The organism is Flavobacterium sp. FG19, assembly GCF_057809475.1.
Map to the genome: position 1 here is coordinate 1 of NZ_JBMDKA010000024.1, position 57,671 is coordinate 57,671.

Consider the following 57,671-nt stretch of genomic DNA (forward strand, 5'->3'; position numbering starts at 1 on the left):
TTCATTTTAGATCCAGCTTACATTATCTTATATAACTTATATGGTAAATAAAAAACGTATCGCCTTTATGCTTTAAAAAAGAGGCAGAGATTCAGAGAGGCAAAGTGACAAAGGGTTTTCTGTAGAGACGCATATTAGTGTTCAGTATTTAGGTTTTGAGTATTCAGTAGAGATGTAGAGTATTTTGTCTAACACCAAGTATAAAAATTTCTCAATCCCGATAGTCATCGGGAGCAGAGATGCGAAGTTTTTTAAAGGAATATCTCCAATATTGTCATTTCGAGGAACGAGAAATCTTCGCAAGTAACTCCGCAACGTGAGTCGCCAATCTTTGTCGAGCTTCTCGTGGAGATTTGCTTCGCCTGTTCGCTAACGCTCGGGTCTCCTTACGTCGAAATGAACAAATAGTAAAAACGAGATCGGTAAAAAGAAAAAACCTTTGTGCCTTAGCGCCTTAGCGGCAAGAAAAAAGAAACCACGAACTGCATCACTGCAATCCGTGGTTTTAAAAAACTAAAAACTAATTCCAATTTAAAAAGATCCGCAGATATTGCCGCCCAGAGTAGGTCCTGCATTAGCAGTAATATCAGCTTTAACAGCACTTGCACTTAATTTTAGTATAGAATATGGCGGTGTAAATGCAGTTCCGCTTCCAACTTTAGTTCCTGTTACGTTTGTAAATACATTATCGCTGGTAACAGTTACTGCAGTATAACCTGTCATTAAATCAATTGGATTTTTTACACCTTCAAAAACATTACTTTCTACACGAATATTAGCTTCAAAACCTGCGGCAATACATTTGTTACTTACGGTACTATTAAAGAAGCTGTTTACAATATGTACTTTTCCAAAACGAACTCTTGGCATTCTTTCTTTACAGCCCGGAGCCCACCAGCATCTTGCAAAAGTGATTCTTAACTTTCCGCGGTCGCCTGTTGCGCCATCGCTTGAACCAATTAAGTTAGAAAATCTGTGATCGTCTGTTCCGCCTGAACCGCCCGCTTTTGGAGCTTTTAGGTAATGGAACTTAGAATACGAAACCGTGATATAATCTGATTTGTTTTTGATGTCGAAGTTTCCGTCAACGCCGTCTCTGAATTCACAGTGGTCTACCCATACATTAGTACATTCGTCCAGAATTGCGTTGTCCCAGCCATCAGTATCATAAGCACCCGGACCTTCAAAGATGAGGTTTCTGATGATGATGTTTTTACATCTTTTAATGTTGATGATACCAGACCCGTCTTTAGTCTGATTGGTAGAAACCAGTTTAGCACCGCTGGCACCATAAATGGTTTTTCCTGTCTGGTCCTGAAACGATAATCGGGTAGTAACCGTAATCGTTCCGGATACTTTGATCACTTTTACAGCAGTGTTCTCAATAGCCGATTTCAGCTGTGCGTAAGTAGTAACCGTAGTTTCAGAAGCAGAACCTCCTCCGGTAGTGCTTCCGTTTTGCGAAGCCCAGCCCGGAACTTCGGAGCAGTTTCCAATTTTGGCGGTTGCACTTCCGGAACTTGTCGGAGTAGTGGTTTCGATAGCCGCACTTTCATTTTCGGCTGAAGTGATTTCTTCGGTATTACATGCTGTAAAACTTAGAAATAGTGTTGTCATAAACACTGCGATTGTTGTTTTAATTTTCATAGTTCAATTAAGTTTGGTTTTTTGTGTAAAAATTTTAACAGCACAAATCTGGTTATAAAACACCTAAAAAAAGTTGAACAAGTTCAAACTTTTAAAAAAAATGCCATGAAAAATGTATTTTTAACAATTGTTGATTTACAAAAATGTAGAAATAAAATTACTTTTACGTAATCGATTACATTTCGAAGCCCCTAATAGAGAAGTAATTGAGAAAAAATTTCCAAAAAAAAACCACAACATGTACAACCTACTGCGAACAAACATTGAGCGAAAAATTCCGCTCACTGATGAAGAATGGAATACCATTGCTTCAAAAGCAGAACTGATCAAACTTAAAAAGAATCAGTTTCTGCAGATTCAGGATTCTCATAACAGTTATGAGGGATTCATTTTAAAAGGTTCTTTTAAGACGTATATCTTAAATGAAAACGGAACCGAAAGTGTCATTTTCTTTTCCTTTGAAGAAGAATGGATGTGTGATCTGGAGAGTTTTTACCATCAAAAACCGACCACTTACAACATCAAAGCGATTGAAGACAGTGAAATTCTGGTCATCAGCAAAGTCAAAAAAGCCCAGTTGTTTGAAGAAATCCCCAAGCTGATGCAGTTTCACGTCCTGATGATCGAACGGGCCAATATTGCGATACAGCAGCGGCTGCTCGATGTGCTCAACAAAACTTCCAAACAGCGTTATCTGGACTTTAAAGAACGTTATCCGCAGAAGATTCGGTCTATAAACAACAAAAACCTTTCATCGTATCTGGGCGTTTCTCATGAGTTTTTATCGAAGATTAAGAGAGCGGTTTCCTGATAGAGGTTCAAAGGTTCAGAGAGACAAAGTAACAAAGGTTTTTTCACGCAGATTTTAATATGATTTAAGCCGATCTTGCAGATTTTTTATCAATCTGCTCAAATCTGCAAAATCTGCGTGAAGCAGAATATCTTAGTAGAGACGCACCGCAGTGCGTCTAACTCACATGAAAAAATCTCGAAATCCCGATAGTCATCGGGAGCAAAGTCGTAAAACTTTTTTCTTAACCATATAAGTCATATAAGTTTATTTTAGAGCAAGCTTAAATTATCTTAATTGACTTATATGGTTTTATTTTTCTTTGCGTTTTTGCGAGGTTAAAAAAAAATTAGTGCCTTAGCGCCTTTGTGGCAAAAAGAAACTTAGTGCCAGTAAAAAATCTTAAAGCCTTTTCTCTAAATAGATAAACTCCAATGGCACTTCTGAAACGGTAGTATGAATATCGCTTTCCGGAAAAGCTTCTCTTTCACCTGTATCAACATAACCATGACGTTTGTACCAGGCCACAAGTTCCTCCCGAACTGAAATAACGGTCATGATAATACTCAATAGTCCTAAAGATTTAGCGTGATTTTCGGCTTCTGCCAAAAGTTTTTTCCCGATGCCGCCGTTTTGAAGTTCCGGAGAAACGGTCAGCATTCCTAAGTACAATTGGTGTCCTTTTTCTACCAATAAAACCGAACCGATGATTTTCTCGCTTTCTGTATATTTCAGGATCGTATTTTTTGGATTCAGGAAGATTTCCGTCATTTCGGTTTCGTCGGTTCTTTTTCCTTCCAGTAAATGCGCTTCGGTGGTCCAGCCTTTTTTAGAAGTTTCGCCTCGGTAAGCGGAGTTAATTAAAGTTACTAAGGCCGGAATGTCCTGCAGGGTCGATTTTGTAATCATTGCGATTGATGAAATTATTTTTTATTGATTGGTCTTTTATTTAAAGACGAAAACAAAAGTAAAAAATAATAAAAAAGAACTTTTCCCGAAATCAGGGTTTAACAGTTTTGGCTTTTCGGTTTAGGATATAACAGTAACTAAAATGTGCTAGCACAACGATTGTCATACCCATATTCCAGTTTTCGGTAAAATAACCAAACGGATTATAACATTCGCAGCAGTTTTGTAAAGTGTTTTCTTCCGGTAAACGAAAATAAACAGGAAGTACGATTAAAAAAAGGGAAAGAAAGACGGACAGAATAACGTAGCGGCCGTATTTGATTTTAAAATAATCTATCAGGCCGTAAAACAGCATTTGAACAATTAAGAGCAGTAGAAAAAAATGCTCCATAAAGTGAAAATTATATTCAGGACAACTGTTTTTATATTTAGCAGGTTATACAGTCGTGACGTTGTGTTTTAAACAAAAAATACTGGTTTTGGATAATGGTGTCTATGTTAACGGTATCAGTACCAAAGGTCTTTGTATACTCTTTATAGTAATCAAAATCGTTTTTGACTACTTCGATTATCAGTTTTTTCAGGTAAGCCGACTGCTGATTACGTTCTGTATAGTAGCTGTAAAGGCTGCATTTGTTGAGCATCCATTCGCTGGCACTGTATTTTTTTCGGTTTTCATTATCCACGATTTCAGCATCAGGAGTCTGTCCCAGGAGTTTTTCAAAAGTATTGTCAAACAAAGCATAAGAGTAGGTGAGTCTGCTTCCATGAAACATAAAGTCTTTTGAAATGTAGAGGTCTTTGGCCCAGATCATTATCATCATATAATAAACCACCATACTTCCGTAAATTTTGATACTTGTTTTTTTTGAAACCGGATTCAGGATCTGCGCCATATTGATCAGAAATAAAGCAGCAGCCAGCGCTATAAAAAATCCGATGAGATTGGAATTGTCATAGCTAAAGTCCTGAAAACGAAAAATAACAGCGCCCATAAATGCGACTAAAGCAAAAATCCGCAATAAAACAGCCGTTTTAGCCTTCGTACTTTCTCCGGAATCTGTGCAGAAAAAGGCAAGCAGACCTGCTAATACAGACTGTAGAAAAAACAATACGCCCATTTTTTTGTAATAAATCACGAATAAAATCAGAAACAGGATACTGATGAGAATGAAAAATATTTTTCCAATTTTCTTAAACCTGCTTTTTTCCGGCAGTATTTTTATTCCAAAGAACAACAAAGACTGTATCACCACCAGCAGCATATTGGCATTTTTATAGTAGCCGTAGTTAAAAGATCTGAAAATTTCATCGGCATAAGTAACCGAGAAGATAAAACATACCAGAATTATAAGAGAGGCTGCCAGTTCTTTTTTCATTTGATGTGGTTTTGTGATCAGTATCTTTTTTAGGTTTTCCGGAAAAGTATGGGATTAATAAAAAGCAATGTTATTTTAAGAAAGTTTTTCTCTATAAGATTTTTACTTTACCAAACATAGTGATCTGACTTGTAAAATGCTAAGTTACTATATTAAAGAAAACATTAGAGTTTATTTCCGTTTTCATCATAACCAGCAGGATAAACGCCGTATCGGTTTTTGTAATCTTCTACTGTAACAGGTTGTCCCATGTTGCCATAAAAACCATCAGGGTCTAAATTTTCCCGCCATATTTTCCATTTTTCATCTTCTTTTTCCTTTTCTTCTTTTGTCATCGCGTTTAAGCGTTCTTTTTCTTTTCTGTCGATTAATTCACCAAGTTTGTTGTGAACCTGAAATAATTGTGAATCGGTCAATTTTTCATGGCATTCAATCCATTCTTTAGATACAGGTGTTTCACCCAACATTTCGGCTAAAATTTCTAATTGTTCGTTACTTAAATTGGCTGTTAATTCTTCCGGTTTAATTCGTTTCATACCATTTAACTTTGCGGTTGGATGCTGCGTTTGTGAACGTTCCAATTGGTTTTTGAATTTCTTTGTGTTAACGAGTGTTACGCACGTGCCAGTCCTGGGTTACTCAAATATTCCCCAGATATATCTGTCGTCTACAATTGCATTTGGATTTTCACTTACTTTTTCTAAAAAAAGACTAAAGTTGCTATAAGCTCTTAGCTTATAAATGAATTGCTGGCCTGCATTGTCTACAATTATTTTCCAGACTCTTCTTTTGTTAATGGTAACCATAGTTCTTCTCACTTCGATAATTGTTGAGAGAGGATATTTAATTAAAGGCTCATTCGGTTTTATTAGGTATAAATTATTTTCATCGAAGTAGAAAATAGTGGGGTTGAAGATGAATTTTTCTAAACCCCAGAAAAATGGTGTAGGTGCCGATAATCTAAAAAGAGACCATAAATCAAGACCTGTTCTTTTTTTAAATTCTATGGCTCTTTGTTCTTTATAGTAATCAATCCAGGATTGAATTTTTGGGTAACAGAGAAGCGAAATAATAACTAATGCTAAAAAGATCAGAACAATGTTTGTGCCCATATTGAATTTGGTTATTTTTTAGTCAAACATAATAAACTTATTCAAAACTTAAAAAGAAAACAGTATCTTAAAAAAAACGAATTAGAACGCTGATAAAAACGAATTTACAAGCTTTGTATATTTAAAATTCGTATTAATTCGCGTTTTCGTGATAACGAATCCGTAAAATCCGCGTCTAAATTTTAGATTTAGTTTTTAGCAGGCTTAGTAAACAATAGTTTATATAAATAATGAAAATAGTATCTTACAAAAACAAGTTTGTTTTTTACCGAAATTAATTTTCGTTTAAGAATTTTAAATATCTTTGAATTATGAGTACAGCAATAAAACCCAAACATATCGGCAGAAATATAAGCCGTATTAGAGAGCTTAAAGATATGAAGCAGGAAGCTCTTGCCTATGCTTTAGGAATAAGCCAGCAGACTGTTTCTTCTATCGAAAACAGCGAAACGGTTGACGAACAAAAACTAATTGAGATAGCAAAAGCTCTTGATGTTTCTGTAGAAGCCATTAAAAACTTTTCGGAAGAAGCGGTTTTTAATATTATTGGAAATACTTTTCAAGATCAAAGTGCAGTTTACAATTGTAATTGTACTTTTAATCCTTTAGATAAAGTGGTTGAACTTTACGAACGTTTGGTGCAAGCTGAAAAAGATAAAGTGGAGTATTTGGAGAAGTTATTGAACGGGAAATAATTGTTTTGAAGATATATTAAATTGAAAAGAGATCTTTGATAGGTCTCTTTTTTTTGTTCTATTGTTAGTGTGATGAGCGTTCCAATTGGTTTTGAATTTCTTGTGCGACATAGTTGATGCTCGAATTGGCAAAGAATCAAATAAGTCTTAACATATTTAAAGACTACTTATTCAGATGCAAAAGGATCATTAAATTCAGCCTCTAATCTTTGGCTAGCAGTTTTTATTTTATGGACCAAATTGCAGTCATATATGGTACAAGCTGTGCTTTAAAAGCTGTAACGAAAATGCATCTTGTGGTTATACTTGAAGGTAAATCTAAAGTCCCACCAGTTCCAGAATAATTATTTTTATACTTATTTTTAAATTCATCGTATATATCTTTGTAAAGAGTTTCTGTTTCCGTTTTGACTAGAAAATGATGATCTTTATTTTTAACGAAAGAAAACCATTTATGATAAAATTTTTTGTTACCGATCTCAAAGTTTTTAAAGTCCCGTTCAAAATAGATACTTTTTCCCGTAATTATAAAATAACATTCTTCAGTCGAAGATTTTCTAGCTAAATGCATTCGAATAATATCATTGAAAATTCTTTGTTGTTCTTTCGCTTGACGAGTTTCAGGTTTTGCTAGTTTTAATTCAAAGGCATTTCTTATAATTGAGGATTTCGGAGAATCTAAAATTGTTAAATCAATTAACCGCTTTGAGAAATTCGGATGAGCACGTTGCAATTCGATTACATCCAAATTGAATCCTCCGTCATTAACTAAATAATCAGCCAATGGATATTTTATTGCATCCTCATTCATCATAAATGATCTGCCAATTTTTTCTTGAAACCCTAACCAATGCGCTATCGCGCCACCCATAGAATCTATTTTCATTTTTTTATTCCGTGTATTTTTGGATCAAAATTTGCCTGTTCCATTTCATTGATTCCATCAATAATTATTCGATACCACGGGTTATCCATATTTATATCAATGTACTGACTGTAAAGTTCATTGCCCACATACTGTGAAACAGCATTATCTAGCTCTAAAACAGGATCTCCATCACCGATATAGATTAAAACAGCAATTTTCCCTGTGTTTCCGTTGGTTAACTGAAGCTTACTTTCTTGAATTTTTATATTTTTCATTGTGAGTTTTTTTAAAATTACAGGTGACAGCTATTGCTAAAAAGGGTTTGTGACTAAGTTAAGCCCTATTTTCGGATGTGCCAAATCATCTCAAATGCAAAAGTAGATGTACTTTTATATTATTTTATAATGATCCAGATTGGGTTTCTTCCCCAAAAGTTCATTTGTATTTAATGGTGTGAATTTTGAATAATAGGTTTTGCGTTGTTCATTTTGATATTCAATTACCATAATAGCATTTTTTAAATCTTCAGTAAGCTTATTATTCAAAAGTTCTTCTGCTTTAGAATGTGTCATACCTTTTCCAATACGATAAATCATTTTTATTGTTCTTGGATTCTGAATTGTTAATGGTTCTAAAGAATTAGTATCATTTATAAATATTAGGAAAGCAACTTTGGGAACATAGATTTTTACATTGTAGGCATTTTGAACAGAATTATTCCTAATAATCAAATCAAATTTATGTTCAATTTCATAATAATATATTCCATTTTCTTCTTGTATATAATTTCCGTTTTCATTTCTGGGACTTACATTTGGAATAATTTCTCGAGCTTTTCTAAAACTTGTGTTTGAAATTAATTCTAGTTCAACAAAAGGTCTTTCTCCATTTGATGGAATTGATTTTATAAGTACAAATATTATAATTCCTAATAATGATAATGATATTAAAATTACTGGTTCATAATCCCAATTTGTATTTTTTGCCCAAATAAGTCCGCCAATAAGTCCAACAATTTCGGCTAAAAAGGTTTTGATATCTTCAAGTATTTTTTTCATATTTTGTTTTCTTGTTATTCAAATATATATATATATTCTTGCCAATTTTTAAAATTTTATGGTGAATGATGGAACCCGAGTTCTATGTTAGGATAATTAGTAAAGAAAATGGCTGAAAATAAATTCCAGCCATTTTTTATGCTTAATATAAATTAGTTACCCCAAGAAACTCTTCAACTCCTCATAAGTCCCAATCTTCACACTAACTTTCTCCTCATTAATAACGCTCTCAATTTGAGCAGGAATAGGAAGTGTAATTCCTAGCGCCGGCTCCACCACATCTAAGAATTTAATTGGATGTGCCGTTTCTAAGAAAATACCAATGGCGTTAGGGTGTTTTTCCAGTTCTTTTTTCAAACCTAAATAACCCACAGCACCATGCGGTTCTGCGATATAACCGTCTGTGTTATAAATTTTCTTTAGAGCAACTAAAGTTTCTTCATCGGTATAACTATAAGAAGAAAAGTCTTTTTCGAAAGCTTTTAAATCGTTGTTGTACAATTCCTGAATTCTAATAAAGTTGCTTGGGTTTCCAACGTCCATGGCGTTAGAGATTGTGGCTTTAGAAGGTTTTGGGTCGTATTTTCCGTTTTCTAAGAATCTTGGCACCGTGTCGTTTACGTTTGTAGAAGCAACAAAATGTTCAATTGGCAAACCTAATTTCTTTGCCATAATTCCGGCACAGATATTCCCGAAGTTGCCGCTTGGGCAAGAGAAAACTAAAGGTTTGTTTTGGCTTTTCAACGCTTTGTAAGCAAAGAAGAAATAAAACATTTGTGGCAACCAGCGCGCAATATTAATAGAGTTTGCAGAAGTCAGGTTTTTGTGCGCTAAAGTTTCGTCTAAAAATGCTTTTTTTACCATATCTTGACAATCATCAAAAACGCCGTCAACTTCAAGCGCTTTTATATTTTGCCCTAAAGTAGTCAATTGTTTTTCCTGAATATCGCTCACTTTTCCAGACGGATATAAAATAACAACATCAACGCCGTCAACGCCTAAAAATCCGCTCGCAACCGCTCCGCCTGTATCTCCGGAAGTCGCTACTAAAACGGTGTTTTTAGCTTCTTTTTTGTCTTTATTGAAATAACCCAGACAACGCGACATAAAACGCGCTCCAACGTCTTTAAACGCCATTGTTGGGCCGTGGAATAATTCTAAGGAATAGATTCCGTTTTCGACTTTCACAACAGGAAAATCAAAAACCAGAGTTTCGGCAATGATTTCTTTTAGTTTTTCTGCCGGGATTTCGTCGCCGACAAATTGTTTGATTGCTTCAAAAGCGATTTCTTCATGGCTTAAACTTTCGATTTTATCAAAAAAAGAAGGATCAAGCGGTGTAATACTTTCCGGGAAATATAATCCTTTGTCAGTGGCTAATCCTTGTATAACGGCTTCCTGAAAAGAAACTTTTGGGGCATTATGGTTTAAACTGTAGTATTTCATTTTTTTTTAGTTCTTAGTTGGTTAGTCCCTAGTCCTTAGTTCTTAGTTCTTAGTTCTTAGTGATTAGTCCTTAGTTACTGGTCTCAGTCTTTTCGACTAATTACTAAGGACTAGGGACTAAGGACTCATTTTAAATAATTCTTACGCCGTCTGGATTAATCTTCGAAACGTGAATTTCATAAGGTAAATTCATTTTTTCGTACACGTCGCTCATGGCTTTGGCGATTTTTTCGGTGGTTTCTTTTCCTTTGCTTAAAGCGAAAATCGACGGGCCGGAACCTGAAATTCCGGAACCTAAAGCACCGTTTTCGTAAGCTGTTTGTTTGATTTGGTCGAATCCTGGAATTAAAACGCTTCGAACTGGTTCAACGATTTCGTCGTGAAGTGATCTTCCTATTAAATCGTAATCTTTGGTGTAAAGACCTGCAACCAATCCGCCAACATTTCCCCATTGCGTGATGGCGCTTTTTAGCGAAACGTTTTGTTTTAAAACCGAACGGGCGTCAGAAGTTTTTAACTCAATCTGCGGGTGAACAACCGTTGCGTATAATTCTTCCGGACTGTCAATTCTGATAATATCCAAAGGCGAATAACTTCTTACCAAAGTAAAAGCGCCTAAAAGGGCAGGAGCCACGTTGTCGGCATGCGCGTTTCCGCTGGCCAATTTCTCGCCCTGCATCGCAAACTGAACCAAATCTTTACGGGAATATGGTCTTCCCAATAATTCATTAATCCCAAAAACCGCTCCGGCAGAACTGGCAGCACTGCTTCCGATTCCGCTTCCGGCTTTGATGTTTTTATAAATTTCGATTTCGAATCCAAAGTCCAATTCGTCTAATGTTTCGAGCATGGCCAAAGCCGCAACTCCGGAAACATTTTTCTCGGTTTCCAAAGGCAGATCGGCACCGACAATTTTAGTAATTCGAACTCCTTTTTGATCGACTTTTCGAACAATCATTTCATCGCCCGCATTGTCTAAGCAAAGTCCCAATACGTCAAATCCGCACGAAAGATTGGCAATTGTGGCGGGACAGAATAATTTTATTTCTTTCATTTTTTTGGTTTTTGCCACGAAGGCACAAAGTCACAAAGTTTTATTTTTTTTAAGGCTTTGGGTTTTTGCCACGAAGGCGCTAAGACGCAAAGTTTATTTTATTTTTTTAAGGCTTTGGTTTTTTGCCGCAAAGGCTAAGACACAAAGGCTTTTTTATTTTTGCGCTAAGTCTCAAAGGAAAAACTTAAAAACTTAGCGTCTTAGTGCCTTAGCGGCTATACATTTCCAATCCGTATCACGTCAGCAAAAATTCCTGATGCTGTTACCGCAGCACCGGCTCCGGCTCCTTTGATCAATAAAGGCTGATCTACATAACGATCTGTGTAGAACAATACTATATTGTCTTTTCCTTCTAAATTATAGAAAGGATGATCTTTTGGAATAAATTGCAGACCAACGCTTGCTTTTCCGTTTTCGAATTGCGCAACGTATTTCAATCTTGAATCTTTGGCCAAAGCTTCGTTGTAAATACCTTCAAAATGCGAAGCGTGTTTGATCAACGAGGCAAAGAAATCGTCGTTATTTGTTGTGGCTAAACATTCGGCAGGTAAAAACGATTCGTTGGCAATCGCGTCGATGTCCATTTCGTAACCACTTTCGCGAATCAGGATTAGGATTTTACGTGCTACGTCAATTCCGCTTAAGTCGATTTTTGGATCTGGTTCGGTGAATCCCTGAACTCCGGCTTCTTTTACTACATCGTGGAAAGAATTGTTTTCGTCAAAATTGTTGAAAATAAAGTTCAGACTTCCAGATAAAACCGCCTGGATTTTATGCACTTTATCGCCAGAAGCAATAAGGTTTTTTACAGTATCAATAATTGGCAGTCCCGCACCAACATTCGTTTCAAACAAGAAAGGAGCGTTGTATTGACGAGACAGGCTTTTCAGTTTTTTATAATTATCATAAGCAGAAGAACAGGCAATTTTGTTGCAGGTTACCACTGCAATACTTTCTTTTAAGAATTTCTCGTAGGCTTCAGAAACCGTCGCATTAGCTGTAATATCCACAAAAATACTGTTACGTAAATTCAGGTCTTTCGCTTTTTGGATGAATTCTTCAATGCTTGCCGGTTCTCCTTTATCTAAAACATTTTGCCATTCTTTTAATGAAATTCCGTCTTCATCAAAATACATTTTTCTGGAATTAGACAAAGCAATAACACGAACATTAATTTTCAGATTGTCTTTTAAGAATTTCTTCTGGCTGTGAATCTGCTCGATGAATTTTTCTCCCACATTTCCAACTCCCATTACGAACAAATTCAGCTGTTTGGTGTTTTCTTCGAAGAAATTCTCGTGTAAAGTATTCAGGGCTTTTTTAACGTCTCTTTCGTTAATTACAGTCGAAATGTTTCTTTCAGAAGCACCCTGTGCAATCGCACGAATGTTTACGTTGTTTTTTCCTAAAGTACTGAACATTCTTCCGCTTAAACCCTGGTGATTTTTCATGTTTTCACCCACCAAAGCAATAATGCAAAGATCTTTTTCTACATAACAAGGGTCGATTTTGTTTTGGGCAATTTCAATTTCAAAAGCTTTATTAATAGCAGCTTCGGCATTATCAGCATCCGAATTTAAAATTCCAATACAAATGGAGTGTTCAGAAGAAGCCTGAGTAATAAAGATTACGTTGATTTTTTCCTGAGACAATACTTCGAACAAACGTCTTGACGAACCCGCAACTCCTATCATTCCAGGACCTTCAAGTGTTAAAAGCGAAATATTATCAATATGGCTGATTCCTTTTACAACGGTGTCTTTTGAAAGAACAGTATCCGAAATTAAAGTTCCTACGGCTTCCGGTTCAAAAGTATTTTTGATTAAAATGGGAATGTTTTTTCTAAGAACTGGCTGAATAGTAGGCGGATACAACACTTTGGCGCCAAAATGCGACAACTCCATGGCTTCCTGATACGAAATATTCGCAATTGGCTGTGCCTGTTTTACAATTTTTGGATTGGCAGTAAACATTCCGTTTACGTCTGTCCAGATTTCCAGTTGTTCTGCATCAACAGCTCCGGCAATAATAGCGGCCGTATAATCAGAACCGCCTCGTCCTAAAGTCGAAGTAATTCCGTCTAAAGTCTGTGCAATAAAGCCCGGAAGTATAGTAATTTTAGACTGATTTCCGGCAAAATAATTCTGAATCAGTTTATTGGAAATTTCAAAGTTAACCGCTGCTTTTCCGAAGTTATTGTCTGTTTTAATTAATTCCCGGCTGTCTTTATAAGCGGCCTCTTTTTCAGTTTGCTGAAATGCCTGAGCAATTATAAAGGAGGAAAGTAATTCACCAAAACTCAAAATAGTGTCGGCTGTTCTTGGTGATAATTCGCCCAGTAAGAAACAACCGTCAAATAAAGTTTCTAAGTGATTGATGATTCTTTTTACATGGCTTAAAAGACTGCTTTGTTCGCTTACCGGAATGAGTTCTTTTAAGGTATCCAGGTGTTTTTTCTCGATCTCAGCTACTACATCTCTGAAGCTTTCGTCGTTTGCCGCCGCTTTTGCCGCTGCCGACTGTAATAAATCGGTTACTTTACTAAGGGCAGAAACAACCACAACTAATTGATCCTGTTTGGCTTTTTGGTTAACAATTTCGAGAACGAGTTTTATATTTTGAGCATTGGCTACCGAAGTTCCGCCAAATTTTAATACTTTCATTTTTTGATATTTTTAATAAGTTTCAAAGATTTTGAGTAACAAAGGTTACCAACTGTAAACTGAAAACTGCGACTTTTTTTTCTTTGTAAATGTTTTTCATGTATCCAATACCTTTCTTCTTTTAAGAAAAAAGTATAGACAAATCCGGATTATATGTAAAAATGTATACCCCTAAGGGGTAGTAGTTGTTGTAGAAGTAATGGTAACAGCAATTGCAGTTCCGGTTAGAACTGTCGTTGTAGCGTAATATGTAGTGCTGTTATTTTTCATTTTTGATTTTTCAAAAGTACAGCTTTTTATAAAAGTTAAAAACCTAAAAAGGCTTTTTGCGAATATTTTAATAATTTAAATCTCTATAATTCAATATTGAGCATTTGTTAAAATTAAATATGTTAAGTTGTTGTTTTGATATATTTCGGCTGGTTTGAAATTGAGATTTTGAAAAGCAATGATTTGAGTTTTAATAAAAATACGATTGAAAATCACACTGATTTCCTGAGATCACAATTATGAAATGAATAAAGGTCCTGAATCGCCTTGTGGTGAATTTTTAATTATTGTGATAAAATGTTGCTTTTTAATATGGATTTGTTGAATTTTGACATCTTAATTTGAAAAACATCATGAGAGAAATCCATTATATAAGTACTGAAACCATAACATTAGAAACACTGCAGGAGATTTTATCGCAGCATAAATCATTAGAATTGTCTGAAGAAGCTAAAGTAAACGTTCAGAAATGCCGTGATTATTTAGATAAAAAAATGGCATCGCATACGGCGCCTATTTATGGTATTAATACCGGTTTTGGTTCGCTTTACAGTGTGAAAATCTCGAATGAAAATTTATCAAAACTTCAGGAAAACTTAGTAAAATCGCACGCCTGCGGAACAGGGGAGGAAGTGCCGTCTGAAATTGTAAAGATGATGCTTTTACTTAAAATTCAGTCTTTGAGTTATGGACATTCCGGAGTGCAGCTTAAAACATTGGAGCGTTTAGTAGATTTTTATAATCATGATATTCTTCCGGTAATTTATACTCAAGGTTCACTTGGTGCTTCGGGAGATTTGGCTCCTTTGGCACATTTATCTCTGCCTTTAATTGGAGAAGGAGTGGTGTTTTTTGAAGGAAAGAAAACAGCTTCTGCTGAAGTTTTAAAACATTTTAACTGGGAACCAATCGTTTTACAGTCCAAAGAAGGTCTGGCTTTATTAAACGGAACGCAGTTTATGAGTGCTTACGGTGCTCATATTTTAATTAAGGCTTATAAATATTCGTATCTCGCCGATTTAATCGGAACTATTTCTTTAGAAGGTTTTGACGGAAGAATTGAGCCATTTAACGAATTGATACATTATATACGTCCGCACAAAGGACAAATTGTAACGGCACAGCGTATCACTGAATTTTTGGACGGAAGTGAAATTATCGTTCAGGAAAAGAAACACGTTCAGGATCCATATTCTTTCCGTTGCATGCCGCAGGTTCACGGTGCTTCCAAAGATGCAATTGATTATGTTCGAAAAGTATTCAAAACAGAAATTAATTCCGTAACCGATAATCCTAATATATTTACAGAAGCGGACCAGATTATTTCGGGAGGGAATTTCCACGGACAGCCTTTGGCATTGGCTTTAGATTTTCTGGCAATCGCTTTGGCTGAATTAGGAAGTATTTCAGAAAGAAGAACCTACCAGTTAATTTCCGGACTTCGTAACCTTCCGGCGTTTTTAGTAGATAATCCGGGATTGAATTCTGGTTTTATGATTCCGCAGTATACAGCTGCCAGTATTGCCAGTCAGAACAAACAATTGGCAACGCCGGCAAGTATTGATAGTATTGTTTCCAGTAACGGTCAGGAAGATCATGTGAGCATGGGAGCGAACGGAGCAACAAAAGCCTTACGAATTTTAGATAATCTGGAGCGTATTTTAGCGATCGAATTACTGAATGCTTCACAGGCTATAGCTTACAGAGAGCCTCTGAAATCAAGTGATTTTATCGAAATGTTCCTGAGCAGCTACAGAGAAGTAGTGCCTTTTGTAAAAGAGGACCGAATCTTACATAATGACATAGAAAACACGGTGTTATTCCTTGAGAGTTTCCAAATAGAAAACGATTTATTAACAATGGCTTAACATTGTAAAATATTATTGAAGTAATTTTGCACTATCAAAAATATAAAAATGTCAATAAACAGTATTTTCCAATTTTTAGTGCCGAAAGACAAGAAATTCTTTCCACTTTTTGAAGAGGCTTCAAGCAATTTAATTGAATTAGCTTCTAACTTACACGAAGCTGTAAACCTTCCATTAAAAGAAAGAGAAATTCTTTTTCAAAAGATTGACGAATTAGAACAAAAAGGAGAGGATATTACCCGTCAGACTAACTTAGAGTTAAGCAGAAACTTTATTACTCCTTTTGACAGAGAAGATATCCATACATTAATTACTTCTATCGATAACGTTGCCGATTACCTTCACGGGGCATCCAGCCGTATGAGATTGTATCAGGTTGATAAGATTACCAAATCGATCCGAAAAATGACAGAAATCAACCTTGAAGCTTGTCAGAATATTGACAGTGCGGTTAAAGAGTTGAGAAATCTACAAAATTTTAAAGTTATTAAAGACGCTTGTGCCAGAATCAATAAACTTGAAAACAAGTCTGATAACGTATATAACAAAGCAGTTTTTGAAATTTTTGAAAACGAAACAGATGCTAAAAATATCATTAAATACAAAGAGGTATTATCTGTTTTAGAATCTGCAACAGACAAATGTAAGAGTGTTGCGAACATACTGGAATCTATTTCTGTAAAACATTCTTAATTCAATTTTTCATTCTGAAGTTATAATCTTATGACTATACTTATTTTAATTATAGTACTGGCTTTAATTTTTGATTACATCAATGGTTTTCATGATGCGGCCAATGCTATAGCGACTGTTGTTGCAACAAAGGTGCTGACACCTTTTCAGGCGGTTGTCTGGGCAGCATTTTTTAACTTTCTGGCGTATTGGGTTTTCGGATTTGGTGTTGCAGATACTGTTGCTAAAACAGCTCATACCATGGAAATTAACCTGGTAGTAATTTTAGCCGGAGTTATAGCCGCAATCTGCTGGAACTTATTAACCTGGTGGTTAGGAATTCCTTCGAGTTCTTCTCATACACTTATTGGAGGTTTTGCGGGTGCTGCAGTAGCGCATGCAATAGCAGTTCATGGTTTCTCCGGTTATGTTGGAGAAGACGGGGCAACGCATTACTGGTATGAAATTGTAAGCTGGTATAAGGCCGGAAAAGACGGAGGAATGCCTTCGGGAGTTATTATCATTATTGCTTTTATTGTTTTAGCCCCGCTTTTAGGAGCTCTGGCATCGTATTTAATTTCAATTTGGTTATTAAACGCTTCCCGAAAAAGTATTGGACCTAAAATCTTTACTGTAGCTTTAATGCTTGCAACTATTTGGTTTGTTTACGTTCAGATGGTTTCTTATGATGAAATTGTAGAGCATGGTAAACCTCGTTTTGACTCTCATTTCTGGAGTGTAGTATTTGATTCACATAATATTAAATGGTTCTTAGTTGCTTTTATTGTTTTAACTGTCAGCGGGTTTTGTTTGATATTCAGTAGTCTGAACTTACATCAGGCAGATGCGGCTTTAAAGAAAATGCAATTATTATCTTCTGCGGCATTTAGTTTAGGGCACGGAGGAAATGACTCTCAAAAAGTAATGGGTATTATTGCAGCTGCGGTTGCGGTTTATATCAATACCAATCCCGGAGTTCATATGGATGCCTGGTTAGATGTGGTTCTGCCAAATGAAGATTTAGGTGTTAAAGGAGTAATGCCGGGCTGGATTCCGTTAGCTTGTTATTCTGCAATTGCAGCCGGAACTTTAAGCGGTGGATGGAAGATTGTAAAAACAATGGGTTCTAAAATTACAAAAGTAAGCTCGTTTGAAGGTGTGGCTGCTGAAACTGCCGGAGCTTTAACGCTTTATTTTACAGAACACTTAAAAATCCCGGTAAGTACAACACATACTATTACAGGATCTATTATTGGTGTTGGATTAACAAAACGTGTTTCTGCAGTACGCTGGGGGGTTACAGTAAGTTTAGTCTGGGCCTGGATTTTGACCATTCCAATTTCAGCTATATTAGCAGGTTTGGTTTACTTTATACTGAGTGTATTTATTTAGTAAAATGATTATGATGAAATGTGAGATGTAAATGCTCATTTTCTTAAAATAGTAAAAGCCGGTTTCAATTTGAAATCGGCTTTTTGGGTTTAAATAATTAATTGGTAAAGTAATATATTTGATTCCAATTTAAAATCCGTTTTATGACAGATCAAAAAACTTTAAAGCAAATAGAAAGAATAAAAATAAAGCTTTTTTTGGCACAAGAGAAAGATGCAGATTTTGAAGTGTTTGGGGCAGATAGTCATGAATATGTGGTGGGAAAAGTGGTAGGTGAGGATGTTATTTTGAAATTTGAAAAGGACTATGAAATTTCTCTTCCTGAATGTTATAAGGCATTTTTATTAAATGTTGGAAATGGTGGAAAATCATATGAAAAATCTGCAGCCGGGCCAGGTTATGGGATATTTCCTCTTGGAAAAAATGTTGCAGAATTTGTTTATAGTAATCCGGAGAAATATTTAAAACAAGATTGTAGGCTTTATCCCGAAATGAGTAATGATTTTTGGGAAGATCTCAATAAGAGAATTGATGACGATATTTCTGATGAAGATTTCGAAGATGAATTAGGGAAAATTTTCTCCGGCATTTTACCTCTTGGTACGGAAGGCTGTACGTATTATTACGGACTTGTTTTAAATGGAGAATTTAAGGGAAAGGTCGTAAATATTGATATTGACAGACGTAAACCTTACTTTGCATTTGAATCTAATTTTTTGGATTGGTATGAACACTGGCTGGATGAAATTACAGAAGGAGCTGAAGGTTTTGATGCTGATTTCTTTGATTATACATTGGGAGGGACCGTAAGTCATATTTTGGAAGTATATTTTTCAACGGATTCAATTGATACTAAAATGAACTGCTTATTTGGGATCTTAAAAAAGAAAAATCTTGATTTCGGAACCATTAATTTAGTAGAAGAGCAGTATAAAATCAACTCCGGTGCAATTCAGAAAAGACTACTTCAAATCTTGACTAAATTTGATTATGAAAGAGCTTATCCTCATTTGCTTGATTTTACAAAAGTTAGTTTGTTAGACGTTTTTCAGTGTGTATTTTGGTATGCAAAAGATAAAAGTTCTGATTGGTTAGAAACGATCAGGTCAAATGCTGATGTAATAAATGATGAAGAAATGTTTCGATTTTGTACTTATCTGCTGAAAGAAACGAATTTGGATTACGGTGATATTCTTATTCCTTTTACTTCTAATAAAAATGAAAACATTAGAATTAGTGCTTATTATACTTTAGGTCAATTGAAGAATAAAGCCGATTACACCGCTGTTTTTGCAGTGGGGCTTAGCGATATTTCAGATAGAGTTATTCACACGGTTTTAAAGGCTTTAAATGGAGTAGAAGATCCCAGGCTTTTAAAACATTATAAAAATATTGCAGAACGATTTCCAAAAGAAAAAGATCATATTTTAGTAAACTTAAATCAACGGCTTAATTCTTTTGGGTTAACAAATGAAACAATCAAAAAAACGAATTTAGATAACTATTAAAAAGAGAGCCGATTTCCATTTGAAATCGGCTCTCTTTTTAAGGCTTTTGGAGATCTTTGTGATTGTGTTTACGTTTATAATGCGTTTGTTTGAGATGTTTTTGGTCATTAGAAATGATGCTGATACTTCCGTCAATTTCGAGCATGGCAAGTTTTATATCAGTTAAATGCTCCAGGCCATGTTCGCGTGCGGCTTCTTTTAGTTCTTCATGAGAAATATCTAATCGGCTTAAAGCTTTAAAGTCCAGTTTTCCATCGTGAATTAGGACTTCAGGTTTATCAAGTAATAGATTGTTTAAAGTCTTATATCTGCGGGTTAATTTTTTGATCGCAAAATTGATTATAAATAAAACCAGCGCCGCGATTAAACCTCCGGCAAGACTGGTATCGGGACCCACCATAGCGTTTTGAACTGAATTGCTGATGAGCAGAATCAGGATAATATCGGCCGTGTTTAATTGAGAAAGTTCTTTTTTGCCAAAGATTCGCAAAGCAATCGTCATGAAAAAATAGACAGCAACGCTTCGGATGATTATGTCTAAGTATGGAAATTGTATCATTTTGCTATTTTTTGTTTATTAAAGTTAAAGAAAAAAGCTTTGTCAAAGTTTTAAACTTCGACAAAGCTTGTAAATTATAGATTAAGAATTAAGTTTAAATGAACTTAATTACAACTTAAAATTCTTTTCAATGGCTTTAATCATTTCTCCGGCAACATCTTTATTGGTGGCGCCTTCAATTCCTTCAAGGCCCGGAGAAGAGTTTACTTCCAGTAATAAAGGTCCTTTTGAAGAACGGATAATGTCAACACCGGCTACTTTTAAATCCATTGCTTTTGCGGCTTTAATGGCGATTTTTTTCTCTTCAGGAGTCACTTTTATGACCGATGCAGTTCCGCCAAGGTGGATATTGGCTCTGAATTCGCCCGGCATCGCTTCACGCTGAATGGCGGCGACTACTTTTCCGTCAATCACAAAACAGCGAATGTCTTTTCCATTGGCTTCTTTGATGAATTCCTGCACCAGAATGTTGGCATTTAAACTTTTAAAAGCATTAATAACACTTTCTGCCGCTTTTTTAGTTTCTGCCAGAACAACCCCTTTTCCCTGCGTTCCTTCTAATAATTTTACAATCAGAGGGGAACCGCCAACCATTTTAATTAAATTGTCGGTATCGAGCGGAGAATTGGCAAATCCGGTTGTTGGAATATCGATTCCGCTGTTTAAAAGTAACTGTAACGAATATAATTTATCTCTTGATTGTGTAATCGCTGTAGCTGAATTTAAAACAAAAACCTTTAAAGCTTCAAACTGACGTGTTAATGCACAGCCGTAAAAAGTAATACTTGGTCGGATTCTCGGAATAATAGCATCGAATTCGTTTAGGATTTTCCCGCCCCTGTAGTGTATTTCAGGTTTTTTGGCGTCCAGTTTCATGTAACATTCCTTGATGTTCAGGAAATGCATTTCATGGCCGCGCATTTCGCCGGCCTCCATAATACGTTTGTTGCTGTATAATTCAGGATTACTGGCCAGAAGACCAATTCGTAAACCTGTGGTTGCTTTTTCTGAGTTTTGGTATAATTCTTTTAAAGTTTCAGGCGAAGGCTGTCCCAGAAGATATTTTTGTTCCGGATCTACCAAAACCCTTCCACTCATGGCTTCACGTCCTAAAAGCATTCGGAATCCCATAGAATCACGATTGGTTAAAGTCATTTCGATTGGCCATTTGGCATCGCCAATTTTTAAATGGGTCTGAATAACGTAACGATGTTCTCTGTAACCACTGGAACTTTTTACAATTCTTTTGTCAACCAGAGGAGCTTCGCAGTGAATAATAGTTTTAATGTTATTCTGAATCGGGTTAATGTCAAATTTTACCCAATTGGCATCATTTTTTATAAAAGGAGCTATGTTGATAGCGTGCATTGCCGAAGTTTTGGCACCAGAATCGACACGAGCCTTTATTGTCGGGATTCCAAGTTCTGGAAATGAGCACCATTCTTCGCTGCCTAAAATGACTTTGTTTTGAAGCATATTTTGTTTTTTTGTTAAAGAATTTAAATTCAAAAATAGCTATTTGCTTTTACTAAAGATAGTAAATTATCCAAAAAAAATACCCGTTAAGTTATGAAAACGTAACGGGTAAGTTATTTTTGTTATAAATTTTAACTAATTTATTGATTTGTCGGCTCTTCGGCTTTGTGTATCTCTACTGAAAGTTCTTGTGAATCCTCTTTTAAATCCATCATGATTTCATCACCTGAATGTATTTTTGAAGTGATGATTTCTTCGGCTAACAAATCTTCAACATATTTTTGAATGGCTCGCTTAAGCGGTCTTGCACCAAACTGTTTGTCAAAACCTTTTTCGGCAATAAAGGCTTTTGCTTTGTCTGTTAAGGTTAATTTGTAACCTAACTCGGCAATACGTGAATATAGTTTTTTCAATTCGATTTCGATAATCACATCGATATCTGCTTTTTCTAAACTGTTGAATACAATCACGTCGTCAATTCTGTTTAAGAACTCAGGGGCAAAAGTTTTCTTTAAAGCATTTTCGATAACGCTTTTAGAATTTTCATCAGCCTGTGCCACTTTTGCGGCAGTTCCAAATCCAACACCTTGTCCGAAGTCTTTTAACTGACGGGCTCCCACGTTTGAAGTCATAATAATGATCGTGTTTTTAAAATCAATTTTACGACCTAAGCTGTCGGTTAAATATCCGTCATCTAAAACCTGAAGCATCATATTGAATACATCCGGGTGTGCTTTTTCGATCTCGTCTAAAAGTACTACGCAATATGGTTTTCTACGAACTTTTTCGGTTAACTGACCGCCTTCTTCGTACCCAACATATCCCGGAGGCGCTCCAACTAAACGGGAGATCGCAAATTTCTCCATGTATTCGCTCATATCAATACGAACTAAAGCATCTTCAGAATCGAATAGTTCTTTAGCCAGTACTTTAGCCAGCTGTGTTTTACCAACACCGGTCTGACCTAAGAAAATAAAGGAACCAATTGGTTTATTAGGATCTTTAAGTCCGGCTCTGTTACGTTGAATAGAACGTGCAATTTTAAGAACCGCATCATTCTGACCGATTACTTTGTTCTGAATTAATTCAGGTAATTTGGCTAATTTGTTGCTTTCTGTTTGTGCAATTCTGTTTACAGGGATTCCGGTCATCATCGAAACAACATCGGCTACATTATCTTCTGTAACTTCAATTCGGTTGTTTTTAGAATCTTCTTCCCATTGTTCCTGAGCGGTAGCAAGATCTTTTTCAATACGTTTCTCGTCATCGCGAAGTTTGGCAGCTTCTTCATATTTCTGTTTTTTAACTACCATGTTCTTCATTTCGCGAACTTCTTCTAACTGGCGTTCCAAATCTAAAATTTGTTTTGGAACATCAATATTCGTAATGTGTACACGTGAACCCGCTTCGTCAAGAGCATCAATAGCCTTGTCTGGTAAGAAACGCTCAGACATATAACGGTCTGTAAGTTTAACACAGGCCTCAATAGCTTCCGGTGTATACGTTACATTGTGGTGATCTTCGTATTTGTCTTTTACGTTGTTCAGAATGGCAATTGTTTCCTCAACAGAAGTTGGTTCTACAATTACTTTTTGGAAACGTCTTTCTAAGGCTCCGTCTTTTTCAATATACTGTCTGTACTCATCCAGAGTAGTAGCACCAATACACTGAATTTCACCTCTTGCTAAAGCAGGTTTAAACATGTTGGAAGCATCCAGTGAACCAGTTGCTCCTCCGGCACCTACTATGGTGTGGATTTCATCAATAAAAAGAATGATGTCATCGTTTTTTTCCAGCTCGTTCATTACGGCTTTCATTCTTTCCTCAAACTGTCCTCTGTATTTAGTTCCGGCAACTAAGCTCGCTAAATCAAGAGTTACCACGCGTTTGTGGAAAAGAATACGGGATACTTTCTTTTGGATAATTCGAAGAGCAAGTCCTTCTGCAATGGCAGATTTACCTACTCCCGGTTCTCCGATAAGAAGCGGATTGTTCTTTTTTCGTCGGCTTAAAATTTGTGAAACACGTTCAATTTCTTTTTCGCGTCCTACAACAGGATCCAGTTTTCCTTCTTCTGCCATTTCTGTTAAATCTCTCCCAAAATTATCTAAAACCGGAGTCTTTGATTTTTTGTTTGACTTATTGGCGGGATTATTAAAACTGCTTTCCTTTAGACTGTCATCTTGTCCTGAATCGTCATTGTACGATTCGTTTCTTGGCAAGTTTTCTAAGAATTCTTCTTCGTTTGGCGTCATGTTTAAGTATTGTTCTTTAGCTACGTCATAATCTATTTTCAGTTTATTCAGTAACTTGGTTGTTGGATCGTTTTCGTTTCGTAAGATACACAGCAGCAGATGAGCAGTGCTAATCGACGAACTTTGAAATACTTTAGCTTCAAGAAAAGTGGTCTTCAGGGCTCTTTCTGCCTGTCGGGTAAGATGAAGGTTTTTCTTTTCAGTATTTACTTCAACGCTGTGATTGGCCGGACTCAGGACTTCTACTTTCCTGCGTAAATGATCTAAATCAACTGCCAGGTTATTAAGTATATGGATAGCTTTACCATTACCATCTCTTAAAATACCCAGCATCAGATGTTCAGTACCAATAAAGTCGTGTCCTAAACGAAGGGCTTCTTCTTTACTGTACGTAATAACATCTTTTACTCTTGGTGAAAAATTATCATCCATAATATATAATTGGTAGTGTAAATTTAATTATTTACTGGTTGAAAAACAAAAATCGTACCTATCGGGATCTGCTGTCAGCTAATTGACAAAAAAAATAACAATTAAACAGTTAAAAAACGCTTAATTTATTAACTAAAACCCAAAATAAAGTTGTTAATAAATCATTTAAATAAGTGTAAGTAAATAGCTGAAAAAATTTTTAAAAACCGTATCTTGGCACGCTTTGTAACTAATATAATTATTTAATATAACAACTTATGTCTGAAGGAGAAAAGTTAATTCCTATTAACATAGAGGATGAAATGAAGTCAGCTTACATCGATTATTCGATGTCAGTAATTGTATCGAGAGCACTTCCTGATGTTAGAGATGGCTTGAAACCAGTGCACCGAAGAGTTCTTTACGGAATGTATGATTTGGGTGTAACGTCAAGATCTGCCCACAAAAAGTCAGCGAGAATTGTAGGAGAGGTTCTGGGTAAGTACCACCCGCACGGAGATACTTCTGTTTATGATGCAATGGTTCGTATGGCGCAGGAATGGAGTATGCGTTATTTATTAGTGGATGGTCAGGGTAACTTTGGATCTGTTGATGGTGACAGTCCGGCAGCGATGCGTTATACTGAGGCCAGAATGCGTAAGATTTCTGAAGAAATTATGGCAGATATTGAAAAAGAAACAGTTGATTTTCAATTGAACTTTGACGATACAATATATGAACCAAAAGTAATGCCTACCAGAGTTCCTACTTTATTGGTAAACGGAGCAACAGGTATTGCAGTTGGTATGGCAACCAATATGCCGCCGCACAATTTAACCGAAGTTATCAATGGTACTTTAGCTTTTCTTGATAATAATGATATTGAGGTAGATGAATTAATGACACATATTAAAGCTCCTGATTTTCCAACAGGAGGTATAATATATGGATATGAAGGCGTTCGTGAAGCTTTTAAAACAGGTAGAGGACGTATTGTAATGCGTGCGAAAGTTGGTTTTGAAGAAGTTGACGGAAGAGAATCTATTATCGTTACTGAAATTCCATATCAGGTTAACAAAGCCGAAATGATTAAACGTACGGCTGATTTAGTAAACGAGAAAAAAATTGAAGGCATTGCCAATATTCGTGACGAGTCGGATAGAAATGGTATGCGTATCGTTTATATCTTAAAACGTGATGCTACGCCAAACGTAGTTTTAAATACCTTATATAAATACACTCAATTACAATCTTCTTTTAGTGTAAACAATATTGCTTTAGTAAAAGGACGTCCTCAGTTGCTGAATCTGAAAGATATGATTCACTACTTTATTGAGCACCGTCATGATGTTGTAGTGAGAAGAACGCAGTTTGAATTGCGTAAAGCAGAAGAAAGAGCACATATTTTAGAAGGTTTAATCATTGCTTCTGATAATATCGACGAAGTAATTGCGTTAATTAGAGGGTCTAAAAATACAGACGAAGCCAGAGAAAAATTGATCGAAAGATTTAAATTATCCGATATTCAGGCTCGTGCTATTGTAGAAATGCGTCTGCGTCAGTTAACAGGTCTGGAGCAGGATAAATTAAGAGCGGAATATGATGAATTGATGAAATTAATTGAGCATTTGAAAGCTTTATTAGCAGACATTAATTTAAGAACGGACTTAATTAAAGAAGAACTGATTGAAATTCGTGATAAATACGGAGATGATCGTCGTTCTCAAATCGAGTATTCAGGAGGTGATGTGAGTATTGAAGATTTAATTGCGGATGAGAATGTAGTAATTACGATTTCACATGCGGGTTATATCAAACGTACCAACTTATCTGAATACAAGACACAGAACAGAGGAGGAGTAGGACAGAAGAGTGCCGGAACCAGAGATCAGGATTTCCTTGAGCACATGTTTGTTGCTACAAACCATCAGTATATGATGTTCTTTACACAAAAAGGAAAATGTTTCTGGATGCGTGTGTATGAAATTCCGGAAGGAAGTAAAACAGCAAAAGGAAGAGCTATCCAGAACCTGATCAATATTGAAAGTGAAGATAAAGTAAAAGCTTTTATTTGTACACAAGACTTAAAGGATAAAGACTATATCAATACACATAATCTTGTAATGGTAACGAAACAAGGGCAGGTGAAGAAAACTTCTTTAGAGAAGTATTCGAAACCTCGTGCTAATGGAGTTGCTGCTATTACCATTAAAGAAGGTGATGAATTACTGGAAGCAAAATTAACAGATGGAGAAAGTCAGATTATTTTAGCGGTTAAGTCAGGTAAATTAGTTCGTTTTGAGGAAACCAAAACACGTCCGATGGGAAGAACCGCTTCAGGAGTTCGCGGTATTACCTTAAAAGATGATACTGATGAAGTAATTGGTATGGTTACTGTAGCTAAAAATGATATTGCCGATTCACAAATTTTAGTGGTTACTGAAAACGGATATGGTAAACGTACTAAACTGGTTGATGATGATGGTGAAGATGTGTACAGAATTACCAACCGTGGAGGTAAAGGAGTTAAAACGCTTAATATCACAGATAAAACTGGTAAGCTGATTTCTATTAATGCAGTAACGGATTCTGATGACCTGATGATCATTAATAAATCAGGATTGACCATCAGAATGGCAATTGAGGATTTACGTGTTATGGGACGTGCTACTCAGGGTGTTAGGCTGATTAACTTAAAAGGAAAAGATTCTATTGCTGCTGTTACCAAAGTAATGAAAGACGACGCTGAAGAAGTAGTTGTTGATGAAGACGGTAATGTTGTAGAGCCTGCTATCGAAAGAGTAAAACCGGATTTAGAAGTTCTTGAAGATGACGGAACGGCTGAAGAAGATGACGACGACGATACAGAGGAAGAGATCGAAGAAGATGATTCTGCTGATGAAGAAGAATCTGAAGAATAAAAAGAGAAACTACAAGAATATTAAATTAAATATACAAATTGAACACTATGAAAAGTAAATATGTAATACTAGCGTCAGCCTTACTGATCTCTGTAGCTACGTTTGCTCAAAAAGATCAAATTAAAAGTGCCGAAAAAGCATTAAAAAGCGGTGATGCTCAGGGAGCACTTGCACAATTAAAAGATGCTGAGAACCTGATCGTAAATGCTAAAGATACAGAGCAGGCTCAATACTATTTTGTACAAGGGAATGCTTATTTAGATCTTGCTACTAAAAAAGTAGAAGAGAGTAAAAATTTAAGTGCTGCTGCTGATAGTTACAAAAAATTAATCGATCTTGAAAAAGCTTCCGGAAAACAGAAATATTCTACTCAGGCAGCTGCTTCTATTACTAATATTAAAGGATTGTTGATTAATTCGGCTATCGCAGATACTCAGGCTAATAAACATTCTGAGGGAGCAAAAAAATTGTATGACGCTTATCAGTTAGACAGAAAAGATACTATCAATCTTTATTATGCTGCTTCTACAGCAGTAAATGCACAGGATTATGATGCAGCTCTTCCAATGTATGAAGAATTAAAAAAATTAAATTATTCAGGTAAAGGAACTTTGTATCTGGCTGTAAATAAAGCAAGCGGAAGCGAAGATAATTTCAGTGATGCTAAAGAAAGAGATTTGGCAGTGAAATTAGGTACTCACGAGAAGCCAAAAACAGAAGCTATTCCTTCAAAAAGAGGTGAGATTTATAAAAATCTTGCTTTGATTTTAGTTCAGAAAGGACGTACAGAAGATGCGAAAAAAGCAATTGCGGATGCCAGAAAAACAAATCCGGACGATTCGTCTTTGATTTTAACTGAGGCTAACCTGTACCTTGAGACTAAAGATTTTGAAATGTACAAAAAACTGGTTGGTGAAGCTTTGCAAAAAGATCCAAACAATGCCGACTTAGTATTTAATCTTGGTGTTTTAAGTTCAAATGCTAAAAACAATGAGGATGCTGAAAAATACTATTTAAAAGCAATTGAGATTAATCCAAATTATGCAAATGCTTATTTGAATCTGGCGGCATTGAAATTGGAGGCTGAAAAACCAATCATTGACGAAATGAATAAACTGGGAACTTCTGCAAAAGACATGAAACGTTATGATGTTTTAAAAGCACAGAGAGAAAATGTTTTCAAAGGGGTTATTCCTTATCTTAAAAAAGCAAATGAACTAGATCCTAAAAACGAAGATGTTGCTAAGACATTATTAGGAGTTTATAAAGCTTTGGAGATGACTGCCGAAGCTAAAGCTTTAAAAGCAACAATGAACTAATTAGTTTGTTGGGAATATAATAAAAAACCATCCGCCCACAACGGATGGTTTTTTTATGGCTCCATTTTTAAATCGTTACTTTCTTTAATTAACTAATACGGCTGACAAGGTAATAGTTGTATTTAAAAGTTTGGAAATAGGGCATATTTCCTTGGCTTTTGCAGCTGTTTTTTCAAATTCTTCTGCAGAAATAGAAGGAACTTTTCCTTTTAAGTCCAAATGAATTAAGGTGATAGAACCGTCTTCAAAAGTTACGGTAGCTTCCGTTGTTAAATCATCAGCTGTAAAGCCGGCTTCGTTTAGTAAAAAGCTTAACTGCATTGTAAAACAGCCTGAATGAGCGGCTGCTATAAGTTCTTCCGGGTTTGTACCCACACCGTCTGCAAATCTCGTTTTAAAAGACAGCTGTGCGTTATCTAAAGTGGTGCTTTGTGTGCTTATTGTTCCTTTTCCTTCCATACCGGTTCCTTTCCAGTTGGCATTTGCTTTTCTAGTAAATTTCATTTTCTTGGTAATTAAAAATTAATAACTGTATTTTGTTGATTATCAATAAATAGTGGTTAATCAAATATAGCGAATATTTTCCAGTATTAATTTATCAATTTGTTATTTGAAAGTAAATTCATAAAAAAAGAGGTGTAATGAATATTGTCATTACACCTCTTTTAAGTATTTTGAGATCTTAACCTATTCCTGGTTTAAGTTTCTTAATTGTTTTAATTTATCTTTCCATACTTCCAGGCTTTCTTTGTGTATAGCGATATTTTTGCGTACTTCAAGAACAATTGAATTTTCCTTTTTAGCATTTTTAGTATTAGTGAAAAACTGAATATTGTTTTCTAACTGAAAGATTTCATTTTGTACTTCTTCAATTTTACGCATGATAAAAATCTTTTCATTGTCCAGTTTACGGGTGTCATTACTGTCAGATAAAGAATCGATTCTGTTGGTAAAACGCATCATTTCAGATTCTTTTTTGCTTAAGCTTAATTTTTCAAAAAGAGCATCTAAAATTTTGTTGAACTTTCCTTCAATATGACGTCTTGAAAAAGGAACTTTTCCATAACCTTTCCAGATTTCAATATGCTGTTTAATAGCATCTAAATCAGTTTTATGGTCTCCTGTTAACTGATAGGCTCTTAAGATATCTAAATAGGCTTTTTTATTGTCAAAAGCGGCTACTTCATCCGCATTTTCTTCGGATTTGTGTTCTTTAAGTTTGTCAAAGTAATGGTTACATGCGTCTTTGAATTCTTTCCAGATTTTGTCTGAATACTTTTTAGGAACATGCCCAATCTGTTTCCATTCCTCCTGAATTTGTTTCATAATTGGAGTAGTCGAAGCAAAATCAGTGCTTTCCTGAAGTTCTTTGGCTTTGGCCACAAGAGCCATTTTTTTGTTTAAATTATCGTTTTGATCCTTTTTGATGTCTTTGTAAAATGAATTTTTAAAGGCATTAAAATTTCGAACGGCATTTTTAAAGGCTGCCCAGGTTTCTTCATTTACTTCAGAAGGAACTTTTCCCGCCGCAAAAAACTCGTTTCTTAAATTTTCTACTTTTTGAATCTGAACCAGCCATTGTGAATGCGAGTTTACTTTCTCAGTGCCTAAAACTTCAATTTTGGCAATAATTTCCTTTTTGATTTCGAGATTCTGCTGCTCATTAGCTCTTTGGCCTTCAAATAAAAGTTCTCTTTTATCGTGGATTTTTTTAGTCAGTTCGCTAAATTTATTCCAGATCGAATCACGGTGTTCTTTTGAAACCGGGCCAATATCTTCTTTCCAGAGACGATGTAAATCCTGTAATTCACGAAAAGCTTTGTTTACATCCGTTTCATTGACAAGTTCCTCGACTCTTGCAATAATTTTTTGCTTCTGGTCCAGATTGTGTTTAAAATCTAAATCTCTTGCTTCACGGTCCAGGTGCAGGTAATCGTAAAAATTCTCTAAATGAAAATGGTAATTGTTCCAGACATGATTGTATTTGTCTTTTGGAATTGCTCCGGCATTTTTCCATCTTTCTCTTAAGTCATTAAAATGCTTAAGGGTATCTTTAATATTTTCCTGAGGATTTATAAGTTCTTTTAATTCCTCAACTATAGCAAGTCTGGTTTCAAGATTTGATTTTAAATTAGTCTGTAAATGCTTAAAGTGTACATTTCTTTTCTCTCTGAAAATATTGTAATATTCGTCAAATTTTGATTTTAAAGGAGAGTGATATTCAAATTCTTCGTTAGGATCTTCTTTTGAAGCATTAAATTCTTCTCTTTTTTCTTCTAAGAAATGATTGTACTGTAAAAGAAACGATTTTTTGATTTCTTCAATATGATCTTTTACAGACATTATTTTATCTGTATTTACCAGTTTTTTAAGTTCATCGACAAGTGCGTCCAGAGAAAACGTGTGATAATCCTTCATAGGAATTTCATGACGCTCTTTTAATGTTTCATCTTCGCCTTCTTCTGCATTTGAATTGTTTATGGCATCCAATGCACTTTGATGATCAGCAGTTTCTTCCGTTTCAACTGGTTTTTTATTCTCAGTTTCAGTATTTGAAATTGAAGTTTCTTCAGCGTTTGGGATATCTGCTGTTTCAACTGTGTCATTTTGAGTAGAATCGGTTTCGATTCCTAATTTTCCGTCTGCTTCCTGCAGGTTATCGTTCTTTTCTTCTAACATTTTTAAATGTATAAGGTTTTACTTTAAACAGTGCGAAAGATAGTAAAGGTGTTTCTAACTACAAAATAAATCGTTTGCTTAAACGGTATTTTACCATTAAATTCTTACCCTTTGCTTGTGTTTATGTCTGTTGTATGTTAATTTTTACTGGTTTTCCGAATGAAATTGAAATTTGTATTTCGTATCATTTTTAGAAAAATGAAATTAAAAGTAGTAATTTAAAGTTTAATTTTTGTTTTATCCTCAGTTAAAATAATATCAGAACACCCATTTCGAGCCCAAAGTTGTATGTTTTCTGTCCTCCAAATGCTGCACTTGGATGAATATAAACTAAATTGTCTGGTGTAATTTTACGCCCAAATTCTAAAAAAGCATTATTTTGAAATCCCTTTAAAGTATTGTTATAACGAAAGGCTGCATCAGCCGCAATCCAGTTTTTTCCAAAAAACCAAAGGATCACATTTTCGAAAGCAGTTACATTTACGGTATTCCGGTCACTGTGTCCCGCAAAACTGGTTTGGTATTCCAGTGATGAAATCCATAAATATTGTTTTGATTTTAAATAACGTCCGTAGAAAATAGTAGGAATGAAGAGCCATTTACCACTGCCAAAATTTGGATCGGAGGCAGAATTTGAAACTACTCTTGCTCTTAGAGCAACGGCATTGTTCTGCTGCATATAAGGGATGTAACTAATACCTGCGCCAATATCACCAATTCCGGTTTTGCTGGCGGCACTTGTATTTGCCGAGATTAAAGGGAGATCAAATCGGAGGTTCCAGGCTTTGTTTCCTACAGGATAAAGAAAACGTAACTGAGTGGTATTAAAAGAACCGTTTTCAGTATCCAGATATTCATTAAAAAGTAAAATGGTTTTTAAAAAATAATGGTATCGGGGTTCTGAAAACGGATTGTTAAATCGAATAGTGTCCTGAGCGGTTACTACAGCTGAAAAAATAAAGTACAATATGCAGAAGTAAAGTAATGTTTTATTCATAACTATCTACAAATGAGTAGACTAAATTACAAATTTTACTTTAATGTCCTGATTTTTAGACTTTTTTATTTGTTCCAGATCTTCCAGGCTTTCTCTGCCTGAAAAATAAGCATATCGTAACCATTTTTAATTACAGCCCCTTTCTCTTTGGCATTTTTTAAAAACTGCGTTTCTGCCGGATTATAAATCAGATCGTAAGCAATATGTTTTTCGGTGAAAAACTCATATGGAAGATCAGGACAAGCCTCGATATTTGGGCTTGTTCCAACCGGAGTACAGTTGATTATGATTTGAAAGTTGTCAAAAGTTGTAGCATTGATAAGATTGTAATCAATGATATTTTCTTTAGCTTCCCTTGAAACAAAAGTATAGGGAATATTAAGCTCATCAAGAGCAAAAGCGACTCCTTTAGAAGCGCCGCCGGTACCCAGAATTAAAGCCTTTTTATGATGCGGCTCTAATAATGGTTTTAGTGATTTTTTAAAGCCGTAATAATCGGTGTTATATCCTTTTAATTTCCCGTTTTTAGTAAATCTAATGGTGTTTACGGCACCTATTAAAGCTGCTTTTCTGGATAATTTGTCTAAAAAAGGAATAACCTGTTCCTTATAAGGAATGGTAACATTCAGCCCTTTTAGATCAGGATTATTTTTAAGAAGTCCTGTTAAATGACCAATTTCGGAAATGTCGAAATTTTCATAGCTGCAGCCTTCAAAAACTTCGTTGTTAAATTTTTCTGTAAAATATCCTTTTGAAAACGAATAACTTATATTTCGGCCTAATAAGCCAAATCTTTTTTTAATTACCTCCATTTGGACAGTATGGTAAGGTGTATAATACACGTACTATTTTTCCGTACATTTCTCCGGGTTCCCATTTAGGCATTGATTTAATCACGCGGATCATTTCTTCACCGGTATTCATGCCTAAATCTTTGGTGATTTTGATATCACTGATACTTCCGTCTTTTTCTACAACAAATGTACTGATGAGCTGTCCACGGGTGTTTGTAGAGCTCATTTCCTTAGGGATAATATAATTTGCCTGAAGAAATTCTCTCATTTTTTCGATACCTCCGGTAAATTCAGCTCTCAGCTCAACTTGTTCCTGATTGTATACTTTATTGGTTACGGCTGCAACTTTACTTTGGGCAAAAGTAAAACTCATCACGGTAAGGGATAAAATTGTAAAGATTTTTTTCATTATTGTTTTCTGTGTTTTTCGATATAATTTTTAACCATTTTTTTTGTCCATACAACCGGGAACAAATCTTCGATAATGATATAATTATCAAAGTTTAAGCGTAAACCGTTGCTCAAATGAAATTTTGCTTTGGTATTGTCCTGAATCATAAAATACAATCCTGCTAAACGGTATTCGATTTCGTTTTCTTCCGGAAAATACTCGGTCGCCTGCAGTAAAGTCTGGATTGCGCTTTCAAATTCTCCCAGAAACTGAAGAATATCTACCCAGAATAACCAGGTATCCAGTGCATAATCACCAAATTCTACGGCTTTTCTGTATCCGAATTCGGCTTCTTCAAAAAAGTTCATTTGTTTGTTAATGGTAGCATAACGCTTCCAGTACAAACGGTTTTGGTTGTCGATTGCCAGTGCTTTATTTACAAAAAATAAGGCTTTTTGAAAGTTCTTCTGACGGACATGAAAGTCGGTAATAGCAATCCATCCTTTGTCCAGAAGCGGATCTTCGTGAACAGTCTGGTTGTAATACTGAAGCGCTTTTATGGAATTTCCTAATTTTTCATAGCATTTCCCAATTCTAAGCAGTGCATAGGATGTTGCATCGTCCAGTTCAATGGTGCGATTGTAGCTTTCAATAGCTTCGTGATACTTTTTAAGACGCTCGTATGCTTTTGCTTTTTCCATGAATGCCCCTAAAAACTCATCATCAATTAAGGTGGCATAATCGAAAGCACGAATGGCATTTTCGTATTCTTTTACACCATAATGAAGTCGGCCAAGCTGATGCCAGGCAATTTCACTATATGGATTTTTATTGATATAATCGTTCAGGTATACGATAGCTTCCTGATTCTGATCTAAAAATTCAAAACAATATACTACGTTATACAGGGCAGACTGGTCTTCTAAATCTTCTTCAAGGCATTTGATAAAGCTTTCTTTGGCCAGTTCAAGGTTATCCATAAAAAGATATTCCATCCCTATAAGATTGTATACATCGGCATAATCATCGGTATACTGCAGCGCAATTTTAAGCAGTTCTACTGCCTTTTCGTGCTGGTCTCGTTTGGAACAAATATTGGCTTTCTGGATGTAAATTTCCTCGTTGTTAGGTTCTATGGCATACAACTCGTTTAAAAGCTTCTCTGCAATTTCGAGTTTGTCTTCGTAAACCAGCATTTCTACTTGTACTAATTTTAAGCCCGTAGATTTTGGATGCTGATCTAATGCAAGTTTTAAGGCCTTTTTTGCTAAATTAGCCTTGCCTATGTCTAAATAATGAAGAATAATTTCTTCAAATTCTTCAGAATCAAAAAAGAGTACTTTGTTTGTTTTTAACATCGACTCAAACTTTGATAAGGATAGGTTATAATCTTCTTCTTCGTTGCTTAATTGCATACTCTGTTTTATTTGAAATTAGCCTGTTATAAATTTAGGCAACCATTTTATTGATGTCAGGAAGGAAAATTAATTGTTTTGAACAATTTAATTAACAAAAATCACAGAAATTTCATTCTGTTTTTAAGTTTAATCTTTTGATTTGAAAAAGATTAAACGGGTTATTGTTATGCTTTTTCTTTTTTCAGTATTTCATCCATAACTTCCAGAATTATGGCACAGCCTTCCTTTATTTCTTCTTCGGAAATGGTTAATGGCGGTGTGATACGGATGGCGCATCCTTCAAACAAAAGCCAGAACAATATTAAACCTTTATCCTGACAATTTAAAATAACTTCATTAGTTATTTCTGCTGATTCGGTCATTGCTGCCAGCATTAATCCTTTTCCTCTTACTTCTTTTATCAAAGGATGTACCAAAAGCGATCTGAAGAGTTTTTCCTTTTCAAGTGCTTCCTGCATTAAATTTGTTTCAGTTAATTCCTGCAAAGTAGCCAGACAGGCTGACGCAATGACAGGATGTCCCCCAAAAGTGGTTATATGCCCCAGCTTCGGATTTTCGGTCAAAAGGTCCATTCTTTCAGCCGATGCTGTAAAAGCCCCCACCGGCATTCCGCCTCCCATGCCTTTTCCCATTACCACAATATCAGGGACAACCTCATAAGTCTGGAATCCAAAAAGCTTTCCGGTTCTGCCAAAACCCGGCTGAATTTCATCTACAATCATTAAAGCGCCTACTTCATCACAGCGTTTGCGGACTTTTTGCAGAAAGTTGTTTTCCGGCTGGATGAATCCGGCACCACCCTGAATGGTTTCTAAAAGTATGGCAGCCGTTCTTGTTGTTATTTTTTCTAAATCGGCCTCGTTGTTGAAAGTGATAAAATCTACGTCAGGAAGCAAAGGCCTGAAAGCCTGCTTGCGCTCTTCAAATCCCATGACACTCATAGAACCCATGGTATTTCCATGATAAGCATTGTGGCACGAAATCAGCTGACTGCGTCCTGTGGCTCTTTTGGCTAGTTTTAAAGCGCCTTCGATTGCTTCTGTACCTGAGTTTACCAAATAAGTCTTACTAAGTGATTCGGGCAGGAGAGAAGCCATTAATTTGCAATATTGTACGGCCGGACTCTGCGAGTATTCTCCGTAAACCATAACATGCGAATATTTGTCGAGCTGGTCTTTAATGGCCTGATTCACTCTCGGATGCTGATGTCCCAGTGTACAGGCCGAAACCCCGGCAACAAAATCTAAATATTTTTTATTGTTGGTATCGTAAATATAAGAGCCAATGGCGTGCGAAACTTCCATTCCTAAAGGATAAGGAGAAGTTTGAGCCTGATATTTTATAAAATCCGGATTCATTTTTTTAGGTACTAAGTGACTAAGTTGCTAACCTTAAGAATTTTTACTCTTAAAGTGACAAAGGCAGTGAGAAGCTTTTTGTTTCACGTTTCAGACTGCTGAATACTGAGATGGTGACTGAAAACTAAAAAAAAGCTACTTTTTCTTAGGCGCGGCTTCTGGTTTTACAGCCGGTTTCTTTTTGTCGTAATTCAGCGTTTCTTTTCTGACTTTTAGCGGAACATTTTTATTTTTTTCTTCCTGCTCTTTACCTTCTTTGACTAATTTTTCGTTAAGTTCGTTGTCTTCTTCTGTAAAAATATCATCTTTTGATTTGATTCTTTCATTACCGCGCCAGATAAACCCACGAAGTTTACGGGCATTTTCAGGCAGATCTTCCTCGGGATACATATCGCCGTCGACTCTGTTGAAAAAAGTAATATTTTCTACTGCATTATTTTCAAGGATCAGGTTGATTTTACTGCTTACGTTTTTGTTAATTCCAATTAATTCATTGTCATCATTCCGCATAAAATAGACCACTTCGGTATTTTTGACGACATCTACATCATGAAGTTTTCCTTCTCTGAATTTTCCAAATAAATTGAGCCCCTTAACCTGATTGTATCCCGTTCCTAAAGTATCTTTTGAAATTAAAAAGGTATTGTTAAGCACTTTTAGTGAATCCAGTTTTTTGGTGTTATTATCACCAATTAAATGCATTATATCTCCTGTAATCTGGCTTTCACCATTCCATAAAATCGGATTTCCAATCAGTTTGGTAAGAGCTGTTTTGGAATTGGAATGAATCGAATCACATTTTCCACTCATATCGATTTTATAAAAACGGACATTTTTAAATGCTCTTAAAATTCGCTCTCCTTCTTTTCCGGTAACCATTAATTTCTGTCCGTGAATGTAAACAGAATCGTTCTCAACTAAGTTGATGGCAACGGCTCTTTTGGTGACGTACATCGAATCTTTTAGTTTGTAAATTTCGGCATAGTGCCCTTTAACAAGTCCTTTGTTAATAGAATCTGTGATTTTTACATTCCGGGTTGCCGAAGCAAATTCAGTATTTCTGTTGTAAAATAAACTATCTCCCTCTATAAGCCGGTCGTCATATTTGATATAGGATTTCCGTAAAAAGTGAGCGAGATTTTTTTTGGTGTCATAAAACCCCCTTTCCGTATAAATATAATTTGCTTTACTCGTAATAGTAGAAGGCCCGAGTAAGTAGGTATGTCCGGAATTACTGTAATAATCTAAATGGTTGGATTTAATTACGTACTTAGGATTTGTGATGGTTACTTCTGTCAGGAACTGGAATTTTTTCTCTGCAACAAAATACTTTCCGGATTTGCTTACTAAAGTATTGTCTTTGTTAATAATGGTTCCTTTTGTGTTGTAAAAAACTTCCTGAGTATTTCGGTCAAAATTAATGGTATCCGTCTGTAAAGTAGCATCAGGTGAAGTCATTACGGCATTTCCGGTCGCAAAAGCTTTTTTTATATTTCCGCTGTATTCAGCATATTTACTGTTCAAAAATAAGGTGTCACCCTGTACCAGCTGGACATTTCCAAACGCTTTTAAATAGTTCTCTTTCTGGAAATAATATGCTTTGTTACAAGTAAGCACCACACCGTCGTGGTTTACTTTTACATTTCCGGTCAGCAGGATTCCGTCAGGAACTAAAACCTGGTCAACATCTAGAAAATCAGAATGTTCTATATTGATTTTTTTGGGTGCCGGAGTGCCTTTTTTCGCCTGTGCAGAAACAATTTGTATACTTAATAAAAGCAGACAGTAAGATATGAAAAAGAGTGATTTCTTCAACTGATTAAATTTTTGTCAAATTTATGAAAAAGGTTATAACCTTAGATTGTTATTAGGATTAATTTATGTTTCAAAATGTAAAGAATGTTTTTGTTTTTATTTATCAACAAAAGAGAGAACTCTTACGTTGTAGTAAGCTGTTTTGCGGGGACCTGCTAAGAAATCAAAAGGTGTTTTTTTGAGGTTCTGAAAAATAAACTAAATTTAGTAACTGGTTTTGAATTTTGTAATGAAGTTTAAAATATCAAAATCGTAGTTTAGATTTAAAAAAATATGATAAAAAGTAAATGTATTGCTGTTGGTATGGCCGTAACAATCCTGTTTTCAGGCTGTAAAACAAAAGATGTAAAAATGAGTGAAGTAAAAGAAGAAAATTCAAAAGATCATAAAATTGTGGTGTATCAGGTTTTTACCCGTTTGTTTGGAAATAAAAACACAACTAATAAACCGTGGGGGACAATTGAAGAAAATGGTGTTGGAAAATTTAATGATTTTACAGATAAAGCACTTCATGAAATTAAAGATCTTGGGGTAACCTATATCTGGTATACAGGAGTGCCTCATCATGCTTTGGTACGTGATTATACCGGATACGGAATCTCAAATGACGATCCGGAGGTAGTAAAAGGACGTGCCGGTTCTCCTTATGCAGTGAAAGATTATTATAATGTAAATCCTGATCTGGCGGTAAACCCTGCCAACAGATTACAGGAGTTTGAGGATTTGATTGCCAGAACTCATAAAGCAGGATTAAAATTGATTATCGATATTGTTCCCAACCATATTGCCCGTAAATATGAAGGAAAAAATAATCCTGAGGGAGTAAAAGATTTTGGCGCAGATGATGATGTGACAGCTGAGTATAAACGGGATAATAATTTCTATTATATACCAAATTCTCATTTTGAGATTCCGGATGGAGATGTTCCGCTGAATGGAGAAAAGAATGCTCTCGTTGATGGTGTTTTTGATGAAAAGCCGGCAAAATGGACAGGGAATGGTTCGCGCAAGGTAAAACCGGACCAAAATGACTGGTATGAAACAGTGAAAGTAAATTATGGCGTACGTCCGGACGGCACAAAAGATTTTCCGGAACTTCCTGCAGGTTTTGATCAAAAAGCATACACAGAACATTTTGCATTCTGGCAGGACAAAGAGGTACCGGATTCCTGGAAAAAGTTCAGATCGATTGCTTTATACTGGATTGCAAAAGGAGTTGATGGTTTTCGTTACGATATGGCAGAAATGGTGCCTTACGAGTTTTGGAGTTATATGAATTCTTCTATTAAGATGAAAAATCCAAATGCTTTTTTACTGGCGGAGGTTTATAATCCAAATGAATATCGCAATTATATCCGTTTGGGAAAAATGGATTATTTATATGATAAAGTAGAAACTTATGATAAACTGAAAGATATTATTCGCGGGAAATCATCTCCAGACGGATTATCAGATATTCAGAAAGGAATGGCCGATATTGAACATCATATGCTTCATTTTTTAGATAATCATGATGAACAGCGTCTGGCTTCGCCTGAGTTTGCAGGAAATCCGGAAAAGGGAAAGCCTTTGATGGTAGTTTCAACAACTTTAAGTACATCGCCTACCATGATTTATTTTGGACAGGAAACAGGAGAGGCCGGAAATGAAAATGCGGGTTTTGGAACCCGTTCCCGAACTTCTATTTTTGATTATATTGGTGTACCCAATCATCAAAAATGGATGAATGGAGGGAAATTTGACGGAGGGCAATTATCTGATTCTGAAAAATCATTGCGTGATTTTTACAAACGACTATTGAATTTTTCTTTAAAAAGCCCCGCTTTGATGGGGAGTTTTCAGGAAATACAATCTGTAAATCGTCAAAATAATGCTGGTTACGATGAATTGATTTACTCGTATGTTCGCTGGTCAGAAAAACAAAAGTTAATTATTACAGCGAACTTTTCTTCAGAAAAAACAAGTGAATTTGATTTGAAGATTCCGGCGGACGTTATTGCAAAATGGAATGTGAAAGACGGTGAATATAAGCTTACGGATCAGTTGTATCAAAAAAGTATGGTAAAACTGCTTGTAAACAATGGGGAAGGGACTGTCAAAATAAAAATAGCACCTTCGGAATCTTTTATATATGAGCTTGAGTAAAAAAAGTGAAAAGAGATAGTGAAAAAAAAGCTGATACAATTTGTATCAGCTTTTTTTAGTTTTATACTTTTTTGACCTTTTTAAGGGCTTCGACGTAATATTCGTTTACTTTCTCCCAGTTTATATGTTGGTAGAAAGCGTCAATATAACTTCCTTTTCTGTTTTGATAATCGAGGTAATAAGCATGTTCCCATAAGTCGATGCCTAAAATTGGGGTTCCAGGGATCAAAGCGTTTTTCATTAATGGATTGTCCTGATCTTCTGTTGTGGTTATCTGGAGTTTTCCGTAGCGGTCTACTACTAACCAAACCCAGCCTGAGCCAAATTGTTTTTCTGCCTGTCCTTTAAATTGATTGGTCAGGTTGTCAAAAGAACCAAACTCTTTGTTGATAGATCCCGAAAGGGTGTCTTTTGGTGTCTGCTCTTTTGGGGTTAAAATATTAAAATAAAGGGTATGGTTATAATAACCTCCCGCATTTTGACGAAGTTTGGCATTGCTCAGATCCATTTTTTTTAAAATATCCTCGATGGGCATATTTTCATATTCTGTTGAGACAATCTCTTTATTGAAATTATTTGTGTACGATAAATAATGTTTGGAATAATGAGTTTCCATAGTTAGAGATCGTAAAGCCGGGCTTAGTCCGTCGTAAGCAAAAGGCAGTTTGGTAAGTTCAAAAGAACCCGGATCTGCTTTTACGTCGTTTGGCGAGCCAATTGTTATTTTTTCTTCTTTTGTAGGCAGTGGAACTTCTACAACTTCAGTCAGCTTATTGTTGTCATTACAAGAAAATAATAATAAAAATGAAGCTAAAATGCTGAAGCGGACGATGTTTTTCTTCATAATGATTTATTTTGATGTGAGTGAATTAATAATTTCGATATAATTCTCTTTTGCTTCATCACTTGATAAATGGCTGATCTGCATCCATGCATTGGTTTTAAAAGCATTTCTCAAATCAAAATTATCAGACTGATGATAGACTGCTGTTCCAAAAGTGGCCTGTTTATAAAAGGCATAAAGTCTTAACTGCACATCTTGCGGCAGTGAGGCCTGTGTCATTTTCATTGCGGTTTCTACGGCCTCGGAAAAACGTGTATCTAAATCTTTTTCCGTCATTATGCTTTTGAAGCGATAATAGTTTTGGCTCCAATGGCTTTTTGTCCTAAAACAACATTAATTGGTGTACCTAAAGGTAAAAATAAATCTACTCTTGATCCAAATTTAATGAAACCGGCATCAGTTCCCTGTACAACCTGTGTTCCTTCTTTGGCATAGTTTACAATTCTTCGTGCCAGAGCTCCTGCAATTTGTCTGTAAAGAACTTCTCCAAAAGTGTCATTTTCTATCACTACAGTGGTTCTTTCATTTTCTTCGCTGGCTTTTGGATGCCAGGCAACCAGAAACTTACCAGGATGGTATTTGCTGAATTTTATAATTCCATCCATTGCATAACGGGTTACGTGAACATTGATTGGTGACATAAAAATAGAAACCATCAAACGCTTGTCCTTAAAATATTCACCTTCGTATACTTCTTCGATAACTACAACTTTTCCGTCTACCGGAGCCAATACATGATTCGTGTCTCTGACAGCAATTCTTTTTGGATTTCTGAAAAATTGTAAAATAATAATTAAGATCAACAGTGCTGCTATCTGAATAAGCATTCTCAGCCAATTGATATCTATAAATCTATCAGCAATTACAAGTACGGCAACAGTAAAAACTGTTCCTAATAAAATAGATGGGGCTCCTTCTTTATGAAACATAATATAAAATTTGATAAAATAAAAATATAATTGGTGCTACAAATATAACACTATCTAAACGATCTAGTATACCTCCATGTCCCGGCATTATCGAACCGCTGTCTTTTATACCTGCAATTCGTTTGAATTTGGATTCTATTAAGTCTCCAATTGTTCCAAAAACACTTACTATTAAAGCAATAATCATCCATATCAGAATCGATTTACTGCTAAATTCAGGATTTGGACGAATGTATAGTTTTGAGATTAAAAAGCCGGCAAAAGCAGCGAAAACCATTCCGCCTAAAAAACCTTCAATGGTCTTTTTAGGAGAAACACGTTCAAATAATTTGTGTTTACCCATTGATTTTCCAACCAGATAGGCAAAAGTGTCGTTGGTCCAGATCAGAATAAATAAGCCCAGAATAATTTTAGGGTTATAATTGTTTGTTCCAAACGAAATTTTTACAATAAAAATAAAGGGTAACGTAATGTATCCTAAAAGGTATAAGTATTTGGAAGAAATGCTTACTTTTTGAACAGAATCATAAAACAGGAAGATGATGCATTTGACAGATACCACTAAGGTAACTGCAAGAAGTATAAGATCTAACTCCTGAATGTTGGTTTTTAAATCCAGATTGGATTGTAATACACTGTTTAAATAAGCAGTGGTTTGTTTGTTATAATGACTAATAAGTATAACAACCGTATATAGTGTTGTTCCGAATAAAATCGCAAAGATCTTATTAAGGTTTACTATATTAGAAAATTCATAAATTGTAATAACTAAGAAAATACCAAAAAGAAGGATGAAGCTTTCAGTCGAAAACAAAATAGAAGTTAACAGCAGAGCAATATAAACAGCACCAGAAATGGTTCTCTTAAGTGTTTCGTTCATCTTAAAGATCTTCTAAAAGCAGTAAATAAAGATTTTTGGCAACACTGCCGTATTGAGTAAAATCTTCTTCTTTGGCTTTTTCGAAATATTTTATAGTGGTGATATTGGTTGGATAGTCTCTTTCGTATTTGCGTTTAATAGCACTTAAGCCGTCACTTTTCATTGGAACAATCTGGCTTGTTGTGGCAAGAATAACAATATTAGCTGGTAAATCGTTAGGTTTGTTTTGTCTTATTTGTTTGGAGGAAAACAAAATGGAGCCTTCATCTGCAATTAAATTTTCGCATTTTGCCAGCAGAAATTTAGGGTCTGAAGGAGCTATATAAAATAATTTGTTTTCTTCTAATAAATGAAAAAGTACTGATTCATAACATAAAGCTTCTTTTTCAAACCAGTCGTTTTCTTCTAAAATATTTTCAAATTGTTCTGCAACTTCCTGAGCGTTTTCACAGTATAAAAATTTTCCGCCATTTTTCCTGAAATTAAAAATGAATTGTTCATCTAATGACAAATGGCTGTTCTGGGCAGGAGTTCCTGCGTATTCGCTTTCGTGTTCTTCATCAGAAGCAGATTCGCCGGAACCAAATATTTTTTTGAAAAAATTCATTTTTTATATGAAATGCTTTACATGTTAATTGAAAACGTTCAAAGATAAAAAAATCTTAATTCAAAAGGATATTTTGAATTAAGATTTTAAAAAATATTGCATATTTATAGAAGGATTTACGAAACCACTTCTTCTAAATTTTTGTCAAAAGTACGTTTTCCGAAAATCGCTTCTAAGTCATCTTTAAAAATAACTTCTTTTTCAATTAATATATCAGCAAGCTGATTTAACTTGTCTTTGTTTTCTTCAAGGATCTGAATCGCTCTTTGGTATTGGCCTTCAATTAATTCTGAAATTTCGGCATCAATAATTTTAGCTGTTTCATCAGAATAAGGTTTAGAGAAATTGTATTCGCTTTGCCCGGTTGAATCGTAATAAGTCACGTTTCCAATTTTATCGTTCAGTCCGTAAATTGTTACCATAGCTCGTGCCTGACGTGTTACTTTTTCTAAGTCGCTTAAAGCTCCGGTAGAAATTCTGTCAAAAGTTACTTTTTCTGCAGCTCTTCCTCCCATAGTAGCACACATTTCGTCTAACATCTGATCTGTTCTTACGATCTGTCTTTCTTCAGGTAAATACCAGGCTGCTCCTAAACTTTGTCCGCGGGGAACTATTGTTACTTTGATAAGCGGTGCGGCATGTTCCAGCATCCAGCTTACAGTTGCGTGACCGGCTTCGTGAATAGCAATTGCTCTTTTTTCTTCAGGAGTAATGATTTTGTTTTTCTTTTCAAGACCGCCAATGATTCTGTCAACAGCATCAAGGAAATCCTGTCTGTCTACTGCGGCTTTGTTGTTACGGGCAGCGATTAAAGCGGCTTCGTTACAAACATTCGCAATATCAGCACCAGAGAATCCTGGAGTTTGTTTGGCTAAGAAATCTAAGTCAAGACCTTCAACTTTTTTAATAGGAGCTAAGTGTACTTTAAAAATTTCAGCTCTTTCTCTGATATCTGGTAGGTCAACAAAAATTTGTCTGTCAAAACGTCCTGCACGCATTAAAGCTTTGTCAAGAACATCGGCTCTGTTGGTTGCAGCCAGAACAATTACATTAGAGTTAGTACCAAAACCATCCATTTCTGTCAATAACTGGTTCAGTGTGTTTTCTCTTTCGTCGTTTCCGCCTGACATATTGCTTTTTCCTCTTGCTCTACCAACGGCATCAATCTCGTCAATGAAAATGATGGCAGGGGATTTTTCTTTTGCCTGTTTGAATAAGTCACGTACACGTGAAGCACCAACTCCAACAAACATTTCTACGAAATCAGAGCCTGATAAAGAGAAGAAAGGCACCTGTGCTTCACCAGCAACAGCTTTTGCCAATAAAGTTTTACCCGTTCCCGGAGGTCCTACCAATAAAGCTCCTTTTGGAATTTTACCTCCAAGGTTCGTATATTTTTCTGGGTTTTTAAGGAATTCAACGATTTCCTGAATTTCTTCTTTAGCACCTTCCAAACCAGCAACATCTTTAAATGTCGTTTTAATATCTGTTTTCTCATCGAACAATTTAGCTTTAGATTTTCCAATGTTGAAAATCTGTCCGCCTCCGCCGGCACCTCCGCCAGACATTTTGCGCATGATGAAAATCCATACACCAATAATAATGATGATAGGAAGTAAGCTGATTAAAATATCACTCCAGTTGTTTTTCTGGATGAAGTTAAAGTCTTTCAGTTTTCCATCGCTGACCGCTTTTTCAAGTTTAGTTTGAAATATCTGGTCATTACCAATTTCTAAAGTATAGTGAGGTCCTTTATTTGGTCTTTCAAAAAGATCTTTTGCTACTTTTTTATTCGCAGCATCTTTAAGGGCTGCCTGAGTCAGGTAAACTTCGGCCTCAGCTTTATTGTAAACGATTACTTTTTCAATTTGTCCTTTTTCTAATAAAGTATTGAATTTAGAAGAGGTTAACTGAGCAGGTTCGCTTAAGTTTGATCCACCGGTAGCAAAACTTATAAATAAAAAAACTAAAAGTATTGCGGTATATATTAACCAGGGACTTATTTTAAATTTACTCGGATTTGGATTATTATCTTTAGCCATTTAGAAAAATTTTTCTTTTAGTATTTGTTTTCGATTGTAGTTATTTTGGCGTCACCCCAAAGGCTTTCGATATTGTAATATTCACGAATGTGTTTTTGGAAAACATGTACCACGATATGCACATAATCCATAAGAACCCATTCTGCATTATCGGTTCCTTCTACGTGCCAGGGTTTGTCTTTTAAGTCTTTTGATACTGTTTTTTGAATTGAGTTTACAATGGCGTTAACTTGGGTGTTTGAGCTTCCGTTACAGATTACGAAATAATCGCATACTGCCGTGTCTATATCTCTTAAGTCAAGAATATCGATATCATTCCCTTTTACTTCCTCAATCCCTTTGATTATGTTCGCCAATAGAACATCATTATTAATAGTCTTTTTCGCCATGAATTATTTTATATGAATTTGTAAAGTTACCAAATTTTGTGATTATTTTTGAACCTTAACAAAATATTAAATTAAGATATTTAAATTATTTGATGAAACTAATCAAACTCGATGCCATAGATTCTACAAATGACTTCTTAAAGGCTTTGTCTGCTCAGGATGAACTGGAGAATTTTACAACGGTAACGGCTGAAAATCAGACAAAAGGAAAAGGACAGGTAGGCGGCGTATGGAAGTCTGAAGCAGGTAAAAACTTAACTATGAGCGTTTTGGTTAAAGATTTTCTCTTTAACAATAACGAAACTTTTAATCTGAGTGTTCTGGTTTCATTATCGGTCGCAGAGGTTTTAAAAGCATTAAATATTCCTGATATTTATATTAAATGGCCAAACGACATTCTGTCATACAATAAGAAACTGGTTGGCATATTAATCGAAAATACCCTAAAAAGTGATGGCAGAATCGTGTCAGTTGCCGGAATTGGAATCAATGTGAATCAAACCAATTTTAAAGAACTGCCAACCGCTTCATCTCTCGCTGTAATTGCGGGTAAATCCTTTGATAAAGAAGAATTGGCCCTGTTAATTGTTGAAAAGTTAAAAGAAAAAATCCTGTTATGGAATACCTCAGCACAGCTTTTTTGGGAGGATTATTTTAATTTTTTATTTAAAAAAGGTATTCCAACTGCATTTAGAGATACCAGTAACCGAGATTTTATGGGAATTATTCAGGGTGTTTCTCCAATTGGAAAGCTGCAGGTTTTACTGGAAGACGACTCGGTTGCGGAATTTGAGATCAAGGAGGTTAAAATGCTTTATTGAGAGAGGTTCAAAGGGACATAGGTACAAGGAGACAAAGGTTTTTTGCTGCGACGGCCTAAGTTGTAAATTTTTATAAATTAATCTGCTTAATCAGTCAAATCTGTCTGAAATAAAAAAAACTTTGTGCCTTAGCGCCATCGTGGCAAGAACAAAAAAAAGCCCGATCGTAAAATCAGGCTTTCGTTTGTAATTCGGAATTAATAATTTATCATTATTAAAGTTTGTTCATATTGTTGGCAAGAGTTTCAATAAACTTGCTGATAGGACCTTTGACCATCATTGCCATCATAGCATTGAATTCACCTTCAAAAAATAACTGAACAGCACTTTCTGAATCAGAAACACTGTCGATATTAGAAGTTAGTGTAAAAGGAAGTTTATCACTTGCAGCACCCAGAACAATTTTGTTTGGTGCTGATTTGTCTTTCATTTTTAATTTGATTTCCGGCATGCCTTTTAATCCAAAAATAAAAGAGTCTTCACCGGTTACTTCAAATTTGGCAATATTATCCGGCATTAGTTTTTCGAAATTCTTAACATCAGTCAGCTGATCAAATAAATCCTGAGCTGATTTCTGAACGGTAACTTTTGGACTTTCTAAGTTCATATATTTTTTGTTTGTTATTCGTGTAATTTTTTAAAATTCCAATTCTGAAATCCCAAATTCCAAAAAAAGGAGCAAAGCGGCTTTTAGAAAATCTAAAATCTAAAATTATTCTTGTCCCCAGGTAGAAGGGCTTACGCTCCATTCCTGTAAAGTCGACTGCTGGTCTTCGGTGATGTATTGTTTTTGAACAGCAAGATCCAAAAGGTTTTGGTAGTTGCTTAAAGTAAACAGATCAACGTTGGCTTTTTTGAAGTTTTCTTCAGCTACACTAAATCCATAGGTAAAAATGGCAGCCATACCTTTAATATTTGCTCCTTCATTGCGCAGCGCTTCTACAGCCAGTAAACTGCTGTTTCCGGTACTGATTAAGTCTTCAACGACTACTACATTTTGTCCTTTTTGTAAAAAACCTTCGACCTGGTTTTGTCTTCCGTGTTTTTTAGGTTCCGGACGCACATATACAAACGGAAGTCCTAAACTCTCGGCAACCAGAATTCCAACTCCAATGGCTCCGGTAGCTACACCGGCAATGACATCAGGTTTTCCAAATTGTTTTTCGATGTTTTTCGCAAATTCATCACGAACGTAGTTTCGGATGCTCGGAAATGAAAGAATTAACCTATTATCGCAGTAAATAGGAGATTTCCATCCGGAAGCCCATGTAAAAGGATTTTCTGGATTCAATTTAATTGCATTTATTTGCAAAAGCAATTCAGCTGTTTTTTCGGCAGTATCTTTATTAAAAATCATAGTACAAATGTATAAAGTTTTTGTGAACGACAAACCACTTTTTTTGACAAATGAAATCTCAAAGGAAACAGATTTTCAATTGTTCTTGTTGGAGAGTATTGATATCGAACAGCTTATAGTTAAAATTTTTCAGAATAAGATTCAAAAAGCTATTTTATATCATCCCGACGAAAGTGAAATAATGAAAACCCTGAAAGCCAAAATTCCCGTTAATAAAGCGGGCGGAGGCTTTGTATATAATAAGAAGGGTGAAGTTCTGTTTATTTTTAGAAACGGAAAATGGGACCTGCCAAAAGGCGGAATCGAGAAGGGGGAGGACATTGAGGCCACTGCTATACGCGAAGTGGAGGAGGAAACCGGTGTAAATAAACTTCGTATTACCAATAAGCTGCAAAAAACATATCATGTTTTTAAACGTAATGGAAAATACAAACTTAAAATTACGCACTGGTTCGAAATGTTCTCTGATTTTGAAGGAACTCCGCAAGGGCAGATTGAAGAAGGCATCGAAAAAGTAGCCTGGTTAAATCCGGAGCAGATTAAAGAGGCACTTACTAACTCTTATGAGAATATCAAACTGTTATTTGCAGAGGAGAATAAGGTTTCGATTGAGAGATAGAGAGGGAAGATTGTAGAGTAAAGACTATAGAAGAAAGACTATAGGAGAAAGACTATAGGAGAAAGACTATAGGAGAAAGACTACAGGAGAAAGACTATAGGAGAAAGACTATAGAAGAAAGAGTATAGAAAATCAGGAATGAAGATATTGATTCTTTTATTCCTGATTTTTTTGTTTGTATGAATTCTGAAATTCCTGATAAGCAGAAGTTTTTTTTTAATATATTAAATTAACATAAATGTACAATGAGCAGCTTTTAAGTTGCTTTTTTTGTATCTAAAATTAAACGTATTTATACTTAAAGAAATCATAAGATTATGGCTTTTTATGGCCAAAATAAAATTTTTACTGGTTACTGTTTCGCGATATTAAAATGAAATTGAAACCTGAATCTTTTATGCTGATTTTATGAAGAAGTATTTACTTTTTATTGCGTTTCATTTTTGTTTTAATGCAGCTGCACAAAACAAACTTACGTTTAATTATGACAGTGCGGGGAATCAAATTCTGCGAGAAATATGCCTGTCTGGCTGTACTCCTTCAGCAAAACCCGCCAAAGAAGTTAAAGAAACTGAAGCTTTAACGGATAATGATTTACTACAATTTTCACCTGAAGATTTCTTTTCCTATTACCCAAACCCGGTAAAAGAAGAGCTCTATCTGCAATGGCAGTTGTCTGCAGAAAAAGAAGTAATGTTTGTCCGGGTTTATTCTGTGACCGGGCAGGCCTTAAAAATTTATCAAATAAATTCAGGAACTAATAATCTTGCGATTTCCTTTCAACAGTATGCTGTCGGGGTTTATCTGGTGATTCTGTCCTATAAAAACGGGGAAGAAAAATCGATTAAAATCATTAAACAGTAAGAAGCCATGAAGAAGTTTTATTTCACTATTTTGTTTTTATTATGTAAAGTATTTGCTTTTGGGCAATCGACAGAAGTAGGTATTACAGAAGGAGAATTATCGGTTTCACTTACGGGTGCGGCTGTTTATACAATTCCTATTATGGTTCCTCCGGGTATTAATGGAGTGGTGCCTCAGATAAGTTTGGCGTATAATAGTCAGGGAGGTAACGGAATAGCGGGTTATGGCTGGAACATAACCGGAGTATCCGGGATTACCCGTATTCCTTCTACTAAATATCATGATGGCATAATCGATCCTGTTGATTTTAATACCCTGGACCGATTTGCTCTGGATGGCCAGCGTTTAATAGTTAAAAATGGTACTAACGGCGTATATGGTGCAAATGGTACCCTATACGAAACCGAAAGTTTTTCGAATATAAAAATTACTTCGTATGGTGTTCATCCTTCTGGTGCTAATTATGGTCCTTCTTATTTTTTAGTTGAATATCCCGATGGTTCAAAAGCTTATTATGGAAATTCTGCAGATTCAAGATCCATAACCGAATGGGGAATTACGTATTGGCAGAATCTTCAGGGAGTTCGAATTAGTTATAATTATAGTTTATCTGGTAACGTTTTGGATATAAGCTCCATTAAGTACGGATCTCTACTAACAACTGCTCCTTTAAACGAGATAAAATTTAAGTATGATAAGCGTAAACGGGCAGAGCAGTTTTACATAGGAGGTTCCAGTATTGTCAGAAGTACAATACTTAAAGAAATTAATGTCATTGGTAATGGAGCGAGCTTTAGAAATTATGTATTGGAGCAAGAAGTAACTTCTTTAGATTATCAGCGTTTACGAAGTATAACTGAAAAAAGTGGCGATAATACAAAGAGTTATAACCCTACTTTATTTAGTTATGATGATACCACCAGCAATTCTCCCTTAAAAGCAAGTAGTGCCGCAACGTTGGGATTGACTGATGTAAGTAATTTACATACAGATTATATATCTGGTGACTTTGATAATGACGGAAAAACAGATCTTGTAATGTATTCTAAGATTGCGGGGTTAAAAAATAAATATACATTGTTTTCCAATATACAGTCAGGACAGTTTAATTCTGGAAAAGTTGAGAATGTAGACAGTTTCGAGAATATTTTCCCGGCATCATTTTTAAGTTCAGATAATAAAATGCTGCCTGAAGGATGGGTTATTGTAAAAAGGACGGATAAAAATTGTATACTATCGTTGTATGGTATAAACTCAGCTTCACCAACTTCTAAATACTATGAAAAACACTATGATTTTAGTAAAACAGTAACAAAAGCATCAAACTGGTCCTACTGTGATCCTAAAGATTATAAAGGAATAGTGGTAGAAAATATTCCTGTTGATTATTACAGCGGCGATTTTAATGGTGACGGTCTTACTGATGTTATCGCAATTGAAAAAAGTTTTTACTATGATATGATGGTTTGTAACTTCGGAAATCGAACAACGGAATATCAGAGAACATTATATCAGGGAGGAACAATACATTTTTTTGACTTAGACAGACGTACTACAAATAGCACACCCGAAAATATTGGCAGTATTGTCATGAGTGCAGCTTCTGGTGTCAAAGTTTATATTGCTGATTTTAATGGAGATGGGAAATCAGATATTTATGTTTTAGAAAAGAATTTTATTAAGGTATATACTTTAAATAAAGAAAATAAACTGATTTTATTATACGAGAATGCGGTTTCTGATTCTGGAATTGTTCTTGACAGACCAATTTTGCTGGGAGACTATAATGGTGATGGAAAGATAGATTTTGTTATACCAAATGAATTAAATAAAGATAGCTGGAATTTTTATATTGCAACAGGTACATCATTTAAAAAGATAAATGCTTCTATTGGACTATTTTACGAATATGGAAATGTAGGTTATTACGAAGTTAAGGGGGACGATGGAGTTGTAAGATATCCGTACAGTTTAAAAGAAAGTACTTATATAGCTAATGATTATACTGGGGATGGAAAAACAGATATTTTATATCAACAAAATTTAACAGCTGCTGCAAGCGGATTTTATGGGACAGCAGGATCTCCAATAATTACGAAATTAATTTTATTTGAAAATAAAATAGTAACCGATAATGAGATAAAATTTTCTCCAATAGGTGCTCCGGAAGAGTTTACGGGTATTGGAAGAAATTCAATCCCCATATTTACTAATCATAATCAGGTAAATCAAAATCTGGAGTACAGTTTGATTTTTGATAATATGATTAAGTCTTTTAAAAGTCCAAAAGACAATCGTGAAGATGTATTGTTAAAAGCAATTACAAATGGTAATGGAGTAAAGGAAACCATAAGTTATAAGCCTTTAAAACAAACTACTTATGAACCGGTTTATATTTCTACAGCATTTGTAGAAACTTTCCCTAATATAGATATTATAACTGCACCAGGCTTCAGAATCGTTTCAATGTTAGCGAAGCAGAGTAAAGATACTTTTAAAAAACAAGTTTATTTTTACTCAGGTGCAGTTTCAAATTTAGAAGGACTTGGGTTTTTAGGATTTCGTTCAACTTCAAAAACAAACTGGTATCAAAATGATTCTCAGATTATTTCTACTATTTCCAAATCAGATATTAATTTGAGAGGGGCAAATGTCGAAAATTATACAGTGTTAGGTTTACATGAGCCTTTAATTCAAAGTGCCAGTACCATTATTATTCCAGATACTATTCTAAAAGACAAGGGATATAATGTATCCGGAACAGAAAATTTGATTGCGACGCAAAAAATAGTTCTGAAACCAGATACATGGATTAAACCCGGAAGTAAATTTTCAGCAAAAATAAACGAAGATGCTAATACAGGTACTTCTATAAATACACCAGCAGCTTTTATAACCAAATCATTGTCAGCTTATGAAAGTGAGCTGCTTCCTAGTAAAGTATTCAAAATTAAAAATATTAAAATCAGACAGTTTAATGGCTTGGAAAATACAAGTACGGAGACCACAACTGATTATGATGTTTACAATAATCCCCTCAAATCGACAACCTTATTAAAAGAAGGGGGAACAACTGTTCAAACTACAATTTCGAATATAGTGTATCAAAATTCTCCTTTGGCATCACCTTATATCATTGGCAGACCTTTGAGCAAAAATCAAAGTGTGACAATTTCCGGAGATAGTATGTCAACAGAAGAAGCCTATACTTATACTAATAATTTAGTAACACAGATAAAAAAGAAAGGTACCAATACGGATTATATTACTGAAAATAATGTCTATGATACATTTGGCAATATAACTCAAAAAACAATATCAGCAGCCGGAATGGCTCCAAGAGTAACCAGCTATGTTTACGACACTTCTGGCCGTTTTTTAAGTAAAAGCACTGATATAGAAGGATTATCTACAACTTATGTATACAATGTTAGTAATGGACTGCTGGTTTCTGAAACAAATCCGTTTGGGTTGACTACTTCCTATGATTATGATTCGTGGTTTAAGAAAACTAAAACAACAGATTATTTAAGCAAAAGCAATCGCTATACTTATACAAGAAGTGCTGAAAAAACAATTGTCACAACAGGGTCAGATGATGGAAGTGCAAGCGAAGAAACTTTTGATGATCTGGGAAGAAAAATTAAATCAGGAGTAAAAGATATTAATGGTTCTTATTCCTTTATTTCTTATGAATATGATATTTATAATAGAAATTATAAAGTAAGCGAGCCTTATTTTGGTGCTTCGCCATTACAATGGAATGAAGTGAAATTTGATGTTTATGGAAGAACCATTCAAAGTTCAGCTTTTACAGGAAAAATAACCAGTATAACTTATAGCGGACTGACCACAACAGTAAATGATGGAATAAAAACCAAAAAGACCATAAAGAATGCTATTGGAAATATAGTGTCTATGACTGATACTCCGGGAGGAACGATTAAGTATACTTATTTTGCAAATGGTAATCTTAAGGAATCTGAGTATAATGGAATAAAAACAACCATTACACAAGATGGATGGGGCAGGAAAACAAAACTTGTTGATGCATCAGCGGGGACATACAGTTATGAATATAATGCTTTTGGGGAAATGATAAAGGAAATAAATCCAAATGGTACTACTGTATATAACCTCGATGGAGTTGGAAAAATGACCCAAAAAACAATTTCAGGAGTCGATACCAATTCTAAAACAACCTATACTTATGATTCATCGTCTAAATTACTTTTGAATTCCAAGTTTGAAGATTTTAACGGGGGGACCAATACTATTACGAATCAATATACTTATGATACTTACAAACGAATTTATAAAACGGAGGAATCTACTCCTTTCGCTAATTTTATCAAAGAAATAAGTTATGATGCTTTTGGGCGAATAGAACTTGAAACCTCAACAGCTGCTGCAGGAGGAAAGTCAAGTACCAAAACAGTAAAAAATGTTTATAAAAACGGTTCGCACTGGCAGATACTGGATAATGCCACAAGTGCTGTATTATGGCAGGTAAATACAGTAAATGCTAGAGGCCAGTTGCTCACCGCATTAAATGGTCCAACAACAATTACCAATGCCTATGACACGTATGGACTTGTATCGCAATGTAAATATGATAAAACAGCCGGCTCAGTAAATATTCTGACGCTAAATACGGTTTTTGATGCTAAACAAGGAAATTTAACCAGCAGAACAAACAGTTTATTTAGCCGAAATGAAAGCTTTAAGTACGATGCACAGGATCGATTAACAGAATTTACTAATTCGCAGGGAACACAGGAAAAACAGTTTTATGATGATCAGGGCAGGATTACACAAAATAATCTTGGAACTTACGGTTATGCGATCACAGGTAAACCTTACCAAAATAGTTCAATTGCCGTTACACCGGAAGGACTGACTTATTATACGGCGAAACCAAAACAGGTTATTAGTTATAATGCTTTTAAAAGCCCAGTACAGATTGAAGAAACCGGAATCGACAAAATAAGTTTCAATTATAACGATTCAAACAGTCGTACGACTATGTTTTACGGAGGTCTTCAGGACGATAAGCTTGTGAGGCCTTTGCGTAAATACTATTCTGCAGATGGCACTATGGAGATTAAACACAATACGATAAGCGGTATTTATGAGTTTTTGACCTATATAGGTGGAGATGGTTATAATGCTTCAATAATGCTAAAAAGTAATGGCTCGACACAAAATTACCTGTATTTACAGAGAGACTATCAGGGCAGTATTTTAAGTATAACCGATGCCAATGGTGCCGTACTCGAAAAACGATTGTTTGATGCCTGGGGAGCAATAATAAGTGTAAAAGACGGAGCAGGAAATGTACTTACAGGGCTTACTATTTTGGATCGCGGTTATACAGGACATGAGCATTTACAAAGTGTAGGGCTTATCAATATGAACGGGCGTATATACGACCCTAAACTGCACCGTTTTTTACAGCCTGATAATTTTGTGCAGGATCCATTTAATACTCAGAGTTTTAATCGTTATGGATATGTTTTAAATAATCCTTTAAAATATATAGATCCTAACGGGGAAATATCTGCTTTAGTGATTGTAGCGATTATTGTGATTTATGCAGGAGTAAATGTCTATCAAAATTGGGATGACATAACAGGAGGTACAGGTAAGTTCTCAGATATTAAGTGGGATAAATTAGTAGGTTACACAGCATCAGGGTCTATTGCAGGAGCTCTAACAATTTACGGAGGGCCTTATGGTATTGTTTGGGCTGGAGGAGCTCAAGCTTTTTTAAATTCAGGTGTTAAAGGAGAAGATATGCGACAAACCTTAATAAATACTGGGGCAGGAGTGTCTGGAGGGTTAGTGACCCGAGGAGTGGCATTAAAATTCGATGCTAATTTTACAAATGGAATAGTAGGTGGGAATAATGCTTTTAATTCTGTTGTTACTGGCGCAACGAGAGAAGTGGTCTCTAATGCAGCTGGAAATTTAACTTATGATTTAATTTCTACAAATTTTGAGAATCCAGATATGAGTTTTAGAAAAGCCTTTGATCCTGTTAATTTAGGTTTAAGTGCTGTTGGTGGTGGATTTACAGGCTTTAGATCATTTTCTTCACAGCCGTCATACATACCTAAAAATCCATCTCCATTACTAAATTCTTTAGAATTAAGACCATTAACACCTTTTATAGTTAATCCATCTTTTACTGTTCCTAAATACAACATACCCACACGAAATGTAGTTCCTCCATCATTCTACGTTCCAAAAATTAAACCGCAGTTTAAAGGTTAATATGTAAAATAAAATATAATTTGATATGAAAGAATTGATGAATATTGACACCCACACAAAAATAGTTACAGTTTTTTATTTAATAGTTTTGATAGGAATTTCGGTTTATTTTTTTAAAAATTTTAAAGCAATTGATGTTCAGCTTAAATTAATATTATTTATTTTATTCTGTAGTTTTTTGCTATTTATTTATGATGGGATTGATGTGAATAAAAATGTAAAACTATTAAAAAGTAACTTTTCTCTAACGTCGGGAAATATAGAGGAATACTTTGTGCCTAAATTAAGAGGAAGAGGAGCAAACAAAAGTATCAAATATATTTATGAGGCAAATGGCGAGTTTTTTGAAAATCAATATCAAGGAAATTACTATGTAGATATTCCAGAAAATAAGCCAGATTTAAAAATTTTGTATTTGGTTATTTATGAAAAAGCTAATCCCAAGAACAGTTATCTTCTCATAAATTATCCTATAAAAAGTCCATCTGATTTAGAGCGCTATAAAAAATTATTTGCAGAAAAAATTCCGGATAATGCTATTAAACCAGATTGATAACTTCTTTGTTAATAAAAACAATCTTTACTAGTAAACTAAATTTTTGAAATAGAGATTAGAATGGAAAAAGTCAGCTCTTAAATGTAAAACCTCTAATATGTTTACATCATGGTAAAGAAGTTTGTTTTTGCTGCAATACTAATGTTCATTTTTACGAATTGTTATTATAGAACGGCGTACGGGAAAAGGCGTTATAAAGTTGATTTCGATAGAATGAAATTAGTAAACAATGATAGTGTGTATACGATGATTGATACCGCAAAATTATATAAACTGGAATCTGTTTTTAGTGTATTGGATAATAATTATCTGGATAATTTCAGGTACATATATTTGAAATTTTATAGTCATAATAAGGTTGGGATGTTTTATTTTTTTGATTCTAATAATCCTGAATGCTTAAATCCTGAAAATGCAGATATGGGCTATTTTAATTATCGTAACGGAAACTTTACAACTCAAATTTATTTTGAAAATCCTCAAGGATCTGGCTATATTAAAGATAAATGCATATTTACAAAACTAAGTATAAACAAAATTCAATTAAAAAGCACTAATTATATAGATGAATATCAAGTAATTAATCTGCCTCTAGAGTTTTTAGTTTATAAACCAGATTGGTAAGTATATAAAAAAAACGATAGTGCAGATTTGCAGTCCATGTCTGTAAAGTATATCGACAAAGTGAAAGAAAAAAAAAACTTTGGAAACAAATAAGATTTGATAATTGGAACGTGCAGGGATTGCAAATCCGCACTATCGGGTTGGAACGCTTATGGACAATATAAAACCTCTAATATGTTTACATCATGGTAAAAAAGTTTGTTTTTGGCGTAATGCTAATGTTCATTTTTACGAATTGTTATTATAGAACGGCGTACGGGAAAAGGCGTTATAAAGTTGATTTCGATAGAATGAAATTAGTAAACAATGATAGTGTGTATACAATGATTGATACCGCAAAACTATATAAATTGGAATCTGTTTTTAATTTGGTTGATAAAAACTATCTTGATAATTTCAGAAACAGGTATTTAAAATTTTATGATAATAATAAGGTTGCTATGTTTTATTTTTTTGACATTAATAATATAGAATCTTTAAATCCAGAGAATGCAGATATGGGATATTATAACTATGATGGGGGAAGTATTACTACACAAATATATTTTGAAAGTGCACAGGGGAATGGGTATATCAAAATTAAATGTCTTGTTTTAAAAAGAAATCAAAGCGAACTTGAATTAAAAGGAAAAAATTATATTTATAAATATCAAATAATTAATCTCCCTCAGGAATTCCTTGTTTATAAACCAGATTGGTAATCTTTAAAATAGATATTATGGTAAATAAAATTTTATTAATAGGTTTCATTATAATTTTCTCTGGTTGCGGAAATTATACAATGAGCACATTTTATGTGAAAAACACCTCTGATAAAACAGTAAATTTTAATGCTTCGGTTGTTAAGTATAGCCAGATGGGGGCGTATATACTAAATGTTCCTTTTAGTGTCAAACCCAACGATAGTGTTCTGACCAGAAAAGTGAGAGTAAGAAATGATGCCGGGCCGGAAAATTGGTTTCAAAAATTCGAAATATTTCCAACAGATGGTCTG

The 57,671-nt window shown here is 35.0% G+C and carries 48 protein-coding genes (1 of these 48 running past the window's edge); 17 read left to right on the top strand and 31 right to left on the bottom strand.

What is annotated here, in order from left to right:
* Positions 1 to 531 precede the first annotated feature (531 nt).
* Positions 532 to 1,647 carry a pectate lyase family protein gene (locus ACODST_RS20630; RefSeq protein ID WP_488933977.1) on the bottom strand — a complete coding sequence of 372 codons (1,116 nt, stop codon included), beginning with the start codon at positions 1,645 to 1,647 and terminating at the stop codon, positions 532 to 534.
* Between the two features lie 238 nt (positions 1,648 to 1,885).
* On the opposite strand from ACODST_RS20630, the gene ACODST_RS20635 reads away from it, so the two are divergent.
* Positions 1,886 to 2,458 carry a Crp/Fnr family transcriptional regulator gene (locus ACODST_RS20635; RefSeq protein ID WP_488933978.1) on the top strand — a complete coding sequence of 191 codons (573 nt, stop codon included), beginning with the start codon at positions 1,886 to 1,888 and terminating at the stop codon, positions 2,456 to 2,458.
* Between the two features lie 381 nt (positions 2,459 to 2,839).
* Here ACODST_RS20635 and ACODST_RS20640 read toward each other — a convergent pair whose 3' ends face one another.
* The 4 genes from ACODST_RS20640 to ACODST_RS20655 all read right to left on the bottom strand — a co-directional run bounded on the left by ACODST_RS20640 (position 2,840) and on the right by ACODST_RS20655 (position 5,837).
* Positions 2,840 to 3,346 (bottom strand): GNAT family N-acetyltransferase, encoded by a 507-nt coding sequence (locus ACODST_RS20640; protein WP_488933979.1) that lies wholly within the window; start codon positions 3,344 to 3,346, stop codon positions 2,840 to 2,842.
* Between the two features lie 428 nt (positions 3,347 to 3,774).
* A complete protein-coding gene (locus ACODST_RS20645; RefSeq protein WP_488933980.1) occupies positions 3,775 to 4,725 on the bottom strand; it encodes a hypothetical protein in 951 nt (316 codons plus the stop codon).
* Positions 4,726 to 4,889: 164 nt separating this feature from the next.
* A complete protein-coding gene (locus ACODST_RS20650; protein WP_488933981.1) occupies positions 4,890 to 5,261 on the bottom strand; it encodes a hypothetical protein in 372 nt (123 codons plus the stop codon).
* Between the two features lie 99 nt (positions 5,262 to 5,360).
* Entirely contained in the window at positions 5,361 to 5,837 is a 477-nt protein-coding gene (locus tag ACODST_RS20655) for a hypothetical protein (RefSeq protein ID WP_488933982.1), read from the bottom strand.
* Between the two features lie 311 nt (positions 5,838 to 6,148).
* Between ACODST_RS20655 and ACODST_RS20660 the strand changes: the two genes are divergently transcribed.
* Complete coding sequence (locus ACODST_RS20660; protein ID WP_488933983.1) at positions 6,149 to 6,532, top strand: helix-turn-helix domain-containing protein; 384 nt, start codon at positions 6,149 to 6,151, stop codon at positions 6,530 to 6,532.
* 223 nt (positions 6,533 to 6,755) lie between these two features.
* Here ACODST_RS20660 and ACODST_RS20665 read toward each other — a convergent pair whose 3' ends face one another.
* From ACODST_RS20665 to thrA, 6 genes are all read right to left on the bottom strand, one after another.
* A complete protein-coding gene (locus tag ACODST_RS20665; protein WP_488933984.1) occupies positions 6,756 to 7,418 on the bottom strand; it encodes a hypothetical protein in 663 nt (220 codons plus the stop codon).
* On the bottom strand, positions 7,415 to 7,675 hold the full coding sequence (locus ACODST_RS20670; protein ID WP_488933985.1) for a hypothetical protein: 261 nt from the start codon (positions 7,673 to 7,675) through the stop codon (positions 7,415 to 7,417). Before ACODST_RS20670 ends, ACODST_RS20665 begins: the two co-directional genes overlap by 4 nt.
* A gap of 114 nt (positions 7,676 to 7,789) precedes the next feature.
* Complete coding sequence (locus ACODST_RS20675) at positions 7,790 to 8,458, bottom strand: hypothetical protein (RefSeq protein WP_488933986.1); 669 nt, start codon at positions 8,456 to 8,458, stop codon at positions 7,790 to 7,792.
* Between the two features lie 156 nt (positions 8,459 to 8,614).
* Complete coding sequence (thrC, locus tag ACODST_RS20680) at positions 8,615 to 9,904, bottom strand: threonine synthase (protein ID WP_488933987.1); 1,290 nt, start codon at positions 9,902 to 9,904, stop codon at positions 8,615 to 8,617.
* A 130-nt stretch (positions 9,905 to 10,034) separates the two neighbouring features.
* Positions 10,035 to 10,958, bottom strand: a complete 924-nt coding sequence (locus ACODST_RS20685; RefSeq protein ID WP_488933988.1) for a homoserine kinase — start codon at positions 10,956 to 10,958, stop codon at positions 10,035 to 10,037.
* Between the two features lie 215 nt (positions 10,959 to 11,173).
* Positions 11,174 to 13,621 (bottom strand): bifunctional aspartate kinase/homoserine dehydrogenase I, encoded by a 2,448-nt coding sequence (thrA, locus tag ACODST_RS20690; protein WP_488933989.1) that lies wholly within the window; start codon positions 13,619 to 13,621, stop codon positions 11,174 to 11,176.
* A 623-nt stretch (positions 13,622 to 14,244) separates the two neighbouring features.
* On the opposite strand from thrA, the gene hutH reads away from it, so the two are divergent.
* The 4 genes from hutH (at position 14,245) to ACODST_RS20710 (ending at position 19,331) form a co-directional block, all read left to right on the top strand.
* On the top strand, positions 14,245 to 15,759 hold the full coding sequence (gene hutH / locus ACODST_RS20695) for a histidine ammonia-lyase (RefSeq protein WP_488933990.1): 1,515 nt from the start codon (positions 14,245 to 14,247) through the stop codon (positions 15,757 to 15,759).
* A 48-nt stretch (positions 15,760 to 15,807) separates the two neighbouring features.
* Complete coding sequence (locus ACODST_RS20700; protein WP_008462731.1) at positions 15,808 to 16,452, top strand: DUF47 domain-containing protein; 645 nt, start codon at positions 15,808 to 15,810, stop codon at positions 16,450 to 16,452.
* A gap of 30 nt (positions 16,453 to 16,482) precedes the next feature.
* On the top strand, positions 16,483 to 17,823 hold the full coding sequence (locus tag ACODST_RS20705) for an inorganic phosphate transporter (RefSeq protein WP_488933991.1): 1,341 nt from the start codon (positions 16,483 to 16,485) through the stop codon (positions 17,821 to 17,823).
* A gap of 143 nt (positions 17,824 to 17,966) precedes the next feature.
* Positions 17,967 to 19,331: an SMI1/KNR4 family protein gene (locus ACODST_RS20710; RefSeq protein ID WP_488933992.1), complete on the top strand. Its 1,365-nt coding sequence runs from the start codon at positions 17,967 to 17,969 to the stop codon at positions 19,329 to 19,331.
* A gap of 37 nt (positions 19,332 to 19,368) precedes the next feature.
* On the opposite strand, the gene ACODST_RS20715 is transcribed toward ACODST_RS20710, so the two are convergent.
* From ACODST_RS20715 to ACODST_RS20725, 3 genes are all read right to left on the bottom strand, one after another.
* Positions 19,369 to 19,890 carry a DUF421 domain-containing protein gene (locus ACODST_RS20715; protein WP_488933993.1) on the bottom strand — a complete coding sequence of 174 codons (522 nt, stop codon included), beginning with the start codon at positions 19,888 to 19,890 and terminating at the stop codon, positions 19,369 to 19,371.
* 108 nt (positions 19,891 to 19,998) lie between these two features.
* On the bottom strand, positions 19,999 to 21,366 hold the full coding sequence (gene rimK, locus ACODST_RS20720) for a 30S ribosomal protein S6--L-glutamate ligase (protein ID WP_488933994.1): 1,368 nt from the start codon (positions 21,364 to 21,366) through the stop codon (positions 19,999 to 20,001).
* A gap of 140 nt (positions 21,367 to 21,506) precedes the next feature.
* A complete protein-coding gene (locus ACODST_RS20725) occupies positions 21,507 to 24,053 on the bottom strand; it encodes an ATP-dependent Clp protease ATP-binding subunit (protein ID WP_488933995.1) in 2,547 nt (848 codons plus the stop codon).
* 257 nt (positions 24,054 to 24,310) lie between these two features.
* Between ACODST_RS20725 and gyrA the strand changes: the two genes are divergently transcribed.
* Entirely contained in the window at positions 24,311 to 26,953 is a 2,643-nt protein-coding gene (gene gyrA / locus ACODST_RS20730; RefSeq protein WP_488933996.1) for a DNA gyrase subunit A, read from the top strand.
* 47 nt (positions 26,954 to 27,000) lie between these two features.
* Positions 27,001 to 28,272: a tetratricopeptide repeat protein gene (locus ACODST_RS20735; RefSeq protein WP_488933997.1), complete on the top strand. Its 1,272-nt coding sequence runs from the start codon at positions 27,001 to 27,003 to the stop codon at positions 28,270 to 28,272.
* Positions 28,273 to 28,356: 84 nt separating this feature from the next.
* Here the strand turns inward: ACODST_RS20735 and ACODST_RS20740 are convergent, their stop codons facing one another.
* The 8 genes from ACODST_RS20740 to ACODST_RS20775 form a co-directional block, all read right to left on the bottom strand.
* Positions 28,357 to 28,776: an OsmC family protein gene (locus tag ACODST_RS20740; RefSeq protein ID WP_488933998.1), complete on the bottom strand. Its 420-nt coding sequence runs from the start codon at positions 28,774 to 28,776 to the stop codon at positions 28,357 to 28,359.
* 183 nt (positions 28,777 to 28,959) lie between these two features.
* Positions 28,960 to 30,951: a DUF349 domain-containing protein gene (locus ACODST_RS20745; protein WP_488933999.1), complete on the bottom strand. Its 1,992-nt coding sequence runs from the start codon at positions 30,949 to 30,951 to the stop codon at positions 28,960 to 28,962.
* Positions 30,952 to 31,198: 247 nt separating this feature from the next.
* The gene (locus ACODST_RS20750; protein WP_488934000.1) at positions 31,199 to 31,948 is read right to left on the bottom strand and encodes a lipid A phosphoethanolamine transferase; all 750 of its coding nucleotides are present in this window, start codon (positions 31,946 to 31,948) and stop codon (positions 31,199 to 31,201) included.
* Between the two features lie 65 nt (positions 31,949 to 32,013).
* Positions 32,014 to 32,760, bottom strand: a complete 747-nt coding sequence (locus ACODST_RS20755; RefSeq protein ID WP_488934001.1) for a shikimate dehydrogenase family protein — start codon at positions 32,758 to 32,760, stop codon at positions 32,014 to 32,016.
* Positions 32,747 to 33,151: an energy transducer TonB gene (locus tag ACODST_RS20760; protein ID WP_488934002.1), complete on the bottom strand. Its 405-nt coding sequence runs from the start codon at positions 33,149 to 33,151 to the stop codon at positions 32,747 to 32,749. Before ACODST_RS20760 ends, ACODST_RS20755 begins: the two co-directional genes overlap by 14 nt.
* A complete protein-coding gene (locus tag ACODST_RS20765) occupies positions 33,151 to 34,548 on the bottom strand; it encodes a tetratricopeptide repeat protein (RefSeq protein ID WP_488934003.1) in 1,398 nt (465 codons plus the stop codon). The genes ACODST_RS20760 and ACODST_RS20765 overlap by 1 nt, the downstream gene beginning before the upstream one ends.
* Positions 34,549 to 34,715: 167 nt before the next feature.
* Positions 34,716 to 35,909 carry an aspartate aminotransferase family protein gene (locus ACODST_RS20770; RefSeq protein ID WP_488934004.1) on the bottom strand — a complete coding sequence of 398 codons (1,194 nt, stop codon included), beginning with the start codon at positions 35,907 to 35,909 and terminating at the stop codon, positions 34,716 to 34,718.
* Positions 35,910 to 36,044: 135 nt separating this feature from the next.
* Positions 36,045 to 37,724 (bottom strand): OstA-like protein, encoded by a 1,680-nt coding sequence (locus ACODST_RS20775; RefSeq protein ID WP_488934005.1) that lies wholly within the window; start codon positions 37,722 to 37,724, stop codon positions 36,045 to 36,047.
* 273 nt (positions 37,725 to 37,997) lie between these two features.
* On the opposite strand from ACODST_RS20775, the gene ACODST_RS20780 reads away from it, so the two are divergent.
* A complete protein-coding gene (locus ACODST_RS20780) occupies positions 37,998 to 39,869 on the top strand; it encodes an alpha-amylase family protein (protein ID WP_488934006.1) in 1,872 nt (623 codons plus the stop codon).
* Between the two features lie 61 nt (positions 39,870 to 39,930).
* On the opposite strand, the gene ACODST_RS20785 is transcribed toward ACODST_RS20780, so the two are convergent.
* The 7 genes from ACODST_RS20785 to rsfS form a co-directional block, all read right to left on the bottom strand.
* Positions 39,931 to 40,713: a superoxide dismutase gene (locus tag ACODST_RS20785; RefSeq protein WP_488934007.1), complete on the bottom strand. Its 783-nt coding sequence runs from the start codon at positions 40,711 to 40,713 to the stop codon at positions 39,931 to 39,933.
* Between the two features lie 6 nt (positions 40,714 to 40,719).
* A complete protein-coding gene (locus ACODST_RS20790) occupies positions 40,720 to 40,989 on the bottom strand; it encodes an acyl-CoA-binding protein (protein WP_488934008.1) in 270 nt (89 codons plus the stop codon).
* Positions 40,989 to 41,642 (bottom strand): phosphatidylserine decarboxylase family protein, encoded by a 654-nt coding sequence (locus ACODST_RS20795; protein ID WP_488934009.1) that lies wholly within the window; start codon positions 41,640 to 41,642, stop codon positions 40,989 to 40,991. The genes ACODST_RS20790 and ACODST_RS20795 overlap by 1 nt, the downstream gene beginning before the upstream one ends.
* Positions 41,632 to 42,522 carry a phosphatidate cytidylyltransferase gene (locus tag ACODST_RS20800; RefSeq protein ID WP_488934010.1) on the bottom strand — a complete coding sequence of 297 codons (891 nt, stop codon included), beginning with the start codon at positions 42,520 to 42,522 and terminating at the stop codon, positions 41,632 to 41,634. Before ACODST_RS20800 ends, ACODST_RS20795 begins: the two co-directional genes overlap by 11 nt.
* Position 42,523: 1 nt before the next feature.
* Positions 42,524 to 43,129, bottom strand: a complete 606-nt coding sequence (locus tag ACODST_RS20805; protein ID WP_488934011.1) for a lactate utilization protein B/C — start codon at positions 43,127 to 43,129, stop codon at positions 42,524 to 42,526.
* Between the two features lie 116 nt (positions 43,130 to 43,245).
* The gene (gene ftsH, locus ACODST_RS20810; protein ID WP_488934012.1) at positions 43,246 to 45,171 is read right to left on the bottom strand and encodes an ATP-dependent zinc metalloprotease FtsH; all 1,926 of its coding nucleotides are present in this window, start codon (positions 45,169 to 45,171) and stop codon (positions 43,246 to 43,248) included.
* Between the two features lie 17 nt (positions 45,172 to 45,188).
* A complete protein-coding gene (gene rsfS, locus ACODST_RS20815) occupies positions 45,189 to 45,560 on the bottom strand; it encodes a ribosome silencing factor (protein WP_012024667.1) in 372 nt (123 codons plus the stop codon).
* A 92-nt stretch (positions 45,561 to 45,652) separates the two neighbouring features.
* Between rsfS and ACODST_RS20820 the strand changes: the two genes are divergently transcribed.
* A complete protein-coding gene (locus tag ACODST_RS20820; protein ID WP_488934013.1) occupies positions 45,653 to 46,381 on the top strand; it encodes a biotin--[acetyl-CoA-carboxylase] ligase in 729 nt (242 codons plus the stop codon).
* Between the two features lie 214 nt (positions 46,382 to 46,595).
* On the opposite strand, the gene ACODST_RS20825 is transcribed toward ACODST_RS20820, so the two are convergent.
* Positions 46,596 to 46,988: an SRPBCC family protein gene (locus tag ACODST_RS20825; RefSeq protein ID WP_488934014.1), complete on the bottom strand. Its 393-nt coding sequence runs from the start codon at positions 46,986 to 46,988 to the stop codon at positions 46,596 to 46,598.
* Between the two features lie 105 nt (positions 46,989 to 47,093).
* On the bottom strand, positions 47,094 to 47,738 hold the full coding sequence (gene pyrE, locus ACODST_RS20830) for an orotate phosphoribosyltransferase (RefSeq protein WP_488934015.1): 645 nt from the start codon (positions 47,736 to 47,738) through the stop codon (positions 47,094 to 47,096).
* A 7-nt stretch (positions 47,739 to 47,745) separates the two neighbouring features.
* Between pyrE and ACODST_RS20835 the strand changes: the two genes are divergently transcribed.
* The 7 genes from ACODST_RS20835 to ACODST_RS20865 all read left to right on the top strand — a co-directional run.
* On the top strand, positions 47,746 to 48,357 hold the full coding sequence (locus tag ACODST_RS20835; protein WP_488934016.1) for an NUDIX hydrolase: 612 nt from the start codon (positions 47,746 to 47,748) through the stop codon (positions 48,355 to 48,357).
* 408 nt (positions 48,358 to 48,765) lie between these two features.
* Positions 48,766 to 49,221 carry a T9SS type A sorting domain-containing protein gene (locus ACODST_RS20840; RefSeq protein WP_488934017.1) on the top strand — a complete coding sequence of 152 codons (456 nt, stop codon included), beginning with the start codon at positions 48,766 to 48,768 and terminating at the stop codon, positions 49,219 to 49,221.
* A gap of 6 nt (positions 49,222 to 49,227) precedes the next feature.
* Positions 49,228 to 55,497, top strand: coding sequence for an RHS repeat-associated core domain-containing protein (locus ACODST_RS20845; RefSeq protein ID WP_488934018.1), 6,270 nt, complete (start codon positions 49,228 to 49,230; stop codon positions 55,495 to 55,497).
* A gap of 25 nt (positions 55,498 to 55,522) precedes the next feature.
* Complete coding sequence (locus tag ACODST_RS20850) at positions 55,523 to 56,050, top strand: hypothetical protein (protein ID WP_488934019.1); 528 nt, start codon at positions 55,523 to 55,525, stop codon at positions 56,048 to 56,050.
* A 216-nt stretch (positions 56,051 to 56,266) separates the two neighbouring features.
* Positions 56,267 to 56,677 carry a hypothetical protein gene (locus ACODST_RS20855; RefSeq protein ID WP_488934020.1) on the top strand — a complete coding sequence of 137 codons (411 nt, stop codon included), beginning with the start codon at positions 56,267 to 56,269 and terminating at the stop codon, positions 56,675 to 56,677.
* 290 nt (positions 56,678 to 56,967) lie between these two features.
* Positions 56,968 to 57,378, top strand: coding sequence for a hypothetical protein (locus tag ACODST_RS20860; RefSeq protein WP_488934021.1), 411 nt, complete (start codon positions 56,968 to 56,970; stop codon positions 57,376 to 57,378).
* Between the two features lie 80 nt (positions 57,379 to 57,458).
* A protein-coding gene (locus ACODST_RS20865) for a hypothetical protein (protein WP_488934022.1) crosses the window boundary here: on the top strand, positions 57,459 to 57,671 show its 5' portion. 90 nt of this gene lie beyond the right edge of the window; only the first 213 of its 303 coding nucleotides appear in the window; its start codon is at positions 57,459 to 57,461; its stop codon lies off the right edge, out of view.

Excerpts from the sequence above, each read along its gene's own strand:
- ACODST_RS20665 (WP_488933984.1), bottom strand. The coding sequence starts at position 7,418 with ATGAAAATAGATTCTATGGGTGGCGCGATAGCGCATTGGTTAGGGTTT.
- ACODST_RS20670 (WP_488933985.1), bottom strand. The coding sequence starts at position 7,675 with ATGAAAAATATAAAAATTCAAGAAAGTAAGCTTCAGTTAACCAACGGA.
- ACODST_RS20705 (WP_488933991.1), top strand. The coding sequence starts at position 16,483 with ATGACTATACTTATTTTAATTATAGTACTGGCTTTAATTTTTGATTAC.
- ACODST_RS20660 (WP_488933983.1), top strand. The coding sequence starts at position 6,149 with ATGAGTACAGCAATAAAACCCAAACATATCGGCAGAAATATAAGCCGT.
- ACODST_RS20755 (WP_488934001.1), bottom strand. The coding sequence starts at position 32,760 with ATGGAGGTAATTAAAAAAAGATTTGGCTTATTAGGCCGAAATATAAGT.
- ACODST_RS20640 (WP_488933979.1), bottom strand. The coding sequence starts at position 3,346 with ATGATTACAAAATCGACCCTGCAGGACATTCCGGCCTTAGTAACTTTA.
- ACODST_RS20715 (WP_488933993.1), bottom strand. The coding sequence starts at position 19,890 with ATGATACAATTTCCATACTTAGACATAATCATCCGAAGCGTTGCTGTC.
- ACODST_RS20725 (WP_488933995.1), bottom strand. The coding sequence starts at position 24,053 with ATGGATGATAATTTTTCACCAAGAGTAAAAGATGTTATTACGTACAGT.
- ACODST_RS20750 (WP_488934000.1), bottom strand. The coding sequence starts at position 31,948 with ATGAATAAAACATTACTTTACTTCTGCATATTGTACTTTATTTTTTCA.
- ACODST_RS20675 (WP_488933986.1), bottom strand. The coding sequence starts at position 8,458 with ATGAAAAAAATACTTGAAGATATCAAAACCTTTTTAGCCGAAATTGTT.
- ACODST_RS20735 (WP_488933997.1), top strand. The coding sequence starts at position 27,001 with ATGAAAAGTAAATATGTAATACTAGCGTCAGCCTTACTGATCTCTGTA.
- ACODST_RS20650 (WP_488933981.1), bottom strand. The coding sequence starts at position 5,261 with ATGAAACGAATTAAACCGGAAGAATTAACAGCCAATTTAAGTAACGAA.
- thrC (WP_488933987.1), bottom strand. The coding sequence starts at position 9,904 with ATGAAATACTACAGTTTAAACCATAATGCCCCAAAAGTTTCTTTTCAG.
- ACODST_RS20700 (WP_008462731.1), top strand. The coding sequence starts at position 15,808 with ATGTCAATAAACAGTATTTTCCAATTTTTAGTGCCGAAAGACAAGAAA.
- ACODST_RS20850 (WP_488934019.1), top strand. The coding sequence starts at position 55,523 with ATGAAAGAATTGATGAATATTGACACCCACACAAAAATAGTTACAGTT.
- ACODST_RS20765 (WP_488934003.1), bottom strand. The coding sequence starts at position 34,548 with ATGCAATTAAGCAACGAAGAAGAAGATTATAACCTATCCTTATCAAAG.
- ACODST_RS20710 (WP_488933992.1), top strand. The coding sequence starts at position 17,967 with ATGACAGATCAAAAAACTTTAAAGCAAATAGAAAGAATAAAAATAAAG.
- ACODST_RS20630 (WP_488933977.1), bottom strand. The coding sequence starts at position 1,647 with ATGAAAATTAAAACAACAATCGCAGTGTTTATGACAACACTATTTCTA.
- ACODST_RS20800 (WP_488934010.1), bottom strand. The coding sequence starts at position 42,522 with ATGAACGAAACACTTAAGAGAACCATTTCTGGTGCTGTTTATATTGCT.
- ACODST_RS20790 (WP_488934008.1), bottom strand. The coding sequence starts at position 40,989 with ATGACGGAAAAAGATTTAGATACACGTTTTTCCGAGGCCGTAGAAACC.
- rsfS (WP_012024667.1), bottom strand. The coding sequence starts at position 45,560 with ATGGCGAAAAAGACTATTAATAATGATGTTCTATTGGCGAACATAATC.
- thrA (WP_488933989.1), bottom strand. The coding sequence starts at position 13,621 with ATGAAAGTATTAAAATTTGGCGGAACTTCGGTAGCCAATGCTCAAAAT.
- hutH (WP_488933990.1), top strand. The coding sequence starts at position 14,245 with ATGAGAGAAATCCATTATATAAGTACTGAAACCATAACATTAGAAACA.
- ACODST_RS20760 (WP_488934002.1), bottom strand. The coding sequence starts at position 33,151 with ATGAAAAAAATCTTTACAATTTTATCCCTTACCGTGATGAGTTTTACT.
- ACODST_RS20860 (WP_488934021.1), top strand. The coding sequence starts at position 56,968 with ATGAAATTAGTAAACAATGATAGTGTGTATACAATGATTGATACCGCA.
- rimK (WP_488933994.1), bottom strand. The coding sequence starts at position 21,366 with ATGCTTCAAAACAAAGTCATTTTAGGCAGCGAAGAATGGTGCTCATTT.
- ACODST_RS20740 (WP_488933998.1), bottom strand. The coding sequence starts at position 28,776 with ATGAAATTTACTAGAAAAGCAAATGCCAACTGGAAAGGAACCGGTATG.
- ACODST_RS20745 (WP_488933999.1), bottom strand. The coding sequence starts at position 30,951 with ATGTTAGAAGAAAAGAACGATAACCTGCAGGAAGCAGACGGAAAATTA.
- ACODST_RS20820 (WP_488934013.1), top strand. The coding sequence starts at position 45,653 with ATGAAACTAATCAAACTCGATGCCATAGATTCTACAAATGACTTCTTA.
- ACODST_RS20685 (WP_488933988.1), bottom strand. The coding sequence starts at position 10,958 with ATGAAAGAAATAAAATTATTCTGTCCCGCCACAATTGCCAATCTTTCG.
- ACODST_RS20855 (WP_488934020.1), top strand. The coding sequence starts at position 56,267 with ATGAAATTAGTAAACAATGATAGTGTGTATACGATGATTGATACCGCA.
- ACODST_RS20770 (WP_488934004.1), bottom strand. The coding sequence starts at position 35,909 with ATGAATCCGGATTTTATAAAATATCAGGCTCAAACTTCTCCTTATCCT.
- ACODST_RS20785 (WP_488934007.1), bottom strand. The coding sequence starts at position 40,713 with ATGAAGAAAAACATCGTCCGCTTCAGCATTTTAGCTTCATTTTTATTA.
- ACODST_RS20840 (WP_488934017.1), top strand. The coding sequence starts at position 48,766 with ATGAAGAAGTATTTACTTTTTATTGCGTTTCATTTTTGTTTTAATGCA.
- gyrA (WP_488933996.1), top strand. The coding sequence starts at position 24,311 with ATGTCTGAAGGAGAAAAGTTAATTCCTATTAACATAGAGGATGAAATG.
- ACODST_RS20825 (WP_488934014.1), bottom strand. The coding sequence starts at position 46,988 with ATGAACTTAGAAAGTCCAAAAGTTACCGTTCAGAAATCAGCTCAGGAT.
- ACODST_RS20845 (WP_488934018.1), top strand. The coding sequence starts at position 49,228 with ATGAAGAAGTTTTATTTCACTATTTTGTTTTTATTATGTAAAGTATTT.
- ACODST_RS20780 (WP_488934006.1), top strand. The coding sequence starts at position 37,998 with ATGATAAAAAGTAAATGTATTGCTGTTGGTATGGCCGTAACAATCCTG.
- ACODST_RS20635 (WP_488933978.1), top strand. The coding sequence starts at position 1,886 with ATGTACAACCTACTGCGAACAAACATTGAGCGAAAAATTCCGCTCACT.
- ACODST_RS20795 (WP_488934009.1), bottom strand. The coding sequence starts at position 41,642 with ATGTTTCATAAAGAAGGAGCCCCATCTATTTTATTAGGAACAGTTTTT.
- ACODST_RS20655 (WP_488933982.1), bottom strand. The coding sequence starts at position 5,837 with ATGGGCACAAACATTGTTCTGATCTTTTTAGCATTAGTTATTATTTCG.
- ACODST_RS20805 (WP_488934011.1), bottom strand. The coding sequence starts at position 43,129 with ATGAATTTTTTCAAAAAAATATTTGGTTCCGGCGAATCTGCTTCTGAT.
- ftsH (WP_488934012.1), bottom strand. The coding sequence starts at position 45,171 with ATGGCTAAAGATAATAATCCAAATCCGAGTAAATTTAAAATAAGTCCC.
- pyrE (WP_488934015.1), bottom strand. The coding sequence starts at position 47,738 with ATGATTTTTAATAAAGATACTGCCGAAAAAACAGCTGAATTGCTTTTG.
- ACODST_RS20645 (WP_488933980.1), bottom strand. The coding sequence starts at position 4,725 with ATGAAAAAAGAACTGGCAGCCTCTCTTATAATTCTGGTATGTTTTATC.
- ACODST_RS20835 (WP_488934016.1), top strand. The coding sequence starts at position 47,746 with ATGTATAAAGTTTTTGTGAACGACAAACCACTTTTTTTGACAAATGAA.